32 protein-coding genes, 1 tRNA gene, 1 rRNA gene and 1 pseudogene are annotated in these 43,714 nt (G+C 72.3%); 31 read left to right on the forward strand and 4 right to left on the reverse strand.

From position 1 onward, the window contains the following. From rrf to ACXN5W_RS23495, 4 genes are all read left to right on the forward strand, one after another. A 5S ribosomal RNA gene (gene rrf, locus ACXN5W_RS23480) occupies positions 1-111 on the forward strand; the annotation flags it as partial. A gap of 200 nt (positions 112-311) precedes the next feature. Further along, a complete protein-coding gene (locus ACXN5W_RS23485) occupies positions 312-1,757 on the forward strand; it encodes a hypothetical protein (RefSeq protein ID WP_473160519.1) in 1,446 nt (481 codons plus the stop codon). 35 nt (positions 1,758-1,792) lie between these two features. Next, positions 1,793-2,737, forward strand: a complete 945-nt coding sequence (locus ACXN5W_RS23490) for a Replicase polyprotein 1ab (protein ID WP_473160548.1) — start codon at positions 1,793-1,795, stop codon at positions 2,735-2,737. Further along, positions 2,734-3,843, forward strand: a complete 1,110-nt coding sequence (locus tag ACXN5W_RS23495) for an HAD-IIA family hydrolase (RefSeq protein WP_473160520.1) — start codon at positions 2,734-2,736, stop codon at positions 3,841-3,843. The genes ACXN5W_RS23490 and ACXN5W_RS23495 overlap by 4 nt, the downstream gene beginning before the upstream one ends. Positions 3,844-3,941: 98 nt before the next feature. Here ACXN5W_RS23495 and ACXN5W_RS23500 read toward each other — a convergent pair whose 3' ends face one another. Further along, complete coding sequence (locus ACXN5W_RS23500) at positions 3,942-4,280, reverse strand: alkyl sulfatase C-terminal domain-containing protein (RefSeq protein WP_473160521.1); 339 nt, start codon at positions 4,278-4,280, stop codon at positions 3,942-3,944. A gap of 150 nt (positions 4,281-4,430) precedes the next feature. Here ACXN5W_RS23500 and ACXN5W_RS23505 point away from each other — a divergent pair, with 150 nt between their 5' ends. The 13 genes from ACXN5W_RS23505 to ACXN5W_RS23565 all read left to right on the forward strand — a co-directional run bounded on the left by ACXN5W_RS23505 (position 4,431) and on the right by ACXN5W_RS23565 (position 20,326). Beyond that, entirely contained in the window at positions 4,431-5,081 is a 651-nt protein-coding gene (locus ACXN5W_RS23505) for a phasin family protein (RefSeq protein WP_473160522.1), read from the forward strand. 19 nt (positions 5,082-5,100) lie between these two features. Next, positions 5,101-5,385, forward strand: a complete 285-nt coding sequence (locus ACXN5W_RS23510; RefSeq protein ID WP_473160523.1) for a hypothetical protein — start codon at positions 5,101-5,103, stop codon at positions 5,383-5,385. Positions 5,386-5,414: 29 nt separating this feature from the next. Further along, positions 5,415-6,320 carry a TlyA family RNA methyltransferase gene (locus tag ACXN5W_RS23515; RefSeq protein ID WP_473160524.1) on the forward strand — a complete coding sequence of 302 codons (906 nt, stop codon included), beginning with the start codon at positions 5,415-5,417 and terminating at the stop codon, positions 6,318-6,320. Beyond that, positions 6,313-7,230, forward strand: coding sequence for an NAD kinase (locus ACXN5W_RS23520; RefSeq protein ID WP_473160525.1), 918 nt, complete (start codon positions 6,313-6,315; stop codon positions 7,228-7,230). The genes ACXN5W_RS23515 and ACXN5W_RS23520 overlap by 8 nt, the downstream gene beginning before the upstream one ends. A 257-nt stretch (positions 7,231-7,487) precedes the next feature. Further along, a complete protein-coding gene (gene recN, locus ACXN5W_RS23525; RefSeq protein ID WP_473160526.1) occupies positions 7,488-9,245 on the forward strand; it encodes a DNA repair protein RecN in 1,758 nt (585 codons plus the stop codon). Positions 9,246-9,364: 119 nt separating this feature from the next. Further along, positions 9,365-10,543 (forward strand): putative cytokinetic ring protein SteA, encoded by a 1,179-nt coding sequence (steA, locus tag ACXN5W_RS23530; protein ID WP_473160527.1) that lies wholly within the window; start codon positions 9,365-9,367, stop codon positions 10,541-10,543. 25 nt (positions 10,544-10,568) lie between these two features. Further along, a complete protein-coding gene (locus ACXN5W_RS23535) occupies positions 10,569-11,507 on the forward strand; it encodes a copper transporter (protein WP_473160528.1) in 939 nt (312 codons plus the stop codon). Next, positions 11,507-12,400: a hypothetical protein gene (locus ACXN5W_RS23540; RefSeq protein ID WP_473160529.1), complete on the forward strand. Its 894-nt coding sequence runs from the start codon at positions 11,507-11,509 to the stop codon at positions 12,398-12,400. Before ACXN5W_RS23535 ends, ACXN5W_RS23540 begins: the two co-directional genes overlap by 1 nt. Before the next feature lie 194 nt (positions 12,401-12,594). Beyond that, positions 12,595-14,232, forward strand: a complete 1,638-nt coding sequence (murJ, locus tag ACXN5W_RS23545; protein ID WP_473160549.1) for a murein biosynthesis integral membrane protein MurJ — start codon at positions 12,595-12,597, stop codon at positions 14,230-14,232. An 82-nt stretch (positions 14,233-14,314) separates the two neighbouring features. Further along, entirely contained in the window at positions 14,315-15,472 is a 1,158-nt protein-coding gene (locus ACXN5W_RS23550; protein ID WP_473160530.1) for a glycosyltransferase family 4 protein, read from the forward strand. Positions 15,473-15,497: 25 nt separating this feature from the next. Next, positions 15,498-17,822 (forward strand): hypothetical protein, encoded by a 2,325-nt coding sequence (locus ACXN5W_RS23555; RefSeq protein WP_473160550.1) that lies wholly within the window; start codon positions 15,498-15,500, stop codon positions 17,820-17,822. 168 nt (positions 17,823-17,990) lie between these two features. Beyond that, on the forward strand, positions 17,991-19,730 hold the full coding sequence (locus ACXN5W_RS23560) for a CTP synthase (protein WP_473160531.1): 1,740 nt from the start codon (positions 17,991-17,993) through the stop codon (positions 19,728-19,730). After that, a complete protein-coding gene (locus tag ACXN5W_RS23565) occupies positions 19,727-20,326 on the forward strand; it encodes an NUDIX domain-containing protein (RefSeq protein WP_473160532.1) in 600 nt (199 codons plus the stop codon). The genes ACXN5W_RS23560 and ACXN5W_RS23565 overlap by 4 nt, the downstream gene beginning before the upstream one ends. Before the next feature lie 273 nt (positions 20,327-20,599). Here the strand turns inward: ACXN5W_RS23565 and ACXN5W_RS23570 are convergent, their stop codons facing one another. Beyond that, positions 20,600-20,944 (reverse strand): TM2 domain-containing protein, encoded by a 345-nt coding sequence (locus ACXN5W_RS23570; protein ID WP_473160533.1) that lies wholly within the window; start codon positions 20,942-20,944, stop codon positions 20,600-20,602. A gap of 333 nt (positions 20,945-21,277) precedes the next feature. Here ACXN5W_RS23570 and ald point away from each other — a divergent pair, with 333 nt between their 5' ends. The 11 genes from ald (at position 21,278) to ACXN5W_RS23625 (ending at position 31,865) form a co-directional block, all read left to right on the forward strand. Then, a complete protein-coding gene (gene ald, locus ACXN5W_RS23575) occupies positions 21,278-22,393 on the forward strand; it encodes an alanine dehydrogenase (RefSeq protein WP_473160534.1) in 1,116 nt (371 codons plus the stop codon). 3 nt (positions 22,394-22,396) lie between these two features. Further along, on the forward strand, positions 22,397-23,506 hold the full coding sequence (locus ACXN5W_RS23580) for a site-specific tyrosine recombinase XerD (RefSeq protein WP_473160535.1): 1,110 nt from the start codon (positions 22,397-22,399) through the stop codon (positions 23,504-23,506). Positions 23,507-23,696: 190 nt separating this feature from the next. After that, a complete protein-coding gene (locus tag ACXN5W_RS23585) occupies positions 23,697-24,626 on the forward strand; it encodes a ParA family protein (protein ID WP_473160536.1) in 930 nt (309 codons plus the stop codon). 44 nt (positions 24,627-24,670) lie between these two features. Next, a complete protein-coding gene (locus ACXN5W_RS23590; RefSeq protein WP_473160537.1) occupies positions 24,671-25,897 on the forward strand; it encodes a segregation and condensation protein A in 1,227 nt (408 codons plus the stop codon). Further along, on the forward strand, positions 25,894-26,838 hold the full coding sequence (scpB, locus tag ACXN5W_RS23595) for an SMC-Scp complex subunit ScpB (RefSeq protein ID WP_473160538.1): 945 nt from the start codon (positions 25,894-25,896) through the stop codon (positions 26,836-26,838). The genes ACXN5W_RS23590 and scpB overlap by 4 nt, the downstream gene beginning before the upstream one ends. Next, a complete protein-coding gene (locus ACXN5W_RS23600; RefSeq protein ID WP_473160539.1) occupies positions 26,825-27,565 on the forward strand; it encodes a pseudouridine synthase in 741 nt (246 codons plus the stop codon). Before scpB ends, ACXN5W_RS23600 begins: the two co-directional genes overlap by 14 nt. Positions 27,566-27,734: 169 nt before the next feature. After that, a complete protein-coding gene (cmk, locus tag ACXN5W_RS23605) occupies positions 27,735-28,415 on the forward strand; it encodes a (d)CMP kinase (protein WP_473160540.1) in 681 nt (226 codons plus the stop codon). Further along, entirely contained in the window at positions 28,412-29,812 is a 1,401-nt protein-coding gene (gene der / locus ACXN5W_RS23610) for a ribosome biogenesis GTPase Der (protein WP_473160541.1), read from the forward strand. Before cmk ends, der begins: the two co-directional genes overlap by 4 nt. Before the next feature lie 397 nt (positions 29,813-30,209). Beyond that, positions 30,210-30,283 (forward strand) — tRNA-Pro (locus ACXN5W_RS23615). A gap of 481 nt (positions 30,284-30,764) precedes the next feature. After that, positions 30,765-31,043, forward strand: coding sequence for a hypothetical protein (locus ACXN5W_RS23620; RefSeq protein ID WP_473160542.1), 279 nt, complete (start codon positions 30,765-30,767; stop codon positions 31,041-31,043). Then, the gene (locus tag ACXN5W_RS23625; RefSeq protein WP_473160543.1) at positions 31,044-31,865 is read left to right on the forward strand and encodes a tyrosine-type recombinase/integrase; all 822 of its coding nucleotides are present in this window, start codon (positions 31,044-31,046) and stop codon (positions 31,863-31,865) included. It abuts the gene before it with no gap. Between the two features lie 75 nt (positions 31,866-31,940). On the opposite strand, the gene ACXN5W_RS23630 is transcribed toward ACXN5W_RS23625, so the two are convergent. After that, a complete protein-coding gene (locus tag ACXN5W_RS23630) occupies positions 31,941-33,290 on the reverse strand; it encodes a serine hydrolase domain-containing protein (protein WP_473160544.1) in 1,350 nt (449 codons plus the stop codon). Positions 33,291-33,485: 195 nt separating this feature from the next. On the opposite strand from ACXN5W_RS23630, the gene ACXN5W_RS23635 reads away from it, so the two are divergent. Together ACXN5W_RS23635 and ACXN5W_RS23640 are read left to right on the forward strand one after the other, a co-directional pair. Next, positions 33,486-41,543, forward strand: a complete 8,058-nt coding sequence (locus ACXN5W_RS23635) for a LamG-like jellyroll fold domain-containing protein (protein WP_473160545.1) — start codon at positions 33,486-33,488, stop codon at positions 41,541-41,543. A 4-nt stretch (positions 41,544-41,547) separates the two neighbouring features. Further along, positions 41,548-42,384, forward strand: coding sequence for a hypothetical protein (locus tag ACXN5W_RS23640; RefSeq protein ID WP_473160546.1), 837 nt, complete (start codon positions 41,548-41,550; stop codon positions 42,382-42,384). 185 nt (positions 42,385-42,569) lie between these two features. Here ACXN5W_RS23640 and ACXN5W_RS23645 read toward each other — a convergent pair. After that, positions 42,570-43,144: pseudogene (locus ACXN5W_RS23645) on the reverse strand (integrase core domain-containing protein); the annotation flags it as partial. 229 nt (positions 43,145-43,373) lie between these two features. Between ACXN5W_RS23645 and ACXN5W_RS23650 the strand changes: the two are divergent. Then, on the forward strand, positions 43,374-43,714 hold a 341-nt coding region (locus tag ACXN5W_RS23650), incomplete at its 3' end, for a helix-turn-helix domain-containing protein (protein ID WP_473160547.1).

The raw sequence follows: 43,714 nt of genomic DNA on the forward strand, positions 1-43,714 counted from the left end.
GGTTATAGCGGTGGGGAAACGCCCGGTCACATTCCGAACCCGGAAGCTAAGCCCACCAGCGCCGATGGTACTGCATCCGGGAGGATGTGGGAGAGTAGGACGCCGCCGGACAGCCACTACAGTTGAGGGCCGACCCCACGCGGGGCCGGCCCTCAACTGTGTTTACGCTCAACCGAGTTTCCCAAGGAAGGACCTCTCCGTGACGTCAGGACCGCAGCGCGAAGATCGCCCGCGCCGCTACGAGGACCGCGCCGACCGTCCAGCCGGCCGCACCGGTTCTTGGCGTCGGGACGACCGCGACGGAGGGTCCCGTGGTGGTGACCGCCGTGAGGGTGGTTACCAGGGCGGCGGCGACCGCCGCGACGGCGGCTCCCGCGGTGGTGACCGCCGCGAAGGCGGTTATCAGGGTCGGGACGGCCGGAGTGGTGACCGTCCTGAAGGCGGCTTCCGTGGTGGTGACCGTCGCGAGGGCGGTTACCAGGGCGGCGGGTACCAGGGTCGGGACAACCGGACCGGGGATCGTCGTGAGGGTGGTTTCCGTGGCGGTGACCGTCGTGAGGGTGGTTACCAGGGCGGCGGCGACCGCCGCGAGGGCGGCTCCCGTGGCGGTGACCGCCGTGAGGGTGGTTACCAGGGTCGGGACAACCGGACCGGGGATCGTCGTGAGGGCGGGTTCCGCGGTGGCGACCGCCGCGAGGGCGGTTTCCGCGGTGGCGAACGTCGTGAGGGTGGTTACCAGGGCGGCGGCGGCTACCAGGGTCGGGACAACCGGACCGGTGACCGTCGTGAGGGTGGTTTCCGTGGCGGTGACCGCCGTGAGGGTGGTTACCAGGGCGGCGGCGACCGTCGTGAGGGCGGTTACCAGGGCGGTGGCGGCTACCAGGGTCGGGACAATCGCACCGGGGATCGCCGTGAGGGCGGCTACCAGGGTCGGGACAACCGCACCGGGGATCGCCGTGAGGGTGGTTTCCGTGGTGGTGACCGTCGTGAGGGTGGTTACCAGGGCGGCGGTGACCGTGATCGCCGCGAGGGCGGTTACCAGGGTCGGGACAATCGCACCGGGGATCGCCGTGAGGGTGGTTTCCGCAGTGGTGACCGCCGTGAAGGCGGTTATCAGGGCCGGGACAACCGCACCGGTGACCGTCGTGAGGGCGGGTTCCGTAGCGGGGACCGTCGTGAGGGTGGCTTCCGTGGTGGTGACCGCCGTGAAGGTGGTTACCAGGGCGGCGGCGACCGTCGTGAGGGTGGTTTCCGTGGCGGTGACCGTCGCGAAGGTGGTTACCAGGGCGGCGGCGACCGTCGTGAGGGTGGTTTCCGTGGTGGTGACCGTCGCGAAGGTGGTTACCAGGGCGGCGGCGACCGTCGTGAGGGTGGTTTCCGTGGCGGTGACCGTCGCGAGGGTGGTTACCAGGGCGGCGGCGGGTACCAGGGTCGGGACAATCGCACCGGGGATCGCCGTGAGGGTGGCTACCAGGGTCGGGACAGTCGCACCGGTGACCGTCGTGAGGGCGGGTTCCGTAGCGGGGAGCGTCGTGAGGGTGGCTTCCGTGGCAGCGACCGCAGCCGCGAGGACCGGCCCGTGCGTACCGAGCGGGAACCCTCCGTGTCAGAGGAGGACCGGGCTCCGGGCGCGCCGGCGCTACCCGACGAGATCAAGGCCAGCGATCTTGACACTGAGGTCCGGGCCGAGCTGCTCTCGCTGGCGAAGCCGGTCGCCGAGACGGTCGCCCGGCATCTGGTCGCGGCCGGCGAGTTGATCGACGATGATCCGGAAGAGGCGCTGGCGCACGCCATGACGGCGCGCCGGCTGGCCTCCCGGATCGCGGCTGTCCGGGAGGCTGTGGGCCTCACCGCCTACCGCGCGGGGGAGTGGCAGACCGCCGTTGCCGAGCTGCGGACGTACCACAGGATGAGCGGGCGGCAGACGCACCTTGCGGTGATCGCGGACTGCGAGCGGGCGCTGGGCCGCCCCGAGCGTGCGGTGGATCTGTTCCGTGGGGCGGACCGGGCGGGTCTGGACCGCGCCGGCGCCATCGAGCTGTTGATCGTGGCGGCCGGAGCGCGTGCCGACCTGGGCCAGGGCGACGCGGCGGTGGCGATGCTCCAGGTCCGTGAGCTGACGGCGGAACCCGCCGAGCCGTGGACGGCGCGGCTTCGTTACGCGTACGCGGACGCGCTGCTCGCGGTCGGCCGGCAGGACGAGGCGCGCGAGTGGTTCTCCCGGGCGGCCGACGTGGACGAGGACTCCGAGACCGACGCGGCTGAGCGGCTGCTCGAACTCGACGGCGTCGTCATCGAGAACGACGACGAGGATGAGGACGACGACGAGCCCGCGACCGACTCTCCCGCCGATGCCGATGCCGATGCCGATGCCGACGCCGACGATGATGATGACGACGACGATGACGACGACGATGACGATGATGACGACGAAGACGAAGACGACGACGATGACGATGACGACGAGGGCACCGGAGACGAGGCCAGCGACGTCGATGACGAGGATATCGAGGCCGACGAGGACGAGGCCGACGTCGAGGATGTCGTCGAGGACGTAGCGGACGAGACCGACGACCCCGAGGACGATGCCGACGACGCCGAGGAAGCTGGCGACGATGCGGCGCCGGACGCCGGTGCCGTCCACGAACCGGACCTCGGTACCGCTCACGCAGGTGGTGCCGGGGAGCCGGGTGACGTCGCCGGCCGGCCGGGTCCGGACGGGCCCGCCGTCTCGTGAGTGACGCGCCGAACCGGCTGGTCGACGGGTACGCCCTGGTGGTGTTCGACCTCGACGGCGTGATCTACCTGATCGACCGGCCGATCCCCGGTGCCGCCGAGGCGGTCGGCCGGCTGCACGACGAGGGCGTGGCGCTGACGTACGTGACGAACAACGCCTCCCGCCGCTCGACCGAGGTCGCGCAGCTGCTGACCGGGATGGGCGTTCCGGCCCGGCCCGATGAGGTGCTGACCTCCGCCGCGGCCGCCGCGGCGCTGCTCGCCGAACGACTACCGGCCGGCGCTCCCGTGCTGGTGGTCGGCGCGGACGCGCTCCGGGCCGAGGTGCGGGCCGCCGGCCTCACCCCGGTCGCCGACGCCGCCGACGAGCCGGTGGCGGTGGTCCAGGGGTATGGAGCCGGGGTTGGCTGGGCGGAGCTGGCCGAGGCGGCCGTGGCGGTTCGCGGTGGGGCGCTGTGGGTCGCCACGAACACCGACCGGACCCTGCCGAGCCCGCGTGGCCCGTTGCCCGGTAACGGGTCCCTGGTGGCCGCCTTGCGGACGGCGCTGGGCCGCGACCCGGACGTGGTCGTCGGCAAGCCGGAACCGGCCCTGTTCGGTACGGCGGCTGCCCGGGCTGGCGGTCCGGTGCTCGCCGTGGGGGACCGGTTGGACACCGACATCGAAGGTGCCGTCCGGGCAGGGTTGGACAGCCTGCTGGTGCTCACCGGGGTGAGTGCGGCGGCGGACCTGCTGGACTGCGCCCCGTCGGCCCGCCCCACGTACGTCGCGCCGGACCTCGGTGGGTTGTTCGACCCGGACCGGGTGGTGCGGCTGGTCGAACCGGACGCGGTGGACCGGACCGGCGACGCGGACCCGGGTACCCCGGCCGAGGCACCGGGTCGTGGCGGCGCCGGGAACGGGCACCCCGAGGAGTCCGGCTGGCGGGTGACCGTCGAGGACGGCACCGCCCGGTTGGCCGGCTCGGGCCGGCCACTGGATGCGCTGCGGGCGTTGTGTGCGGTCTCCTGGTCGGGCCGCCCGGTCCGGGCGGTGGAACCGGAGGGTGAGCCGGCCAGTCGTGCCGTGCGGGAGCTGGGGTTGCCGGAACCGGGTCGCCTCGGTTGACCGTGGGCGTCACGGGGCCTCCGGCGGCCCCGGGGAGCCCGTCGCGACCCGATACAAGCCTCGGTTAACCCGGCGGTAGGGTCACACCCCCGTCGCCGCTACAGCAGTTTGCGCAGCTTCAGCAGGTCGAACGGGTTGGCGCTGATCGAGATCCGGCGCGCCGCCAGCGCCTTCGGGACGTCCAACTCACCGCGTACCAGCGTCACCAGATCATCGCTGTTGATGCTCAGTGCGATCTTGGCCTTCGGGTCGTCGCCGTCGGCGAGGTCGATCAACCGGCCGTCCCTGAGCCGGCCGTGGAAGGCCGTCTGGAGATCGGTGATCCGACAGGCGAGGCTGCGGTCGAGGTCCACGCGGTCCCGTACCCGGTCGGCGTTCGCGTCCAGCCTGGCCGCCAGGTCATGCAACGCCTGCCGGCACTCGTCAACGCTGGCCACGTCTCGCTCCCTCCGCCGGCCGGCCACCCCGCCCAAACCGCCGGACGGACCGCGCCACGATCACTATCCGGCACGGTACCGCACACCGGGCACCATGGGCGCCCGGTAGCGTGACAGCCGGACCAGACGGCATCGGGAGAGGATTCGGGCATGCAGGACGCGTGGCGGGCCTATCTGGAGCTGGCCCTCGGCTTGACCGAGGCGTCCCGGAAGCGGGCCCAGACGGCGGTCCAGCGGGTGGTGGGACAGGGCGGGGCGACAGCGGCCCAGTTGCAGTCGCTGGCCGAGGATCTGCTGTCCACCGGGATGGCCAACCGGGAGGCGTTGACGAAACTCGTCCGCTTCGAGGTGGACCGCGCGCTGGGTGCCGTGGGCCTGGCGACGGCCGAGGAGGTGGCCGAGTTGACCGCCCGGGTCCGGCAGCTGGAGCGGGAGCTACGGGAGGCCCGAGGCGCGGGGATGGCCCCGGCGGCCAGCGCCACGACGCCGCAGACGGCCGCGCCGAGCGCGGTCCGGCAGGCCGTCGCGAAAAAGGCCGTCGCGAAGAAGGCCGTGGCGAAAAAGGCCATCGCCAAGAAGGCCGTGGCGAAGAAGGCGGTCGCCAAGCGGGCCCCCGAGCCGAGCCCCGGGGGTGAACCAGGTCCCGCTGAGCTGCCGGCCCCGGCGGGTCGGGCCGAGTTGCCGGCCGCGGGTCAGGCCGAACAGCCGGCCCCGGGGACGAAGCGGGTGTCGGCGAAGAAACTGCCACCGACCCCGGCCCGTAAGGCGGCGGCCCGCAAGCAGCAGCCGCCGGCGGCGTGACGAACGCCGGAGGGAACCCATGAGCAGCCCAGGAGGCCCCGGCCCGGTCCGGCCGGGACCCCGCCCCGCCCCGCCGCGGCCGGGACCGTCCGGGACCGGTCCGGCGGCCCTGTCCGGCCAGTCACCGACGCCCGGCGTCGGACCGGGTGACGGTGCCGCGCCGGAACCGCGACACCCCGCCGTCGACGCGGCGTTGCGGGGGATCGCGAACGCCGCCGACCTGTCGCCGGCGGATCAGATCGCGCAGTACGAGGCCACCCTGCACACCCTGCAGGAGACCCTGGCCAGCATCGACCAGAGCTGACCCGTACCCCTTTCGGAGAGACCCGCACGATGGCACGTCGCACCCGGCTCGACGCCGAACTTGTCCGCCGTGGCCTGGCCCGGTCCCGCGAGCAGGCGGCGGCGCTGGTCGAGGCTGGCCGCGTACAGGTACGCGGGCAGTTGGCCCGGAAGGTGGCCGCGATGGTGGACCCCGCCGATCCGGTCCGGGTGTTGGGTGACGATCCGGGCACCGAGTACGTGTCCCGGGGCGGCCACAAGCTGGCCGGGGCGCTGGCCGCGTTCGGCCCGGAGGGGCTGGTGGTACGCGGTCGGCGCTGCCTGGACGCGGGAGCGTCGACCGGCGGGTTCACCGACGTGCTGCTGCGGGCGGGCGCCGCTGAGGTGGTGGCGGTGGACGTCGGGTACGGCCAGTTGGCCTGGGCGTTGCGCGGCGACGCGCGGGTCCGGGTCTTCGAGCGGACCAACGTTCGTGGCCTCAGTCCAGAGATCATCGGCGGTCCGGTGCAGCTCACGGTGGCGGACCTGTCGTTCATCTCGCTGCGGCTGGTCCTCCCGGCGCTGGCGACCTGCACCGCGGCGGACGGCGACCTCGCGCTGATGGTGAAGCCGCAGTTCGAGGTCGGGCGGGAGCGGGTCGGCGCTGGCGGGGTGGTGCGGGACCCGGCGTTGCGGGCAGAGGCGGTGCTGGATGTCGCGGCCGCCGCGGTGCGGCTCGGTCTCGGCTTGGCCGGGGTGACCGCCAGCCCGTTGCCGGGCCCCAGCGGAAACGTCGAATTCTTCGTATGGTTGCGCCGCGACGCACCGGAGGCGGACCCCGATCGGGTCCGCGCGGTCGTCGCGGCGGGACCAGCCGGTCCGGGTGTGCCCGCTGGTCCCGGCGCGGACCCCGGTGCCGGCGTGGTCGGCGGTTCCGGTGCGGTCGCCGGTCCCGGCGTGGATACCGAGGATGCTTGATGGGTACGACGACGGAGGAGTCCTAGTGGGTCGGACCGCGCTGCTGGTGACGCACACCGGCCGTCGGCGCAACACCGAGCACGCGCGGGCGGTCGCGGCTGACCTCGTCGAGGCCGGCTTCGAGGTGCGCGTCGTCGCCGAGGAGGCCGATGACCTCGACCTGCCCGGGGTGGTGCCGCTCAGCGGCACCGACGCGGCCGAGGGCGCCGAGATCGTCTTCGCGCTGGGCGGTGACGGCACGTTCCTGCGGGCGGCCGAGTTGGCCCGACCGGCGGGGGCACCGCTGCTGGGCATCAACCTCGGCAAGGTGGGTTTCCTGGCCGAGGCGGAGATCGGGGACCTGGACCGGGCGGTCCGGGACGTCGTCGAGCGGGACTACACGGTGGACGAGCGACTCACCCTGGACGTGCTGGCCGAGTTCGGCGACGGTCCGCCGATCGAGTCGTGGGCGCTCAACGAGGTGAGCGTCGAGAAGGGCGAGCGGGCCCAGATGCTGGAGCTGCTCGTCGACGTGGACGGCCGGCCACTGTCCCGGTACGGCTGCGACGGGGTGGTGTGTGCCACTCCCACCGGCTCCACCGCGTACGCCTTCTCGGCCGGCGGCCCGGTGGTCTGGCCGCAGGTGGAGGCGATGCTGCTGGTGCCGATCAGCGCGCACGCGCTGTTCAGTCGGCCCCTGGTCACCGCGCCGACCTCGACGTTCGTGATCACAGTGGACCCGTTCACCACCCTCGCGGTGCTGTGCTGCGACGGCCGTCGGGTGTACGACCTGCCGCCCGGGGCGCGGGTCACCGTGCAGCGCGGCCGGCTGCCGGTGCGGATCGTCCGGCTGCGGCCGAGGCCGTTCACCGATCGACTGGTGGCGAAGTTCGGCCTGCCGGTTCAGGGCTGGCGCGGCAGCCGCAGCTGACCCGACCGGGCTGCCGGCTCCCCGGCAGGTGTCCGGCGGCCCGGCCGCCGGTCCAGGCTGCCGGTGGTCCCGATCCGGCGGCCGGGCCCACCGGCCCAGGCGGCCGGTGGTCCATTCCGGCGGCCCGATCTCCGGTCCCGGCGGGCTGGTGGTCCTCGGCGGTTCCGGCTCCGGGTGGCTCCGCCGAGCACGATGGTGGTGACCGACCGGTTTGCCGAGTGGTCAAGTGTCGGGGCGCGCTACTACTGTCGGTGGCTGTGTTGGACGAGCTTCGCATCACCGGGCTGGGTGTCATCGAGGACACGACGCTGCCGCTGACCCGCGGCATGAACGTCATCACCGGCGAGACCGGCGCGGGCAAGACCATGGTGGTGACCGGTCTGGGCCTGCTGTTCGGTGGGCGGGCGGATGCCGGCCGGGTCCGCGCCCAGCCGGGGCGGGCGGTCGTCGAGGGCCGGTTGCGGCTGGTGGAGCCGGTTGCCACGACCGTGTACACCCGGGTCAGTGACGCGGGTGGTGAGCCGGACGACGACGGGTCGCTGCTGCTGAGCCGGACGGTCACCGTGGAGGGCCGGTCCCGGGCGCACGTCGGCGGGCGTGCCATGCCGGTGTCGATGCTCGCCGAGATCGGTGAGCAGGTGGTCGCCGTGCACGGCCAGTCCGACCAGTTGCGGCTGCTGCGGCCGGCCGAGCAGCGGGCCGCGTTGGACCGGTTCGCCGGCCCGGAGCACGAGAAGCTGCTCTCGGCAGTCCGGGACGCCTTCACGCAGTGGCGGCGGATCGAGGACGACCTAGCGGACCGGCGGCGCAACGCCCGCGAACGCAACCAGGAGGCGGACCTGCTGCGGCTCGGGTTGGACGAGATCAGCCGGGTGGACCCGCAGCCGGGGGAGGACGACGACCTCAAGCAGGAGGCGCAGCGGCTGGAGCACGCCGAGGGACTGCGTACGGCGGCCCAGCTGGCTCAGCAGTGCGTGGCCGGCACCGGCGAACCGGTGGACGACACCCCGGACGCCACGGCCCTGCTCGGCACGGCCCGGCGCACCCTGGAGGCGCAGTCGGGCGTCGACCAGGCACTCGGTGAGCTGGCCGCCCGGCTGGAGGAGGCGGCCACGCTGGTGGGCGACGTCTCGGCGGAGCTGTCGGCGTACCTCGCGGCCCTGGATGCCGACCCGGCCCGGTTGCAGGTCGTCTACGAGCGGCGTGCGGCGCTGCGTGCGTTGACCCGCAAGTACGCCGACGACGTGACCGGGGTCATCGCCTGGGCGGACCGGGCCCGCACCCGGCTGTCCGAACTGGACACCTCGGACGAGTTGCTGGAGGAGCTGGACCGGGAGCGGCAACGGCTGGCCGGCGAGGTGACCGAGCTGGCCGCCCGGTTGTCGGCGTCGCGCCGGGAGGCGGCGGCCCGGTTCGCCGAGCAGGTGACGGTGGAGCTGACCGGCCTCGCGATGCCGCACGCCCGGGTCGAGGTGATGGTGCTGCCGCGGGCCGCCGGTCGGGGTGAGCCGACGCTGGGTGTCGACGGGGCCGAGGTCGGGATCGGGCCGGACGGTGCCGACGAGGTGGAGCTGCGTCTGCTCGCCCACCCCGGCGCGCCGTCGCTGCCGTTGCAGCGCGGTGCCTCTGGCGGTGAGCTGTCCCGGGTGATGCTCGCCATCGAGGTGGTGTTCGCCGGCTCCGGCGGCCCGCCGACGCTGGTGTTCGACGAGGTGGACGCCGGGGTCGGCGGCCAGGCCGCCGTGGAGATCGGGCGCCGGCTGGCCCGGTTGGCCCGCAGCCACCAGGTGCTGGTGGTCACCCACCTGCCCCAGGTGGCGGCGTTCGCCGACCGGCACCTGGTGGTGGCCAAGGACACCGGGGGTGCGGTCACCACCAGTGGGGTCCGGGTGGTGGAGGACACCGAACGGGCCCGGGAACTGGCCCGGATGCTGGCGGGTTTGCCGGATTCCGACCTGGGTATCGCACACGCCGAGGAGCTGCTGGCCGTGGCGGCTCGGGAACGGCGGCCCTGACCGCCTCGATGTGACCTGTGTCATAAATTGGTCCGGAGTCACCGGTTTCCCGTGTGGTGCCGACCCCATCGGGGCATGTCGGCGTAGGAAACTCGGCTTCGCATGCCAGGATGGTGGCGATGCGTCTACCCACGTTGCGCCGTTCCCGGTCCGCGGAACCGGGAACCGTGGCCGGCACCGCCCGCCTCGACCGCCGGACCAAACGTCTGGTGGGCCGTCTGCGGCCGGGCGACATCGCGGTGATCGACCACGTCGACCTCGACCGGGTGGCCGCCGACTCCCTGGTGGCCGTCGGGGTCGCGGCCGTGCTGAACGCCAAACCGTCAGTCTCCGGCCGGTATCCGAACCTCGGCCCCGAGGTGCTGATCGCCGCCGGCATCCCGCTCGTGGACGACCTGGGTGAGACCGTCTTCCAGCAGGTCCACGAGGGCGACACGGTACGGGTGGACGGCAACACCGTGCTGGTCAACGGCGAGCCGGTCGCGCACGGCATCCGGCAGGACGCCGAGAGCGTGTCCAAGGCCATGGCCGACGCCCGTGAGGGCCTGTCGGTGCAGCTCGAGGCGTTCGCCGCGAACACCATGGACTACCTCAAGCAGGAACGCGACCTGCTGCTCGACGGCGTCGGCGTGCCGGACATCGACACCCACATCCGGGGCCGGCACTGCCTGATCGTGGTACGGGGCTACGACTACAAGGCCGACCTGGACGTGCTGCGGCCGTACATCCGGGAGTTCAAGCCGGTGCTGATCGGCGTGGACGGCGGTGCCGATGCCCTGGTCGAGGCCGGTTACACACCCGACATGATCATCGGCGACATGGACTCGGTCACCGACGACGTGCTGCGCTGCGGCGCCGAGGTGATCGTCCACGCCTATCCGGACGGCCGGGCGCCGGGTCTGGAACGGGTGCATTCGCTGGGGGTGAGCGCGCAGACCTTCCCGGCGGCGGCCACCAGTGAGGACCTCGCCATGCTGCTCGCCGACGGCAAGGGCGCCTCGTTGATCGTCGCGGTGGGCACCCACGCCACGCTTGTCGAGTTCCTCGACAAGGGCCGGGGGGGCATGGCCTCGACGTTCCTCACCCGGTTGAAGGTCGGCGGCAAGCTGGTCGACGCCAAGGGAGTGAGCCGGCTCTACCGGCAGAGCATCTCGGGTTCCTCGCTGCTGCTGCTGGTGCTCTCGGCCGTCGCCGCGATGGCCTCCGCGGTGGCGGTGTCCACGGTCGGCAAGGCCTATCTCGGTCTGGTCTCCGAGTGGTGGGACAATCTGGTCTTCCAACTCGGACAACTCTTCTGAGGCCGACGATCAACGAGGCTGCGGTGTGATTAATTTCCGGTACCACGTGGTGTCCCTGACAGCGGTGTTCCTGGCTCTGGCCATCGGGCTGGTGGTCGGCACAGCGGCGTTGAACGGTGAGGTCGCCGACTCGCTCAGTGACAACGTGGCCGCGTTGCGCAAGGACAACTCCCAGCTGCGGCAGAAGGTCGACAGCCTGCAGGACGAGGTCAACCGCGAGGAGGACTACGCCCGGGACACCGCGCCGATGCTGTTGACCGGCAAGCTGACCGGGCGGCGCGTGCTGCTGGTCACCCTGCCGACCGGCCGTGACCACGTGGACGGGGTGACCGACATGCTCGGGAGGGCCGGCGCCATCCTCACCGGCCGGATCGACCTGCAGGACAAGTTCGTGGACCCGAACAACGGGGTGACGCTGCTGGAACTGGCCAGTCGGGCGGCCCGGCCGAGCATCCCGGCCAGTTCGTTGCCGGGCAACAGCGACGGGGTGGAGACCACCAGCGCCCTGCTGGCCGCGGCCCTGCTGGATCGGGCCGGCGCGCCGGCGGTCAGCGAGGCTGACCGGCGGGCCGCGCTCGCCCCCTACGCCACGGCCGGCTACATCACGGTCAGCGACAAGCTCACCAGTCCGGCCGAGGCGGTGGTGATCGTCAGCGGTCAGCCGTACATCGACCGGGACTCGGCCAAGAAGGACCAGTCCGTGGTCACCATGGCCACCCAGTTCGACCGGGCCGGCGTCGCAGTCGTGGCGGGCAGCGGCACCAGCGCCGGCAACCTCGTCAGCGCGGTCCGGGACGACCCGGCGCTGTCCAAGACCGTGTCGACGGTGGACAACGCCAACACCGTCCAGGGTCAGGTGGTCACCGCGCTCGCGGTGATCGAGCAGCTCACCGTCCGCAAGGCCGGCCAGTACGGGTTGGGCACCGGCGCGACGTCCCCCGTTCCGAACATCCCGGCCCAGTAATGGCGGCGACGTTCGGGAGCCGGCTCCTGGCGGCCGGCGTCGGCGCGGTGGCCGCCCGCCTCGCGCTGCGGGCGATCACCGCCTCGCGGCACGCCGAGGCGCTGCGGCGGACCAATTTCCACGGTCGCGGCGTGACGCTGGCCGCCGGGCCGGCCCTGGCCGCCGGCGGCGCGCTCGCCGGGGCCGTCGGCGCGCCCAGCCCGGCGGCGGCCGGTGCCGCGCTGGTCGCCGGCCTCGGCGCCGGGACGGTCGGGTTGTACGACGACGTGGTGGGCGCCCGGCCCGAGCAGAAGGCCGACAAGGGCTTCGCCGGCCACCTGCGGGCGCTGGCGCAGGGCCGGGTGAGCAGCGGCCTGGTCAAGGTCGCGGGGGTCGGCCTGTCCGGGCTCGCCGCCGCGGCGCTGCTGGCGGCCGATCCGGCGGTACGGGCGCACCCGCGGCGGGCCGGCGCCGCCGGACGCCCCCGGGGGACCGCCGGGCGAGTCGTGGACGTGCTGCTCGGCGCCGGGGTGGTGGCCGGCACGGCCAACCTGGTCAACCTGCTGGACCTGCGCCCGGGGCGGGCGGCCAAGGCGGCCCTGCTGCTCGGCGGGCCACTCGCGGCCGGCCCGGTGGGTGGACTGGTCGCCGGCCCGCTGGGCGCCACCGGCGCGGTGTTGCCGGCCGACCTGGACGAGCGGGTGATGCTCGGCGACAGTGGCGCCAACGCGCTCGGCGCGCTGCTCGGGGTGGCCCTGGCGGCCCGGACGGGTCCGGTGGGCCGGGCCGGCATCCTGGCGGTGCTGGTGTCACTGACCGCCGCCAGCGAGAAGGTCAGCTTCACCCGGGTCATCCAGGCCACCCCGGTGCTGCGGGAGCTGGACGCGCTCGGCCGGCGGCCGACCGAACGGTGAGCGGCGCGCGACTGCCCGTCGGCGACGGTACGCCCCACGGTCCCGGTCCAGGCGGCAGCGTCGACCCGGCCGGTGGGATCCTGCCGCCCGGCGGCAGCGGCAACCCCCCCGGCGGCAGCGGCAACCCCCCTGGTGGCAGCGACGGACCGGCCGGTGACGGGTCCCGGCCCGGGTCGGTCGGTGCCGCGAGCCGGATCGCCGGGGCGGCCACGCTGATCGCGGTGCTCACGGTGGCCAGCCGGCTGGCCGGGTTTGCCCGGACCGTGGTGTTCCAGACCGCGGTCGCCGGACCCGGCGGCTCCGGACACTCCGGCGGCACCGACCTGGGCGCCATGTACGTGGTGTCGAACACCGTCCCCAACATCATCTTCGAGATCGTGGCCGGTGGCGCGCTGGCCAGCCTGGTCGTACCGTTGCTCGCCGGAGCCGTCGAGGCGGGTGACCGGCGGTCCGTCGCCGGGACCACCGGCGCGCTGCTCACCTGGACGCTGAGCCTGCTCGTTCCGCTCGCGGTGCTGGTGGCGCTGTTCGCCCACCCCATCACCACGGCGTTGGCCGGCGGGCGACCGGCCGCGCAGGTGGCCGCCGGGGCGAGCATGCTGCGGTGGTTCGCGCCGCAGCTGCCGCTGTACGGCATCGGGATCGTGCTCACCGGCGTGCTCCAGGCGCACCGCCGGTTCGCCTGGCCGGTGATCGCCCCGCTGCTGTCCAGCCTCACGGTGATCGGGGCGTACACCGCCTTCGCGGTGGCGGTCGGTCCGCGGGCCGACATCACCCGGGCCGGCCACGGCGGTCTGCTGATCCTCGCCGGCGGCACCACCGCCGGCGTGGTGGTGCTGTCGGCGTGCCTGCTCATCCCGTTGCGGTCGCTGCGGCTGCGGCTGCGCCCCGGCTACCGGTTCGGCGGCTCGGCCCGGGCCACGGTGCTGCCGCTCGCGCTGGCCGGTGGCGTCACGGTCGCCGCGCAACAGGTCGCGCTGGCCGTCACGATCAACCGGTTGGCCGCCGGTCCGACCGACGCGCCGGTGCTGTTCAACCTCGCCCAGACCATGTACCTGCTGCCCTGGGCGGTGCTGGCCGTGCCGCTCGCGGTGGCCGCGTACCCGACGCTGGCCGCCGCGTACGCCGGTGGCGACAACCGGGCGTACGCGCAGACCCTGGCGCCCACCACCCGCCGGGTGCTGCTGTTCAGCTGCCTGGGCGCGGCGGCCCTGGCGGCCACCGCGGGCCCGGTGGCCCGGTTCTTCGGCTACTCCGGTGCCCCGGCGGCGCTGGCCATCGCCGGGTTCGCGCCTGGTCTGTTGGGCTACGGGCTGTTCGCCGTGCTGACCCGGGCCCTGTACGCGCGCGGCGGGGCCCGGCCGGCCACCGTGGCCACCACCGCCGGCTGGGGCGTCGCGCTGGTGGCCACCGTGCTGTTCTCGGCGCTCCTGCCCGCCGGTTACCGGGTGTTCGCCGTGGCCTCGGCCAACTCGGTGGGCATGCTGGTGCTGGGTGGGCTGCTGGTGTTCGTCGTCGCCCGCAGCGCCGGTCCGGCCGCGCTGCGCGGGTTGGGCCGTACCGCAGCGGTCGGTGTCGGGGCCGGATCCGTGGCGGCGCTCGGCGGTGCGCTGGCCGCGTACCTCCTGGCTGGAGCACTGGCCGGCACCCCGGCGAAACCGTCCGCCGTCGTTCAGGGCATGCTGACCGGAGTCGTCACGGGGATGATTTTCTGCGCCGTCGCCTATCCGCTGGACCGGCACGACGTCCGGGACCTGATCGGTGGCCTCCGGCGGCGGCTGCCCGGGGCGGGCCGGCGCGCGGGCGCCGCCGGGCCCCGGGACCGGGGGTGAACCGCAAGGCGGGGAGCGGGCCGGCGTCGCTATCCCCGCGAAGCGATCGAGGAGCGAGCCGGTGAGCGGAGGGATGGAACCGATGAGTGGGCCTCGGGGATCGGTCCCGGGCTGGCCGGGCCGGGTGGTCCTGGTGCTCGCCAGCTCGACCGGTGGGGTGGGCCAGCACGTCGGCTCGCTCGTGCGCGGGCTGGCCGCCACGGGCACCGGCGTCACCGTCTGCGGTCCGGCCGCCACCCAGGAACAGTTCGACTTCGCCGGTGCGGGCGCCGACTTCATGGCCGTGGAGATTCCGGCAAATCCCACGCCCGCGGATCTCGCGGCGGTCGCCGCGCTGCGGCGGGTGCTGGCCGGTGGCGCGGACGTGGTCCACGCGCACGGGCTGCGGGCCGGCCTGGTGGCGGCGCTGGCCCGGCCGTCGATGCCGCTCGTGGTCACCTGGCACAACGCTGTTCTCGCCGGCGGCCTGCGGGGCCGGCTCTCCCGGCTGGCCGAGCGGGTGGTGGCCCGTCGGGCCGACGTGGCGCTCGGCGCCTCCGCCGACCTGGTGGACCGGGCGGTGGCGGCCGGGGCCCGGCAGGCCCGGCTCGGCCCGGTGGCCGCGCCCGAACCGGCACCGGCCCGGCGTGGTCGCGCGGCTGTGCGGGCCGAGTTCGCGGTGGTGGCCGACCAGCCGCTGATCGTCTCGGTGGGCCGGTTACACCCGCAGAAGCGGTACGACGTGCTGGTGACCGCGGCCACCCGGTGGCGGGAACTGTCCCCGCCGCCGGTGGTGGTCATCGCCGGCAGCGGGCCCAGCTATCTGCCGCTCGCCGCGCAGATCTCCGCGGCGCGTGCGCCGGTGAGCCTGCTGGGCCACCGGACCGATGTGCCCGACCTGCTCGTCGGGGCCGACCTCGCGGTCGTCACCAGCGACTGGGAGGCCCGACAGCTGTTCGCCCAGGAGGCGCTGCGGGCCGGCGTACCACTGGTGGCGACGGCGGTGGGCGGGGTGCCGGACCTGGTGGGTGACGCGGCGGTGCTGGTGCCGCCCGGCGACGCCGCGGCGGTGGACCGGGCGGTCCGCGAGTTGCTGGCGGACCCCGCGCGCCGGGCCGACCTCGCCCGGCGCGGGCCGGCGCGGGCCGCGACCTGGCCGACCGAGGCGGACGTGGTCTCCGCGACCGCCCGGCTCTACGCCGAACTCGCCCCGGTCACCGGATCCGGCCGCGAGTCCGGTACGGCGGCGGGCCGGCCATGAACGAGCGCAACGGGGTGCCGACATGATCCTGCGGCGACTGGGCCTGGCGCTGCTGGCCGTGCTGGTCGTGGCGCTCGGCACGGGCGCGCTGCCGACCCGTCCGGCGGTCGGCGCGCCACCCGGTGACGTCGACTACGTGATGCTGGTCGGTGTTCCGGGCCTGGTCTGGGAGGACGTCTCCCCGGAGACCACCCCGACGCTGTGGCGGATGGCCGGGCGGGGGTCCATCGGGTCGCTGTCGGTGCGTTCGGGACACGAACCCACCTGCCCGACGGACGGCTGGCTGACCCTCGGTGCCGGCAACTACGCCGGGTGGAGCGGGGAACGCGGCACCACCGGCTGCCCGCGCTCGGGCGTCACGGTGGAGCGGCCCGACGGCATCGGCGCGAACCTGCCCGACCAGCGCGCCACCGTGCTCTACAACCGGGACAACCTGCCCTGGGGGGCCGTTCCGGGCGCGCTGCCGGAATCGGTGCGCTGCACCGTGGCCGTCGGTCCCGGCGCGGCGGTCGCCGCGGCCCGGCCGTTCGGCCGGGTGGACCGGTACGAGCCGGCGCTGCCCACCGACGCGCGGTCGCTGTTCTCCTCGTGTGTGTTGAGCATCGTCGATCTGGGTACGGTGCGGGGCGCGGACCCGCAGACGCGGGCCAGTGCGGCGCGGCGGGCCGACGCGGCCCTGGCCCAGGTGCTGGCGGCCCGACCGGACCGGTCGCTCGTGCTGGTCGCCGGCATCTCGGACACCGACGCGGCGAGCCGGCTGCATGTCGCGGTCGCCGACGGGCCGGGCTGGGAAGGCGGCTGGCTCACCTCGCCGAGCACCGGACGCGACGGGTACCTCCAACTCATCGACCTGGCACCCACCGCGCTGACCGCGCTCGGCCGGCCGCTGCCGGAACGGCTGTTCCGGGGCCAGGCCGCCAGCACCGTGGCCAACCGGCCGGCCGACCTGTCGGCCGCGATCAGCCGACCCGCCGACGCCGACGAGGAAGCCGGCGCGCAGCGCCGGGTGGCCGCGTGGTTCTTCGGGCTGCTGGCCGTCGCCGACTTCCTGCTCGCGGTCGCCGTGGTGCCGCTGCTGCGCCGGGCCCGCCGGGAGGCCGGACCGCTGGCGCCGGTGCCGGCTCCCCGCTGGCTGGTGTCCGCCGTCGAGGTGCTGCTGGTCGCGGCGGCCCTGGCCATCCCGGCGGCGTTGATCGCCGACGCGGTGCCGTGGTGGCGTACCGCGCATCCCGGCCTGGCGTTCGCCGGGGTCACCCTCGCGGCGCTGGCCGCCGGCACCGCCGGAGTCCGGTTCGCGCCGGTGTACGGCCGCAGCCTCGGCCCGCTCGGCATGGTGCTCGGCCTGGCCGCCCTGATCGTCGGGGCGGACGTGCTCACCGGGGCCCGACTGCAGCTCAACGGGGTGACCGGCTACTCGGCCCTGGCCGGCGGCCGGTACGCCGGGCTGGGCACGGTGGGGCTGGGGGTGTTCACCGCCGGGATCCTGCTGTCCGCCGGTTGCCTGGCGCAGCGCATCCGCCGGAGCTGGCGGCCGGCCGTGGTGATCTGCGTGGGCGGCCTCGGGGTGGTGGCGGTGGGCAGCCCGTACCTCGGCGCCGACCCGGTGGGCGCGGTGGCGCTGACCGCCGGGGTGTGCATCGCCGCGGCCGTCAGCACCGGCGGCTGGCTCACCCTCGGCCGGCTGGCCTGGGCGACCATCGCCGGGCTGGTCGTCACCACCGCCTTCGCGCTGATCGACGTCAAGCGGCCGGCGGGGGAGCGGGGCGGGCTGGGTCGCTTCCTGGACGCGCTCGGAGACGGCACCGGCGGGTTGACCGTGCACCGGTCGGCCGAGGCCAGCCTGAAGGCGCTGACCGGCAGCCCGCTCACGGGGTTGGCCCTGGTCGGCGCGGCCGTCGTGTGGTTCGCCCTGCTCCAGCCGTGGGGCGGGCTGAAACGGCTGTTCGGCATCTACCCGGCGGTCCGGGCCGGGATGGTGGGCGTTCCGGTCGCCACCGTGATCGCCGGGGTGCTCGGCGGGTCGGCCTTCAACGTCGCCGGCGCCGCCGCCGCGGTCACCGTGCCGATGGCGGCGCTGGCCGCGTTGCGGGTGCTCGGCCACGCCGCCGACCGGACCCCGGTGCCCGGTGCCGGCCCGGACCCGGATCCGGGCGGCGTCAACGGGGGCCCAGCCAACGCGGGCCCAGCCAACGCCGGCCGACCCGCGGACCGTGCCGAACCCGGCCCGCCGGCGGACGCCGGCCCGCAGCCGGACGCCGGCCCGCCGGCGGACGCCGGCCCGCCGGCGGACGCCGACCCGGCGACCGAGGTCGCTCCGGCCGAGGGCACGGCCCGGCTGGGTGCCGGCTGAATGTTCATCGGCCCGGCGTGGGCAACCGGCCCGGCGTGGGCAACCGGGCCGACCCCCCGAGTACGCCCCGCTCAGAGGTGTTACCGTGGAATCCCGTGGATCGCGTGATCATTTTGCCTGATCGGCGCCGGTCTGCACGACCGCACACCACGACCACGGGAGCAGGCGTTGGCTTCAGCACGGACGATCCGGCACATCTTCGTCACCGGGGGCGTCGCCTCCTCGCTGGGTAAGGGTCTCACCGCCTCCAGCCTGGGCAGTCTGCTGACCGCACGCGGGTTGCGGGTCGTGATGCAGAAGCTCGACCCCTACCTGAACGTCGACCCCGGCACGATGAACCCGTTCCAGCACGGTGAGGTGTTCGTCACAGAGGACGGCGCCGAAACCGACCTGGACGTCGGGCACTACGAACGTTTCCTGGACCGGGACCTGTCCGGCAAGGCCAACGTGACCACCGGGCAGATCTACTCAGACGTCATCGCCAAGGAGCGCCGGGGCGAGTACCTCGGGGACACCGTCCAGGTCATCCCGCACATCACCAACGAGATCAAGTCCCGGATCCTGGCGATGGGCGATCCGGACGAGGACGGCCGGACCCCGGATGTGGTGATCACCGAGGTGGGCGGCACGGTGGGCGACATCGAGTCCCTGCCGTTCCTGGAGGCGATCCGCCAGGTCCGCCACGACCTGGGCCGGGACAACTGCTTCTACCTGCACGTCTCGCTGGTGCCGTACCTCGCCCCGTCGGGTGAGCTGAAGACCAAGCCGACCCAGCACTCGGTGGCACAGCTGCGGAACATCGGCATCCAGCCTGACGCCATCGTCTGCCGCTCGGACCGGGAGATCCCGGAGAAGCTCAAGCACAAGCTCTCGCTGTACTGCGACGTCGACCGGGAGGCCGTGATCGCCGCCCCGGACGCGCCGAGCATCTACGACATCCCCAAGGTGCTGCACGCCGAGGGCCTCGACGCGTACGTGGTGCGCCGGCTCGGCCTGTCGTTCCGGGACGTCGACTGGACCCGCTGGGACGACCTGCTGGACCGGGTACACCGGCCCCGGCACACCGTCCGGGTGGCGCTGGTCGGCAAGTACGTCGACCTGCCCGACGCGTACCTGTCGGTGAGCGAGGCGATCCGGGCGGCCGGCTTCGGCCACCGCGCCCGGGTGGAACTGCGCTGGGTGCCCAGCGACGACTGCGTGAGCCCGACCGGCGCCGCCGCCGCGCTGGCCGGAGTCGACGGCATCGTGATCCCCGGCGGGTTCGGCGTACGCGGCATCGAGGGCAAGGTCGGCGCGGCCCGGTACGCCCGGGAGAACGGCGTACCGATTCTCGGGCTCTGCCTGGGCCTGCAGTGCATGACCATCGAGGTCGGCCGGCACCTGGCCGGCCTGGACGGCGCCGACTCGCTGGAGTTCGACGAGCAGGCCGTACACCCGGTCATCGCCACCATGGCCGACCAGGAGGACATCGTGGCCGGCAAGGGCGACCTGGGCGGCACGATGCGGCTCGGCGCGTACCCGGCCCGGTTGGCCGAGGGCAGCATCGTGGCCGAGGCGTACGGCCGGACCGAGGTCAGCGAGCGGCACCGGCACCGGTACGAGGTGAACAACGCCTACCGGGACGTGCTGACCAAGGCGGGGCTGCGGATCAGCGGCACCTCGCCGGACGGCCGGCTGGTCGAGTTCGTGGAGCTGGAGCGGGACCTGCACCCGTTCTTCGTGGCCACCCAGGCGCACCCGGAACTCAAGAGCCGGCCCACCCGGCCGCATCCGCTGTTCGCCGCGTTCGTCCGGGCGGTGGTGGCGTACTCCGAGGCCGACCGGCTGCCGGTGGAACTGGACCCGGTACCGGCACCCGTCGGTGGCGAGGCCGACGCGCGGGCCGATTCGGCCGGTACGCCGTCGTGACGGCGCACCGGTACGAGGTCCGGTCCACCCGGGAACGGTTCACCGGCGCCATCTTCTCGGTGATGACCGACGAGGTGACGATGCCCGGTGGTGGCGTGGCGGCCCGCGACTACGTGCGGCACGTGGCCGCGGTGGGTGTGGTGGCCCTGGACGACCAGGATCGGGTGGTGCTGATCCGGCAGTACCGGCACCCGATCGGCCGGATGATGTGGGAGCTGCCCGCCGGGCTGGTGGACATCGACGGCGAAGACCTGGCCGAGACCGCGCGGCGGGAGCTGGCGGAGGAGGCGGACCTGCTGGCCGGCCGGCTGGACACGCTGGTCGACCTGCACACCTCGCCCGGCTTCACCGACGAGGTGATCCGGGTCTTCCTGGCCCGCGACCTCACCGACGTGCCGGCGGAGCGGCGGCACGAGCGCCGGGAGGAGGAGGCGGAGCTGACGGTCGTGCGGCGCCCGCTGGACGCGGCGGTGTCGATGGTGCTGGCCGGCGAGATCACCAACGCGGCGTGCGTGGCCGGGGTGCTGGCCGCGGCGCGGGCTCGGGACGCCGGCTGGGCGCCGTTGCGTCCCGGGGCCGCCGCGCCGCCGGACTGAGCGTCCCGGGGCCGCCGCGCCGCCAGCCTGAGCGCCGTCGGAAGCCCGGAACCCCCGGCCGGTACCGGGTACACCGCCGGATGCGCCCTGGCCTCCGGATACTGACTCGTCCGGGTCCTCGCCGCCGGGTACGCCAGCACGGCGCCCGGTTGGCACCCGGACACGGGTACGCCGGCCGGGCGAGCGCCCGACCGGCGTACCCGTGCTGGTTTCAGCTCGGCGGCGGACGGCCCCTGCCGGTTCCGGTCCCGCCGTTTGGAGCGGCTGCCGGGTTCAGTCCCGCAGCGGACGGCCCTGACCATCCACCCCGCCGTTGACCAGGATCAGGATCCCGTCGATGAGACCCCAGATATGACCAGCGCCGCAGGTGACCAGGCTGACGACGAGCTGGAGCACACCGGTCTTGGTGTCCCCCATGTAGAACCGGCCCGCGCCGAAGGCGCCGAGCACGATGCCGAGGACCCCGGCCACGACCTTGCTCTTGTCCGAGACACCCTGCGGGTAGCCAGGCTGGGCGTACCCGGACTGGGCGTACCCCGGCTGCGGCGAGTACCCGGGCTCGGAGTACCCCGGCTGCTGCGAGTACTCGGGCTGTTGCTGGTAGGGAGGTTGCGTCATGAGCGCAGACACTAGGTGATCTCACCCGCTGGACATATGGCGCCGGGCGAGCTGTGCCCCGTCGGTGGAGCGGTAGCCAACCGTACGGTCGGTGAGGATCCGGTCGGAGGGTTAAGCGCGGGCCCTTCCTATACCAAAAGCGATAACAGGGGGCCCTTCCTTTCGCTTGACACATCGTCAGGTGCGACGGTCACACCCTGTCACACTGAAGGCGGCCGGCGCGGACAGCCGGTCCTAGACTGACCGCCTGCGGGTGTGGCGGATGGTGGCGGCAACGGAGCCGGCGCACGCCAGGTGGCCGGAGCGGGTGTCCGGCAGAGAGGTGTCAGCATCGTGAAGGTCGGAGTCCCACGCGAGGTCAAGAACCACGAATACCGTGTGGCGATCACGCCGGCGGGCGTCAACGAGTTCGTCCGCGCCGGTCACCAGGTCTTCGTCGAATCCGGCGCGGGCGCCGGCTCCACCCTCAGCGACGACGAGTTCGCGGCGGCGGGCGCGACCATTCTCGACACCGCCGACCAGGTGTGGGAGACCGCCGAGCTGGTGCTCAAGGTGAAGGAGCCGGTGGCCGAGGAGTACAACCGGATGCGCGAGGGTCAGGTCCTGTTCACCTACCTGCATCTGGCCGCCTCGAAGGAGTGCACCGACGCGCTGGTCGACCGCGGGGTCACCGGCATCGCGTACGAGACGGTGGAGCTGGCGGACCGGTCGCTGCCGCTGCTGGCCCCGATGTCCGAGGTCGCCGGGCGGCTCGCGCCGCAGGTCGGGGCGTACCACCTGCAGCGGCAGGGCGGCGGGCGGGGCGTGCTGATGGGCGGCGTGTCCGGGGTGTACGCGGCGAAGACCGTGGTGATCGGCGCCGGCGTGTCCGGGATGAACGCCGCGGCCATCGCGCTCGGCCTGCAGGCCGAGGTGCTGCTGCTGGACAAGAACGTCGCCCGGCTGCGCCAGGCCGACGCCATCTACCGGGGACACCTGCAGACGGTGGCCTCCAACGCGTACGAGGTCGAGCGGGCCGTGCTGGACGCGGACCTGGTGATCGGCGCGGTCCTGGTGCCCGGCGCCAAGGCCCCGACGCTGATCTCCAACGAGCTGGTGTCCCGGATGAAGCCGGGCAGCGTGCTGGTGGACATCTCGATCGACCAGGGCGGCTGCTTCGAGGACTCCCGGCCCACCACGCACGCCGACCCGGTGTACCCGGTGCACAACTCGCTGTTCTACTGCGTGGCGAACATGCCGGGTGCGGTGCCGCACACCAGCACCTACGCGCTGACCAACGTCACCCTGCCGTACGCGCTGGAGCTGGCCAACCACGGCTGGCGGGAGGCGCTGCGCCGGGACCCGGCGCTGGCGCTGGGCCTGAACACCCACGCCGGGTCGGTCACCTACGGCCCGGTCGCCGAGGCCCACGGGATGACCGCCGTGCCGCTGGCCGAGGTCCTGGGCTGACCCGTGGCGCTCGACGACGCCCCGGACGGCCCGACCGGCCCCGGGGCGTCGCCGGCCCCGCCGCTGCTCCGGGCGGTACGCGGCTACCTCGACCACCTCACCGTGGAACGGGGACTGTCCGCCAACACGCTCTCGTCGTACTGCCGGGATCTGGATCGTTATCTCGCCGGCCTGGCCGCCGCCGGCATCGGTGACCTGGCCGAGGTGACCCCCAGCGACGTCGAGGCGCACGTGGCCCGGCTGCGTTCGGGGGCGGACGGCCGGCCGCCGCTGTCGGCGGCCTCGGCCGCGCGGGCGGCCAGCGCCGTCCGGGGGCTGCACCGGTTCGCCGCCCGGGAAGGGCTGGCCGCCGCCGACCCCAGCCGGGAGGTCCGGCCGCCCGCGCCGCCCCGCCGGCTGCCCAGGGCGCTGGACGTCGACGAGGTGCTGCGGTTGCTGGCCGCCGCCGGTCCGGGGCCCGACCCGGCGGCCGGCACCGAGCCCCCGGTGGTCCGGCCCGGTGGTCCCGCCGGCCCCGCGGCCCGGTCCGGTGGGTCAGGTGATCCCGCCGGCTCCCCGCTCCGGGCCGGTGACCCCGCCGCCGGGCCGCTGGAGCTGCGCGACCGGGCGCTGCTGGAGTTCCTGTACGGCACCGGCGCGCGGATCTCCGAGGCGGTGGGCGCGGCGATCGACGACCTGGACCTGTCGGCCGGTGCCGTGCTGCTGCGCGGCAAGGGCGGCCGCACCCGGCTGGTGCCGGTCGGCGGGTACGCCAGCGCGGCGCTGCGCGCCTATCTGGTCCGGGCCCGGCCGGTGCTGGCGGCGGCCGGCCGGGGCGTACCGGCGGTCTTCCTCAACGCCCGTGGTGGCCCGCTGTCCCGGCAGAGCGCCTGGACCGTGCTGCGCCGGGCCGCCGACCGGGCCGGGTTGCCGGTGGCCGGTCCCCGGGCCGTCTCCCCGCACACCCTGCGACACTCGTACGCCACCCACCTGCTCGACGGCGGCGCCGACGTGCGGGTGGTGCAGGAACTGCTCGGCCACGCCTCGGTCACCACCACCCAGGTCTACACGCTGGTGACGGTCGAACGGCTGCGTGAGGTGTACGCCACGGCGCATCCCCGGGCGCTGGGCTGACCGGCTCCCCGATACCGTGGGTGGACGACACGCCGGTACGGTGTCCCTGCGGCCCCGTGCGGGTGGCGTACAGTCGGGATCTGCGCGGGCTCGCAGGGTGCATGGACAACCAGGGCCGGCCCGTGGCGGCGCCAGGCGGGCAGTCTGGTGGACACCGGCGTCGGATTAGTCGTCGGGAGGGGGCGGGGACATGGCTGGCAACGAGGATCGTGCCGCGGCGTGGACCTCGACGCTCCGGGAACAGCAGTCCGCATTCGACCTGGGCGCCGAGCTGGGGCCAGCGGATCCGGCCGCGTACACCGTGCGCAAGCCGATCCCGGAACCGATGCCGACCGACCGGCACGGCCCGGCGCGGATCATCGCGATGGCCAACCAGAAGGGTGGCGTCGGCAAGACCACCACCACGATCAACCTGGGCGCCGCGCTCGCCGAGTACGGCCGCAAGGTGCTGCTGGTCGACTTCGACCCGCAGGGCGCGCTCTCGGTCGGGCTGGGTGTCAACCCGCACAACCTGGACCTGTCGGTCTACAACCTGCTGATGCAGGACGACGTCACCGCCGAGGACGTGCTGATCAAGACGGACGTGGCGGGACTGCACCTGCTGCCGGCCAACATCGACCTGTCGGCCGCCGAGATTCAGCTGGTGAACGAGGTCGCCCGGGAGATGGCCCTGGCCCGGGTGCTCAAGTCGATCCGCAAGGAGTACGACTACGTCCTCATCGACTGCCAGCCGTCCCTGGGTCTGCTCGCGATCAACGCGCTGACCGTGGCGCACGGCGTGCTCGTCCCGCTGGAGTGCGAGTTCTTCAGCCTGCGCGGCGTGGCGCTGCTGCTGGACACCATCGACAAGGTCCGCGAGCGGCTGAACTTCGACCTCGAACTCGAGGGCATCCTCGCCACCATGTACGACAGCCGCACCACCCACTGCCGGCAGGTGCTCCAGCGGGTGGTCGAGGCGTTCGGTGACAAGGTCTACCAGACGGTGATCACCAAGACCGTCAAGTTCCCCGAGTCGACGGTCGCCGGCGCGCCCATCACCACGCTCGACCCGGCCTCCTCGGGTGCCCGCAACTACCGCCAACTGGCCCGCGAGGTGATCGCCGCCCAGGCCGAGCGGTAGCGCCGGTGCGTCAGGGCGCCGAGCCCGTCGACTACGGTGCTCGGGTGACCACGTCCCCCGACGCCGCCCCCGGGCCGCCCCCGGCCATCGAGCCGGCTGCGGGTGTGCCGGAACCGGATGGTGTGCCGGCGGACGCCGGAGCCGGGGAGAGCGGCGGTCCGGCAGCACAGCCGGAGGCCACCGAGAGTGGTTTCATGGTCCGGCTGGCGAACTTCACCGGCCCGTTCGACCTGCTGCTGCAACTGATCGGCAAGCACAAGCTGGACGTCACCGAGGTGGCCCTGCACCGGGTCACCGACGAGTTCATCGCGTACATCCGGGCGATGGGCGACGACTGGGACCTCGACGAGGCGAGCGAATTCCTGCTGATCGCCGCGACCCTGCTGGACCTCAAGGCGGCCCGGCTGCTGCCCGCGGCCGAGGTCGAGGACGAGGAGGACCTGGCCCTGCTGGAGGCGCGGGACCTGCTGTTCGCCCGGTTGTTGCAGTACAAGGCGTTCAAGGAGGCGGCCGCGTACCTGGCCGGGCTGGAACGCGCCCGGCGCTACCCGAGGGCGGTCAGCCTCGAACCACGGTACGCCGAGGCGCTGCCCGAACTGGTCCTCGGGATCGGCCCCGAGCGGCTGCTGAAGCTCGCCGTACGGGCGATGACGCCGAAGCCGGTGCCCACGGTCTCCATCGACCACATCCACCAGGTGCGGGTCAGTGTCCGGGAACACGCGGCGCTGCTGCGCGACCGGCTGCGCTCGTTGCGCAGCGCGGACTTCCGGGTGCTGTGCGCCGACTGCGAGTCGACCCTGGAGGTGGTGGCCCGGTTCCTGGCGCTGCTGGAGCTGTACCGGGAGGGACTTGTCGAATTCGCCCAGGAACAGGCGCTCGGTGACCTCACCGTACGGTGGACCGGCCCCGCCGACGGCGGGGTGGAGCTGAACATCGACGAGTACGCCGGAACGCCACCGCCGGTCGAACGGGCCGCCACCGACCGACCGGCCGGCGACGCGGCCGATGCGGTGCCCACGGCGGACGCGGCGCCCACGGCGGACGCGGTGCCTATGGCGGACGCGGTGCCTATGGCGGACGCGGTGCCTATGGCGGACGCGGTGCCTATGGCGGACGCGGTGCCTATGGCGGACGCGGTGCCTATGGCGGACGCGGTGCCCATGGCGGACGCGGTGCCTGCGGCGGGTGTGGTGGACGCGTCTGGCGAGGGTGCCGGGTCGGCGCTCCCGGCCGATGCGGTGCTGCCGGCTGGCGGAGAGGAGACGGGATGAGCGGGGAGGACCGGCGGGAATCGCTGGCCGAGCAGGCGGCGGCCTGGGTGCCACCGTGGGCTCGTCCGACGCCGGCGCCGGCGGAGGAACCCACCCCGGCGCCCGACGGGCCGGAGACGGCGTCCGAGCCGTCCGTTGGGCCGGCCGCTGAGCCCGACGTCACCGGGCCTGAACCAGCCACTCCGGCTGAACCAGCCGCCGGGTCCGAGCCGGTCGTGGCGACGGAGCGCGAGGACGGCGTACCCACGGTGGAGCCGGCGCCCGGGACGGCGCCGGACGGGCCGGCGATGGCCGACGCGGCGGATGGGCCGGCTCGGGCCGCATCAGCGGCAGGCGGGCCGGCGGCGGAGCCCGCGGCGGACCGGGCTGCCACGGCGGCGGACGGGCCCGGGATGGATGACACGGAGCTGCGCGCCGCGCTGGAGGCCATCCTGCTGGTGGTCGACGAGCCGGTCGCGGAGATCGTCCTGGCCCAGGTGCTGGAGCAACCCACGGACCGGGTGGCCGCCGCGCTGCGGGCCATCTCCGCCGACTACACGGCGGCCGGGCACGGGTTCGACCTGCGGCGCGCCGCCGGCGGCTGGCGGCTCTACACCCGGCCGGAGTACGCCGCGTACGTCGAGCGGTTCGTCCTCGACGGCCAGTCCGTGCGGCTCACCCAGGCCGCGTTGGAGACCCTGGCGGTGGTGGCCTACCGGCAGCCGGTGACCCGATCCCGCATCTCCGCCATCCGCGGTGTGAACGTCGACGGAACGGTCCGTACTCTTGTCACCCGCGGCCTCGTGGAGGAGTGCGGCGTGGAACCGGACAGCGGGGCATTCCTCTACCGGACCACCACGATGTTCCTGGAGAAGCTGGGGCTCGACTCGGTGGACCAGCTACCTCCGCTGGCGCCGTTCCTACCCGACGACGTGGAAGAGATCGACGATGCCCCCCGATGACAGCCCAACCACCGAGCGCCTGCAGAAGGTGCTCGCCGCCGCCGGCGTCGGTTCCCGCCGCGCCTGCGAGGACCTGATCTACCGGCGCCGGGTCACCGTCGACGGCCAGGTGGCCCAGCTCGGCGACAAGGTGAACCCCGCCACCGCGGAGATCATGGTCGACGGCCAGCGGGTGGTCACCGACACCCGGATGGCGTACCTCGCGCTGAACAAGCCGCGCGGGGTGGTCTCCACGATGGCCGACGAGAAGGGGCGGACCGCGCTCGCGGACTTCCTCGGCCGGGTCGACGACCGGGTCTACCACGTCGGGCGGCTCGACGCGGACAGCGAGGGACTGCTGCTGCTCACCAACGACGGCACCCTCGCGCACCGGCTGATGCACCCCTCGTACGGGGTGCCGAAGACGTACCTGTGCGAGGTGGCCGGTCCGCTGGCCCGCTCGGCCGGGCGGCGGCTGCTGGCCGGGGTGGAGCTGTCCGACGGCCCCGCCAGGGTCGACTCGTTCCGGCTGGTGGACGCGGTCAGCCGGACCGCGCTGGTGGAGATCACCCTGCACGAGGGCCGCAAGCACATCGTGCGGCGGCTGATGGAGGAGGTCGGCCACCCGGTGAACCGGCTGGTGCGTACCGCCATCGGGCCGATCCGGCTCGGCGACCTGCGGCCCGGCCGGACCCGACGGCTGACCAACGCGGAGATCGCGGCGCTGTTCAAGGCCGTCGGCGACTGACCCGGGCGGCCGGTTACGGAGCGTTCCGGGCGACCGGGCATGATTGACCGTGGGCTCCGGTGGCCCGGCGGGCGGGTGCCGGCCGGCGCCGCGTGGTCGGGGTCCGGCGGCAGGCTAACCTTTCGGGCGGCGGCTGAGCGTGCTGTCCCGGTGTGCTGAAGGAGGAACGGTGGCGGAGAACGTGCGGACCGGTCGGCTGGTGGTGGCGGTCGACGGCCCGTCCGGTTCGGGTAAGTCCACCGTTTCCCGGCGGTTGGCCAGCTCGCTGGGCGCCCAGTACCTGGACACCGGGGCCATGTACCGGGCGGTGACCTGGGCCGTGCTGCGCTCCGGGACCGACCCGCTGGACGCCGACGCGGTGGCCAAGGCCGCCGCCGAGGTCGAGCTGAGCGTCGGGGTGGACCCGGCTCGGCCGCACTTCGCCGCCGACGGCGTACCCGTCGATCGGGAGATCCGTGGTCCGGAGGTCACCTCGGCCGTGTCGGCCGTGTCGGCCGTACCGGCGGTTCGGCAGCTGATGGTGAACCGGCAGCGGGCGCTGATCGCGGCGGCCGAGCGGATCGTGGTGGAGGGCCGGGACATCGGCGCGGTGGTGGCCCCCGACGCGGACCTGAAGGTCTACCTGACCGCCTCCGCCGACGCCCGCGCCCAGCGGCGCAGCGCCGAGTCCGCCGCCGACGTGACCGCGACAGCCGCCGACCTGGCCCGCCGGGACCGGCTGGACTCGACCCGGAAGACATCCCCGCTCCAGCAGGCGCCCGACGCGGTGGTCCTGGACACCACGGAACTGGGCATCGACGAGGTCGTGGCCCGGCTGCGCGAGTTGCTCGACGGCACGGTGTCCCGATGACCGGCACGGATGGTTGGGTCGAGCTGGGCGAACCGGAGATCGACACCGAGGCGACCGGCCCGGTACCGGTGGTGGCCGTCGTCGGCCGGCCCAACGTGGGCAAGTCCACCCTGGTGAACCGGATCATCGGCCGCCGGCAGGCGGTCGTCGAGGACACCCCCGGCGTGACCCGGGACCGGGTGCCGTACGACGCGCAGTGGTCCGGCCGGCAGTTCACGGTGGTCGACACCGGCGGTTGGGAGCCGGACGCCAAGGACCGGGCGGCCGCCATCGCGGCCCAGGCGGAGATCGCGGTCGCCACGGCCGACGTGGTGGTCTTCGTGGTGGACGCCACCGTGGGCCCCACCGACGTGGACGAGGCAGCCGTGCGGATGCTGCGGCGCAGCGCCAAGCCGGTGCTGCTGGTCGCCAACAAGGTCGACAACGCGGCCCTGGAGATCGAGGCCACCTCGCTGTGGTCGCTCGGCCTCGGCGAGCCGTTCGCGGTCTCCGCGCTGCACGGCCGCAGTTCGGGTGACCTGCTGGACCGGATCCTGGAGGCGCTGCCCGATCCGCCGCCGGTGAGCGAGGCGGGGCCGCGTGGCCCGCGCCGGGTCGCCCTGGTGGGCCGGCCCAACGTCGGCAAGTCGAGCCTGCTCAACCGGCTGGCCCGGGAGGAACGGGCGGTGGTCGACTCGGTGGCCGGCACCACCGTCGACCCGGTGGACAGCCTGGTGCAGATCGGCGGCGAGACCTGGCAGCTCGTCGACACCGCCGGGTTGCGCAAGCGGGTCGGCAAGGCCAGCGGTACGGAGTACTACGCGAGCCTGCGCACCGCCGGCGCCATCGAGGCCGCCGAGGTGGCCGTGGTGCTGCTGGACGCCGCCGAACCGATCAGCGAGCAGGACCAGCGGATCCTGACCATGGTGACCGAGGCCGGCCGGGCCATGGTCGTCGCGTTCAACAAGTGGGACCTGGTGGACGCCGACCGGCGCTACTACCTGGACAAGGAGATCGACCGGGAACTGCGCCGGGTGCCGTGGGCCATCCGGCTCAACCTGTCGGCCAAGACCGGACGCGCGGTGGACAAGCTGGCCCCCGCGTTGCGGACCGCGTTGCGCAGCTGGGAGCAGCGGATCCCGACCGGTCAGCTCAACCAGTGGCTGACCGCGCTGGTCCAGGCCACCCCGCACCCGGTACGCGGCGGACGGGCACCCCGGGTGCTGTTCGCCACCCAGGCGGGCGTGGCGCCGCCCCGGTTCGTGCTGTTCACCACGGGCCCGCTGGACGCCGGTTACCAACGCTTCGTCGAGCGGAAGCTGCGCGAGGAGTTCGGTTTCGAGGGCAGCCCGGTGGAGGTGTCGGTCCGACCCCGCAAGAAGACCGGACCGGGCGGTCGGGGCAAGGCGCACGGCTGAGTTCTCCGGTCTCGGACGGGGCTTCCAGGGCCGCCTTCGGCTGCTGAGTTTTCCGGCTTCGGATGGGCTCCCGGGGCCCGCCGTGCTGACTTGCCTGCCGACAGGTGCGACCAGCTTCCCGTGCTCGGCTGTCAATCCGACTCCGGACTCGCGGAGGGTAGCCCGCGCCGGAGCGATCACCTCTTCGACGGCGATGCCGCACGATCATAAAAAATGACCGTGCGGCATCGCCGCTTCATAGGTCGCAACCGCTCAGACCTCGATCCCATCCTCCTAGGACGCCATACGTGGTGTGTTGCTGCACACGGTGCCGAACCGAGCCGGGGGGCGCATGCGACGGCTGGGGCGGCTGCGCTACGCTGTACCGGCTGCCACGCGGGCGACCGCGAGACAGCATCGGGACGTGGCGCAGCTTGGTAGCGCACTTGACTGGGGGTCAAGGGGTCGCAGGTTCAAATCCTGTCGTCCCGACGGGACAAAAGGCCAGCTCAGCTGGCCTTTTTGTTTGTAATCTTGAATGTTCTGATCGTTTCGTGACACTTGATTTTGCCCGTACGTGTGTACGGTTTTCATCGTGTCGCTGGTCCGGCGCCTGTCGATCTTCCGGCGGGCAACCCCGGCGGGGCTCGTTGCAGCCGACCGCAGTGCTGGCCGTGATTGACGCGTGGGCCCTTGAGCAGGTTCGATGCCGCGTTCGGGTCTGGATCGTGTGAGCTGAGCGGCCTCTTGACTCGATCGTGGGCATTGTCTCGCTCGTCAGTCCCTCATGGATGGTCACGACACATCTACGGCACGTACCCCCGTACGGTGATCTTGACTAGGATCCTCCGGCCCTGGGCCGGCGGCCAGGAACGTCTGCCAGAGATGGGCCGCGGTGTGCCGTGTCGTTCGCTGGACCGGCTTCGTTGCGATAAATGAATGCCTTTCCGCGGCTGGATTTGAGGTGGTCTTCGTGGCTGACGCGGATGTGATCGTGCAGGATCAGTCGACGGGGTTGTTCGGGTTCCGGGTGGAGTTGGGCCGTGACCGCAACGGCGTACGGATGCAGGCGCGGCGTGGTGGTTTCGTCACGGAGCAGGCCGCGTTGGGGGAGTACCGGCGGTTGTGCCGTCGGCGGGACGCGCGGGTGCCCCGACCGCGGCTCGGAGATTCGGTGCAGACGGTCTGCCAGGACTGGCTGCGAACCCGGGAGCATGAAATCCAGCCCAACACGCTGTACGGATACGGGTAGTTGCTCGGTCTGATCTATCCGTTTGTGGGTGCGGTCCGGGTTTCCCGGCTGAGTGCGCGGATGGTCGAGCGGGCGTACCAGCAGTTGGAAGCGGCTGGCTATTCCCGTACGACGTTGCGGACGTTGAACCTGGTGTTGGCCAAGGCGTTGGGTGAGCAGACGGGTCGGACACTGGGTGCGCGCAGGCCCCGGGGGAGCGACGAGGTGCCTGCGGTGTGGACGGTTGCCGAGGCCCGCTGTTTCGGGGAGTACGTGCGGGGTGATCGGTTGTATCCGTTGTGGCGGCTGTTGCTGATGACCGGGCTGCGTCGTGGTGAGCTGTGCGGGCTGATGTGGATTGATCTGGAACTCGACGCCGCCACTATCAGGGTTCGCCGGCAGCGGGTCGTCGAGGAGCCGAGCAGCCATATTCGGGAGAAACCACCGAAGTCCCACAACGGCACGAGGACGTTGGTCCTGGACCGGGTGACCCTCGCGGTGCTGACCGAAGCGAGGCGGAGTGCGGGAAGCGGGTCGCCGTACATGTTCGTAGGGCGGACCGGCCGGCCGTTGCGGCCGGACAACGTGACGAGCCGGTTCAACCAGCTGGCGGTGGCGGCCGGGGTCCGTCCGCTCGGGCCGCATCATATCCGCCACCTGCTCGCGTCCAGCCTGCTTGACGCCGGCTACGGCATCCACGAGGTGGCCGAGCGTCTCGGCCACGATCCGGGCACCCTGATGCGCTACTACAGCCGGGTCAACGCCACCCGCCGCCAGCAAGCCACCGACCACGTCGCCGGCCTGCTTGTCCCGCCGGTCGGGGTGGCGGCTGGTGAGCTGTAGGGACCCGACAGGTGGCCGGGGAGTGAGTCGGCGGCGGGCGGGAGCGCCGGGTGGTCCGACCGGTGCTGTGGTACGTCAGCCGGCGGCGATGGCGTTGTGTACGGCGACCCGGTGGGTGTCGGGGTTGGACCAGGACCAGTTGGGGTGGGCCCGGTTGGTGAGCAGGACGGTGACCATCCGCCTGGTGGGGACGACCAGTAGCGACGTGCCGGTGAAGCCGGTGTGACCGAAGCTGGTGGGTGTGGCCAGTTTGCCCATGAACCAGGGCTGGTTGAGTTCGACGCCGAGGCCGTGGTCGGCGGTGCGTCGGGGTCGGTCGGGATCGACCGCGGGTTTGCCCCGGTTGACGTTGGTGAGCATCCGCTGAACGGTGGCGGGGGACAGGATGCGTTTGCCGTTGTAGGTGCCGCCGTTCAGCAGCAGTTGGCCGATGGCGGCGACGTCCTGGGCGGTGGCGAAGATGCCGGCGTGTCCGGCCACGCCGCCGAGGTGGTTGGCGACGTCGTCGTGCACGGTGCCGCGGAGCAGGCCGCGGGAGGAGCGGGCGTCGGTGGCGACCAGGCGCTGTTTGTCGGTGACCCAGGTCAGCGGCAGGTACCCGGTGTTCTTCAGGCCCAGGGGGGTGGTGAGGTTGTCCCGCAGGGCCCGGTCGAGGGGCTTGCCGGTCATCTTCTCCACCAGCCGGCCGAGGACCATGAGTCCGACGCTGGAGTAGCGGAAGGTGGTGCCGGGGACGCCGCCCTTGACCAGCGGGGTGGACATGACGGCCCGCCACCGGTCGGTGTTGCTGGTCAGGCCGGTGACCGTGGCGCCGACCGGGAGGGCGCTGGTGTGGGCCAGCAGCATCGGGATGGTGATCCGGTCCTTGCCCGCGCCGGTGAAGTCGGGCAGGTAGTGCTGCACGGGGGTGGTGAGGTCGAGTTTGCCCTGGTCGACCAGTTGCAGGGTGAGGATCGCAGTGTAGACCTTGGTCAGCGACGCGAGATCGAAGATCGAGTCGGTGCGCATGGTGACCCGGCGGGCGGGGGGCAGTTCGACGGGGCCGGCGGTGTACCGCAGGGCGTCGCCGGCCCGGGCCGTGAGCGTCGGCTTTCCGTCCTGCATGACCAGGGCCACGGCGCCGGCGTATCCGGGGTGTCGGGGGTTGTCCGGGGTGGGTTTGAGGTACCGGGTCAGCACCTGTGGTACCCGGACCGCGTACCCCGGCCGCCCGGCCGTCGCGGCTGACCCGGCGGTCGCCGTCGCGGACCGGGTGGGTGCGGCCGTGGCGGTGCCGGCGGCCGCTGTGTCGAGGGGTTCGTCTGTGGCCGCCGGCTGGGCCCAGGTTGGGTCGGCCGCCGGGGGCGCTGACCGGCCGCATCCGGCCAGCGTGGTGACGGTGGCGGCCAGGCCGGTGCGCAGGACGGTACGCCGGGAGAGGGTCACGGCCACGATGATGGCACACCCCCGCACTGATCGCGGCCGCTACCGGGATGAGCCCGACATAAACCTCCATGCCGGATATTAAACAATTGTCGGTATCAAGCTGAGCGGATGATTTTTCTGATCCGCCATTGTCGATGACTTCGTCCACATCGTACGTTGCCTGCGATCATGTGGCCCGATACGGGGAGAGCCGCAATGCCGTACGCCCGCGCGCACTTTTTCGCCGCCTGGAACGCCGGTAATCGTCTGATCTGGGTGCAACGGGTGTGCCTGGTGCTCGCTCTGCTGCTGGTCGCCACCATGAGCGACCTGCCGGAGCGGACTCGCCCGGCCGCGGCGGCGACGCCCACCACCCAGGCTCCCGCTCCGAAGCCACGCTGCCCCGACAACCGGGACGATGTCGTGTCGGCGGCGATCGCCGCGAAGCTGTGCGGGGCCCGGGTCGAGGCCCTCGGGCGGCGGACCGAGACCACGCAGGTGTTCGCGAACCCGGACGGCACCCTCACCGAGGAGCGTGCCCTGTCGCCGGTGCGGGTGCACAACGGTGACCGGTGGGACGATGTGGACCTGACGCTTGTACGCGGGGCGGACGGTTCGGTGCAGCCCCGGGTGCATCCGCGGGCGTTGAAGCTCAGCGGTGCCCGGACGGGCGCTGGCGAGCATGAGGTCGTCTCGCTCGGCACGGGCGCCGACCGTACGAGCGTCTCGTGGTCGGGGCCGCTGCCTGAGCCGGTCCTGGACGGTCCGACCGCGACCTACCCGGACGTGCTGCCTGGGGTGGACCTGCAGGTCAAGGCGCAGACCACAGGCTATGAGCAGTTCTTCGTCGCCAAGGACGCGGCGGCGTTGCGCCGGATCGCGAAGCTGACGCTGCCGATGCGTACCGGCAAGCTCACCGCGGCGGCCGACGGGATGGGTGGGCTGGTCTTCCGCAACGCCAAGGGTGACCCGGTGGGCCGGGCCCAGGCGCCGGAGATGTGGGACGCGAAGGTCGCACCGCTGGCGCAGGAACACGTCAACCGCGCCCGGGTGGGGCTGCGCGCCTCGCGGAAGGGTGCCGGTGCGGCGACGGTGGAGCTGACCGCGGATCCCGCGTTCGTCGCGCGCACCGATCTGACGTTCCCGGTGACCATCGACCCGCCGACGTCGCTGCCGGCCGCGTTCGACGCGTTTGTGCAGAACAGCTACTCCAGTGACCAGTCCGGCGCGGACGAGTTGAAGTTGGGGCACGTCGATGACGGCGGCTCGTACACGGCCCGGTCGTACCTGCGGTTCGCTAGCAGCGGGCTGGCGGGTAGCCGGATCATGTCGGCGAAGCTGCGGCTGTGGGAGACCCACTCCTGGTCGTGCACGGCGGCCTCGTGGGAGGCCTGGCGCACCGACCGCGCCGACACCTCGACCCGGTGGACGGCGCAGCCGACGGCGCGGGAGAAGGTCGGCACCTCGACCGAGACCAAGGGCTACAGCTCCTCGTGTGCCGACGGGTACGTCTACATCGAGATCGGTAAGGCGCTGCAGACGGCCGCCGACAGCAGCTGGTCCGACGTGACCGTGATGCTGCGCGGCACCAGCGAGACCGACTCGCACAGTTGGAAGAAGTTCGACTCGTCCGAGGCGGCGCATCCGCCGTTGGTCTCGCTGACCTACAACGCCGCCCCGGGCACGCCCACCGCGCTGACCGTGGCGCCGTGCTACTCGTCCTGCGGCGCCGGCGCGCAGACCTCCGGCCTGCGGCCGACGCTGTCGGCCAAACTCGCCGACAGCAACGCCGGGCAGGCGCTGCGGGCGGAGTTCGAGATCCGCAACAAGGCCACCGGTGCCACCGTGGCCACCTCCGGGGCGCTCAGCGGCAACTGGACCAACGGGTCGACCGCGAACTGGCAGGTGAGCACCGACCTGGCCAACGGGACCAGCTACCAGTGGCGGGTACGGGCCAAGGACCCGTACGCGGACGGCGGCTGGACGGGTTGGACCGACCTGAGCGTCGACACCGACAAGCCGCTGGTGCCGTTCGTGTCGGCGACCATCTATCTGAACGATGGCCAGCCGCACGGCGGGGCGGGCCAGTCCGACACGTTCACCTTCACCCCGGCCAGCGGCAGCAGCGACCTGGCGGCGTTCGTCTACCGCCTGGACACCGACGCCTCGGCGACCACCCTGGCCGCCACCGGGACCAGGACTGTCACGCTCAGCCCTCGCGACGGCCAGCGGACGCTGACCGTGCAGGCCAAGGACCGGGCCGGCAATCTGTCGGCGGCGAATGTCTACACGTTCTCCGCCGGCAACGCGGCGCTGGCCCAGCCGCTGCCCGGTGCCAACGTGGTCAAGCGGACCAAGCTGCAGATCACCACCCCGGTCGCCGGCTACACCCGGGCGTACTACGAATACCGGCGCGGACCCGGCGGGGCGACCCTGCCGATCCCGTCGGCGAACCTGACCTCGGCGGCCGGCGCGCCGATCACCGCCACCGCCGCCTCGCCGGTGGCCTTCAGCGCGCTGGGCGGCTGGGCGGTGTGGAACGCCACCGACACCCTGGGCGCGGTCGGCGGCGTCGTGGAGGTGCGGGCGCGGATCTACACGGCCAGCTCCACCAGCCCGGTGTACGACACCCCGTGGGTGCGGGTGACGGTCGACTCGAGCGGGGACGGCGGCGCCACCGACGAGGTCGGCCCGGGTGATGTCAACCTGCTCACCGGTGACCTGGGCCTGGACTCCACCGACGCCGACGAACTCGGCCTGTCGGTCACCCGCAACACCTCCTCCCGGGAGCCGTCCGGCGGCTACCTGGCGATGCCGGAAAAGCTGACGGCCAACCAGCAGCAGGTGTCGACCGACCTGACCGGCTTCACCGTGCCCAGCACCACGACCGCCGCCAGGTCCACGGCCCGCGGACAGGGTGACGTCACCCCGACCGACTCGATCGAGATCACCCCGGCCGCGTCGGGCACCAGCAACGACACCTATGTCGCGCTCGGAGGGGACAACGGCGGGTTGCGGCTGGGCATGCAGCCCGGTCGGACCTACCGGGCCACCGCCTGGATCTACGTCCCGGCGGCGACCACCCTCGCCCCGGACAACGTCGACCGTGGGCTGCGGATCGTCGGCCTGTACAAGAACGGCACCGCCTACACCACGGTCGCTTCGCCGATGGCGGCGTACGTCGACGGCTGGCAGGAACTGTCCGTGGACATGGCCGTCCCGGCCGGCTCCACCGAGGCGTTCTTCCGGCTCTACAACGGCAGCGTCGCCGGCAGCGGCAAGAAGGTCTACTGGGACAACCTGTCGGTCACCGAGATCGTCGCCCCGTTCGGGCCGTCCTGGACCGGTGGTGCCACTGGCGGGCCGGCGGACACCGACTACACCACGTTGACTTTCCCGTCTGCGTCGGTCGCCCGGGTGAACACGGTCGGCGGCGGCTGGGTGACGTTCTCCCGCAACGCCGACGGCACCAGCTTCACCCCGGAGCCCGGCAGCGAGGAGCTGACCCTCAGCAAGCCCGATGCCGCGACGTACCGGCTGGCCGAGTTGGACGGCTCGGTCGCCGAGTTCAAGCAGCAGAACGGCGTCTGGACCGTCACCTCGAGCTGGACCGACGAGAACGACTCCACCACCCGGTACGTCTACGACACCACCGGCGGCCGGCTGCTGCTCAAGCGGGTGGTGAACCCGGTCGAGCCCGGGGTCGACGACGCCAACGGCTGCACTGGCAGTACCCTGCCGCGCGGCTGCGAGGTGCTGGAGTACGTCTACGCCACCGCCACCACGGGCGGGCTGAGTCAGACCGTGTTCGGTGACTACACCGACCGCGTCTCCGCGGTGAAGATCTGGGCCTGGGACCCGGACGCGAACGCCGAGACCGCCGTCGAGGTCGCCCACTACGCCTACGACGACCTGGGTCGGCTGCGCGAGGTCTGGGACCCCCGGGTAACTCCCGCGCTGAAGACCAGTTACGAGTACGACTCCGCCGGCCGGGTGGTCAAGGCCACCCCGCCGGGTGAACTGCCCTGGCAGGCCGACTACGGCAACCCGGAAGTCGACTCGGCCGCGCTGCGCTGGAACCTCGACGGCAACGCGACCGACTCCTCCGGCAACGGCCGCAACGGCACCGCCACCGGTGTCACCTGGGGCGAGGCCAACGACCCGGAGAATCCCGGCGACCGGGCCGCGGTGTTCAACGGCTCCAGCAGCGCCCAGATCACCGCGGCCGGCAGCGCGGTGTCGAACACCTCCTCCTACACCGTCTCGGCCTGGGCGCGGATCACCGACAAGTCGGTCAACCGGACCATCGTGTCCAAGGACGGCACCCGGACCAGCGGTTTCTTCCTCAACTACGTTGCCGCGCTGGACCGGTGGGCGTTCTCCCGCACTACCGCCGACAGCGACAGCTCCAGCGCCCTGCGCGCCACCTCCGACGTCGCCCCCACGCTCGGCCAGTGGACCCATCTGACCGGCGTCTACGACACGGCGTCGGGCAAGATGAAGCTGTACGTCAACGGCGTGCTCCAGCCCACCACCGCGGCCACGGGCGGCTGGGCCGCCACCGGCAACGTCGTGGTGGGCCGGGCCAAGTGGGCCGGCGCCAACGCCAACTCCTGGTCCGGCAGCATCGACGACGTCCGGATCTACGGCTCGGCGCTCACCGACGCCCAGGTCGCCCGGCTGGCCGGGGACGAAAACACCGGCCGGCTGGTCCGGGTCCGGCGGGCCGCCCTCAAACAGGGCAGCAAGACCGACACGGACGGCGAACTGGCCACCAACCTGGTCTACAACGTCCCGCTGACCAAGGCCGCCGGCGGACCGTACGACATGAACGCCGCCACCGTCGCCACCTGGGGCCAGGGCGATGTGCCGGCCGACGTGACCGCGGTCTTCGGCCCCGAGGACGTACCGGCCCGCAACAGCGCCACCCCGGCCAGCCCTGGCGCGAACGGCTACAAGTGGGCCAACCTCCACTACCTCAACCCCAACGGGCAGGAGGTCAACACCGCCACACCGGGCGGTGACATCGACACCAACGAGTACGACCGGTTCGGCAACGTCGTGCGCACCCTGGAGGCGACCGACCGGGCCCTGGCCCTGGGAACCCTGCCCGGCGCCAGCGACGCGCTGGCCGAACTCGGCCTGCTCGACTCCGACACCGCCGCCCGCGCACAGGCGTTGTCGACGGTGAAGCGATACAGCAGCGACGGCGTGGACCTGCTGGAGACCACTGGCCCCACCGTCACCATGGTGCTGGAACAGGGCGCCGGCGACCCCGACGGCGCGGGCCCGTTGGACGCCATCGCGGCCGGAGACACGGTCATCGGCCGCAGCCGGCAGCTCAACACCTACGACGAGGGCAAGCCGGACGGCGCCACCTACCACCTGGTCACCACCGAGACCGACGGTGCGCTCATCGACGGTTACCCGTTGGCCGACCTGCGGGTGTCCAGGAACGGGTACGACGCCGAAAAGGGCGGTGTGTCCGGCTGGACGCTCAAACGGCCCACCAAGGTGGTCGCCGACGCAGTGACCGGCGGCGAGCAGAAGACCGCGTACGCCGCCTTCAACGCCAAGGGGCAGGTGGTCAAGTCCTGGGGCATCGACTCGACCGGCAGCGACGCCCGCGCCACCGAGGCGATCTACTACACCGCCGGGGCCAACAGCGTCGACGCCGCCTGCGGCAACCATCCCGAATGGGCGGGCGAGGCGTGTGTCACCCAGGCCGCGGGTGACGTGACCGGCGCCGACGCGGCCCGGATGACCACCAGCCTGCCGGTTCGGCGGGTGCTGGAATACAGCCGGTTCGGCGACGAGACCGAGGTGGTCGAGACCGCGGCCGGCAAGACCCGCCGGACCAGCACGCAGTACGACACCGCGACCCGAGTCACCAGCACCGTCATCACCTCCGACGAGGGGGTCGCGGTCCCGGCCGTGACCACCGGCTACGACCCGACCAGCGGCGACGTGACCACCACGACCATGGCCGGCGCCACCATCACCCGCGAGTACGACAAGCTGGGCCGGCTCGCCGCGTACACCGACGCCGACGGTGGCCGTACCGTCAACGAGTTCGACCGCTTCGGCAAGGCCGCGAAGGTCACCGACCCCACCGGTTCGGCCAGCTACGCGTACGACCGGGCGCAGGACCCGCGCGGTCAGCTCACCGGCGTCACCGACAGCGTGGCCGGCACCTTCACCGCGAAGTATTCGCCGGACGGGCAGCTCACCGAGCTGCACTACCCGGGCGGCCTGACCCGCACGGACAAACTCGACGCCAACCTGCAACCGGTGGAACGCACCTACACCCGCGACTCCGACGGCGCGGTGATCTACTCCGAGTCGGTCGTGGAGAACTCGGCCGGCCAGTGGGTCAACCACAAATACACCGGCGGCAGCAAAACCTACGGCTACGACCGGTTGGGTCGGCTCACCAGCGCGCAGCAGGACAGCGACATCACCGCTGGCTGCGTCACCCGCACCTACGGGTACGACTCGCGCACCAACCGCAACCAGAAACACACCTACGACCCGGCCGCCGACGGTGCGTGCAACACCGACGGCGCCGACGCCACCGACGACCATTCGTACGACTCGGCCGATCGGATCACCGACCCCGGCTACGAGTACGACTCGTTCGGCCGTACCACCAAGCTGCCCGGCGGGCTGACCAACACCTACTACGCCAACGACCTGGTGCAGCGGCAGCAGCTGAACGACTCCCGCCAGACCTGGACCCTCGACCCGGCACACCGGTTCCGCGGCTTCACCACCGAAACCGACGTCGACGGCGCCTGGACGAACGCCTCGTCGAAGCTCAACCACTACGGCGACGACTCGGACGAACCCCGGTGGATCGTCGAGGACACCTCGCTGGGCACCATCACCCGCAACGTCTCCGGCCCCGACGGGGATCTCGCGGCCACCACCTCGACCACCGGCGACGTGGCGCTGCAACTGACCAACCTGCACGGTGACATCGCGGCCACCATTGACACCGGGCTGACCGAACCGCAGCTGTTCGACTACGACGAGTTCGGCGTCCCGATGGACGGCCAGGCCAACCAGCGGTACGGGTGGCTGGGCGGCAAACAGCGCTCCGGCGAGGCCATGGGCGACGTCATCCTGATGGGCGTCCGGCTCTACTCGCCGGGCCTGGGACGGTTCCTGCAGACCGACCCGGAGGACGGCGGCAACGCCACCGCGTACGACTACTGCGCCGGTGACCCGGTCAACTGCACCGACCTGGACGGCAAGTTCGGCTGGGGATCGATCAAACGTGGCCTGTCCAAGGTCGCCACGATCTCCTCGTACGCCTCCATGATCCCCGGGCCGATCGGCACCATCGCCGGTGTCGTCTCGGCGATCTCCTACGCCGCCACCGGAAACTGGCGGGAGGCCGCCTGGGCCGCCGCCGGGTCGTTGGCCGCGGTGGTCGGCGCCGGCGCCGCGGTCAAGGGCGCCCGATTCGCGATCTCGGCGGCCCGCGCGGCCGCCAAGGCCCGCAAGGCCAGCCGACTACGCCGGGCCTACCAGGGCCTGCACCGAGCGTGCAACAGTTTCGAGCCAGACACACCCGTCCGGATGGCGGACGGCACCTATCGTCCGATCGCCGACATTCAGGTCGGCGACTGGGTCGCCGCCGTGGACCCCAGCACGGGAGACCAGACGGCGGCCCCCGTACTGACGGTCTTCATCGGTCAGGGCACCCGTCACCTGATCGACATAGACCTCGACGGAGACGCCTCCTCGGCGCTCACCGCGACAGCCGACCATCCGGTCTGGGTACCGGGCAAGGGCTGGGTGTTCGCCAAGAACCTGCAAGCTGGTGACCTGGTCCAAGGGGCGAGCGGCACGGCTGCGGTACGCGGGGTGCGAGACCGGGGCTGGGTCGTCGACCAGACCGTCTACAACCTCAACATCGGTGACGCACACACCTACGTGGTCACGGTCGACGGGTACGACGTCCTCGTCCACAACTCCAGCTGTCACATCTCAAAGGGCGCTTGGTCTCACATCTGGCAACGCCATGTCAACCCAAAGCGGTGGACTCACAAGAGCAAGTTTCACACCAGGTCCAAGGCAAAGATCCGTAAGATGATCCACCGAACTGTCCGGGACGAGCACCTGGTGAGCCGCAGCCACGGTCGCCGCACCTACGAGCGAGAGTTCGGACACCACATCGGCACCTCGCCATCGGGCCGTAGCGCAACGAGGCTACGCGTATATGTTCGGTGGGGCCGAATAAAGACGGCCTTCCCAGTGGGAGACTAGCCAGGTGATCGAGGTGGACTTTGAACCCGACGATGCACCCGAGGCGTGGCGTAGGCCGGGTGGGGCGGCGACGGACGAGGAGTTTCTGGCCGATCACTACCCTGGTCGGTTGCATTTCCGGGTCGGTGGGGTTGATCTGAGCCCTCCGGGGTCGGTGCCGTTCTTCGGGGTGGCCGCGCGAATGGCGCTGGGCCTGGCCGCGGACCGACCGGCGTTTCCGGTTGCCCCATGGGATTCCAGCGACAGCCGTTATCAGATCCGCATGGAGGGGGATCGAGCAACGGTGACCGCCGACTGGGCCGGATCTTCGGCCGGTACTGCTTTGGTGGGTGAGCTCCGGGCCGTTTGGGCATTCTTTTGCGCTCGTGTCGTCGTAAAGCTTGCCGAGCGTGATGCGAGCGTTGTCGACCATCGACTCAGCCGCCGCGTTCTGGACCTGGCCGAGGCGCACCGGTCTGATCCCAGTCGGCCATGTCTGGTGGAGGTGCCTACAGATCCGGTCCCGGGCCCGCTTGCGCTGGCGGGTCAGATGACGGAGGAGTTCTGCTGGTCGTACGGGGGTTTTGCCGGAGTGGGACTTTCCCCGATCGTCATGGAGCCGGTGATCGGAGATTTCGTCATGGTTGATGCTTGGGACGGGGAACGGATCGGCGGTAGCCCGGTGTGTCGGTTCGTCATCGAGCCTGACGCTGATCTGGACCGGTGCGTCTCCGTCCTGCAAGCGTGTGTCAAAGCGGTGCTCGACATGGCGGGCTGGGGTGACGGCGGGCTGGCCGGTGCCTTACGGCCGGCATCAGTATCGCTGTCCGACAACTCACCAACGGATCACCGAGACCTGTAGATCTCGCTCCATCTGGAAAGCTGTCGACAGCAGGTTCGCCGCTGTCTCTCTACCGGAAGTGGTTTTCGACCAAGGAGGGAGACGGGGGGCCGGAAAACCTCACTATGAGAAGTCGGCCAGGCGGTACATGCCATGACGGGACCCCGTGAGTTGATCTAGCGGCGCGGGTCGGTTGTGAGAGTTGGTTATCGGTGCGTGCAGGCGGCAGCGTATCCGGCTGGGGTTTGGTAGGCCAGGGCTGAGTGCCTGCGGTGGTGGTTGTATTCGTCCTTACAGCCGCTGATGACGACGCGGGTTTGGGTCAGGGACCAGAGCAGGTTGATGTTTAGGCATTCGTCGTGTATCCGGCCGTTCAACGATTCGACAATGTAGCCGTTGGGCCAGGGTTGGTCGGGTGGGATGAACGCCAGCCCGGTGCGCTCCCGGGCCCAGTCGGCCATCGCTGCGCAGGCCAGCTCGGGGTCGTTGTCGCTGCGCAGCACGGCGGGGTAGCCGCGTTGGGCGGCGATGCGGTCCGGTTCGTTGATGAGCGTGTCAGCGGCGATGGAGCGGGCGACCAGGCCGCCGAGGCATTCCCGGGTGTGTTCGTCCACGATCCGGGCGATCTTGATGGGGCGGCCGTCGGTGGTGGCGTCGAACTGGAAGCGACCGCCCATACCCGGTTCGGCGCATCCGCCGCCGGCGGCAACCCGGCGGTGGAGACCCCAAGTCGTTTGCGGCGTCAAGGGTGTGGCACGCGGAGGCCCTCCTCGCCCCACAGGGCGCCTCCATCCGGCGAGAGCCCCTCGTGGAGGCTGAAACACGAACGGCACTTGACCCGGCGGCGTCAACAACGGGCTCACAACGGAGATCAACTTCGGATGGACTGCGAAGCATGATGCAACACCGGCTAGTGCCTCGTCTTTGGACGTTGGCCGTGTAATCCGTTGGTTCGGAGGCCGTTTCGGGCAGGCTGTCCCTCTCGCTGTTGGTGTGGGAGGTGATGCCGGGTGGGACGACGCCCGGAAGTGTTCGTGCGGGCGCTGTCGATGGCCGAAGGCCAGCGGCTGCAGAAGATCACGCGGACCGTGAAGAACCCGGTCAAGCTGCGTCGGGCGATCGTCGTTCTGATGTCTGGCCAGGGCCAGCCGGCGTCCGACATCGCGTACCTGCTCAAGGCCACCGAGGACTACGTCCGCGACGTGATCCACGCGTTCAACGAGCGGGGGTTCGAGGCGTGGGACCCAAAATGGAGAGGGGGCACACCGAACAAGATCAATGAGCAGACCCGCGACTGGATCTGCGTGATCGCCCGGTGTGACCCCCGCTTCCTCGGCCAGCCGTTCTCGAC

The organism is Plantactinospora sp. A48 (assembly GCF_055793945.1).

Coding starts and splice junctions, on each gene's coding strand:
- ACXN5W_RS23490 (WP_473160548.1), top strand. CDS start 1,793: ATGACGGCGCGCCGGCTGGCCTCCCGGATCGCGGCTGTCCGGGAGGCT.
- ACXN5W_RS23505 (WP_473160522.1), top strand. CDS start 4,431: ATGCAGGACGCGTGGCGGGCCTATCTGGAGCTGGCCCTCGGCTTGACC.
- ACXN5W_RS23510 (WP_473160523.1), top strand. CDS start 5,101: ATGAGCAGCCCAGGAGGCCCCGGCCCGGTCCGGCCGGGACCCCGCCCC.
- ACXN5W_RS23515 (WP_473160524.1), top strand. CDS start 5,415: ATGGCACGTCGCACCCGGCTCGACGCCGAACTTGTCCGCCGTGGCCTG.
- ACXN5W_RS23520 (WP_473160525.1), top strand. CDS start 6,313: ATGCTTGATGGGTACGACGACGGAGGAGTCCTAGTGGGTCGGACCGCG.
- steA (WP_473160527.1), top strand. CDS start 9,365: ATGCGTCTACCCACGTTGCGCCGTTCCCGGTCCGCGGAACCGGGAACC.
- ACXN5W_RS23540 (WP_473160529.1), top strand. CDS start 11,507: ATGGCGGCGACGTTCGGGAGCCGGCTCCTGGCGGCCGGCGTCGGCGCG.
- ACXN5W_RS23550 (WP_473160530.1), top strand. CDS start 14,315: ATGAGTGGGCCTCGGGGATCGGTCCCGGGCTGGCCGGGCCGGGTGGTC.
- ACXN5W_RS23570 (WP_473160533.1), bottom strand. CDS start 20,944: ATGACGCAACCTCCCTACCAGCAACAGCCCGAGTACTCGCAGCAGCCG.
- ACXN5W_RS23585 (WP_473160536.1), top strand. CDS start 23,697: ATGGCTGGCAACGAGGATCGTGCCGCGGCGTGGACCTCGACGCTCCGG.
- scpB (WP_473160538.1), top strand. CDS start 25,894: ATGAGCGGGGAGGACCGGCGGGAATCGCTGGCCGAGCAGGCGGCGGCC.
- ACXN5W_RS23600 (WP_473160539.1), top strand. CDS start 26,825: ATGCCCCCCGATGACAGCCCAACCACCGAGCGCCTGCAGAAGGTGCTC.
- der (WP_473160541.1), top strand. CDS start 28,412: ATGACCGGCACGGATGGTTGGGTCGAGCTGGGCGAACCGGAGATCGAC.
- ACXN5W_RS23635 (WP_473160545.1), top strand. CDS start 33,486: ATGCCGTACGCCCGCGCGCACTTTTTCGCCGCCTGGAACGCCGGTAAT.